The sequence below is a fragment of the Actinomadura sp. RB99 genome, from assembly GCF_014706005.1.
Taxonomy (GTDB): domain Bacteria; phylum Actinomycetota; class Actinomycetes; order Streptosporangiales; family Streptosporangiaceae; genus Spirillospora.
In genome coordinates this window covers 1-55746 of the sequence record NZ_JABMCA010000032.1, presented here as the reverse complement: position 1 = coordinate 55746, position 55746 = coordinate 1, and the positions used below count along the sequence as shown (strand labels likewise).

The following is a 55746-nucleotide window of genomic DNA, read 5'->3' as shown; positions in this document are numbered from 1 at the left end:
ACAAGGGCGACCTGACAGTGCAGGTTCCGGTCGAGAACGTCGAGGACGTGGGCGTCCGGGACGTCGTCGGCCAGGAGGGTCTGGAGAAGGTGTTCGAGGTGCTTCGCGCACCCTACACCGAGGAGCCCACCAACTGGTCGCGCCGGTACAAGGCGAATCTCGAGAAGCTCGCCTCCGGCGACGTGAACAAGGTCGCCGAGGTCGTTCGCGACCTCTGGCGGCGCGACAAGGAGCGCGGCCTGTCGGCGGGCGAGAAGCGCATGCTCGCCAAGGCGCGCCAGATCCTGGTCAGCGAGCTCGCGCTCGCCGAGAAGACCAACGAGGACAAGGCCGAGGCCCTGCTCGACGAGGTTCTGGCCAGCTGAGTTGAACGCGCGGATTCCACGGGTGGGCGTCGGTACCGACGTCCACCCGTTCTCGTCGGAGCCGCGCCCCCTCTGGGTCGCGGGGCTCGAATGGCCCGGGGAGGGCCACGGCCTGGCCGGGCACTCCGACGGCGACGTCGCCGCGCACGCCGCGTGCGACGCCCTGCTGTCGGCCTGCGGTCTCGGTGATCTCGGCGCCGTCTTCGGCACCGCCGACCCGCGCTGGGCCGGGGCGTCCGGGGCCGACCTGCTGCGCGAGGTCGCCCGCCTGGCCGCCGACGCCGGCTTCGCCATCGGGAACGTCGCCGTCCAGGTCGTCGGCAACCGGCCCAAGATCGGCAAGCGCCGCGCCGAAGCGGAGAAGGTCCTCGGCGAGGCGCTGGGCGGCGCCCCCGTGAGCGTCTCCGCCACCACCACCGACGGCCTCGGCATGACCGGCCGTGGTGAGGGGCTGGCCGCCATGGCCACCGCCCTGGTCGTTCCCACCTCCTGATCTTCCCGCCTCCCATCTTCCCGCCGCATCGCGGCCGCAAAGCGGGCTTCTCCGGGCTTAAGGCGCGCCGTCCTGGATCATCGCGGCGAAGATGCGGGTGAGCGGCGTCCGGGCTGGCTAGGGTCGCCTTGAAGGCCCACCCCGCAAGGCGTTCACCCCGGAACGAGAGTCATGCCATCTGATCCCACGCGCCCCGGCGGCCCCCGCTACAGCCCTGCCCAGCGGCGGCTGCTCACCGCGACCGCCGGCCTCGTCGTCGTCGCGCTGGCGGCCGGCGCCTACGTGCTGACCTATCCCGTCCTGCGCGAGCTCGCGCTGGCCGGACGGGCGAGCCGCCGGTGGGCGCCGGTCTATCCGGTGATGGCCGACGCGCTCACCGCCATGACGATCCTCGCGCTGGTGGTCGCGCGGAACGCCCGCTGGTGGAGCAGGCTCCTGCGCTGGGCGCTGCTGCTGCTCCTGGTGGCCGGGGCCGCCGCTGCCGCCGTCCAGCACGCCGTGTGGGGATTCGACTCGCTGCCGCGCGACTCCGTCCGCGCGGGCGTGGCCGTGGCGCCGCACGTGATGCTGGTGATCGCGGTCTGGCTGTGGCTGACGATGATCAAGCAGATCCGGGTGTCCCGCCCCGCCGCGGACGAGCCCGGGCCCGTCGAGGCGCAGCGCGGCCACGTCAAGGTGCTCCCCGCCCTGGAGCCGCCTGCCGCGCTGGAGGCGCCGGCGGCCGAGGAGGAGCACTCCTACGAGGAGGAGCGCGGGTACGAGCCGCGCCCCCGTCCGCTGGACCTGCTGCCCGTCGCCTCGTCCGAACCCGAGCACGAGTTCGACCACGCCACCGTCCACGAGTACGAGGTGGCACGCGACCACGGTTACGAGGTGCCGCACGGCCACCGGCCCGACCTCGACCACGATGACGAGCCGGTGTCCCGGCACGACGTGACCCGCGAGGACGACTCCACGGGCGCGCGCGGGCACGATGACGATGACGAGTACGCGCACGGCCGTGAGGTGACCCGCGAGGACGACTACGCGGGGGTGCGCGCCGTCGCGCGTGAAGGCTACGGCGTGGCGTCCGAGGGCTACGGCGTGGCGCGCGAGGGCTACGGCGAAGCCGACGACGAGCAGGACTACGACGTCGACTACGCGGAGGAGTACGAGCGCGAGCCGTCCCCTCCGCTCGACCCGCTGCCCGAGCCCCGGCCGGCGCCCGCGCTGCTGCCCACCGACGTCGAACTGGTCAGGGGCCGCGACGCCGATGGCCCCGAGCCCGGCGAGAAGGCGCGGACGACCCGTCCCGACATCGTCGTTCCCGGTGCGGAGGGCGCCGCCGGCGTCGACGGCGCCGACGCCGAGGCCGGCGGTGCCGAGCCCGCCACCGACGGCGCCGAGCCCGCCACTGACGGCGCCGAGCCCGCCGCCCACGACGACGGCGCGGAGGAGCAGGACGGCCCGCCCGCCGACCGGGCCGAGGACCCGGACGCGGGCGACGGCGGCGACGCCCCGCCGGTCCCGCGCGTCCCGCACCCGTCGCCCAGCCCGGAGGACGAGCGGGAGCCCGGGGAGGGCCGCATCTGGGACTGGAACCCGCCGCCGTCCGGCAACTTCCGCAGCGGTCCCACGCCTCCCGTGGAGTGAGCCGCGGCCCCGGGCGCGTCCCGTGCGGGCGGGGCCGGATGAGGGGTGCTCGGAGCCGGTCAGAACGCGGGACACCGGGGAAGATATGTCTCCATGACAACGGTTTCGTGGGTGGAGCTGGACGAGGACGACGGCTTCGGCATCGAGAACCTCCCGTACGGCGTGTTCTCGCGTCCCGGGGAGATGCCGCGCGTGGGCGTGGCGATCGGCGCGTACGTTCTCGACCTCGCGGGGCTGTCGGCCGCCGGGCTGGTGGAGGACCGGCACTACTTCGCGTCCGGTTCGCTCAACGCGTTCATGGTGGCGGGGCGCGCCGCCTGGCAGGCCAACCGCGCCCGCCTCACCGACCTGCTGACGGACGCGGCGCACCGTCCGCGGGTGGAACCGCACCTGATCCCGCTGGCGGACGTGGAGGTGCTGCGCCCGATCGAGGTCGCCGACTACGTGGACTTCTACTCGTCCGAGCACCACGCGGCCAACGTCGGGAGGATCTTCCGGCCGCAGGGCGAGCCGCTCAAGCCGAACTGGAAGCGGCTACCGGTCGGGTACCACGGCCGCGCCGGGACGGTGTACCCGTCGGGCACGCCGATCGTCCGGCCGTCCGGGCAGCGCATGACCGGGGTCAGCGAGCCGGAGCCGTCGTACGGGCCGTCGCTGCGGCTGGACTTCGAGGCGGAGGTCGGGTTCGTCGCGGGCGTCCCGTCGATGCCGGGACGGGGCGTGCCGACCGGCGCCTTCCGCGATCACGTGTTCGGGTTCCTGCTGGTCAACGACTGGAGCGCGCGCGACCTCCAGGCGTGGGAGTCGCAGCCGCTCGGGCCGTTCCTCAGCAAGTCGTTCGCGACGTCGATCTCCCCGTGGGTGGTGCCGGTGGCCGCGCTGGAGCACGCGCGGGTGGACCCGCCCGTCCAGGACCCGGAGCCGCTCGGCTACCTGCGCTGCGCCGAGCCGTGGGGGCTGGACCTGCGGCTCGAGGTCCTGATCAACGGGCAGGTCGTGTCCGAGCCGCCGTTCGCCGGGATGTACTGGACGGCGCCGCAGCAGCTCGCGCACGCCACGGTGAACGGCGCGCCGCTGCGCACGGGCGACCTGTTCGCGTCCGGGACGGTGTCGGGGCCGGAGCGCGGCCAGCGCGGCTGCCTGCTGGAGCTCGGCTGGAACGGCCGCGAGCCGGTGGACCTCGGCGACGGGACGAAGCGGACGTTCCTGGAGGACGGCGACACGGTGACGATCCGGGCGACGGCCCCGGGCGCGTCGGGGTCGGTCATCTCGCTCGGGGAGGTCGTTGGCACGGTGCATCCGGCACTGACCTGACGGCCCGGTTATCCACAGAACGACGTTCTGCTGCCGTTCGCCGCGCGCGGCCTCGAACATGGAGGCGTCGGGGTCGGAGGGTCCCGCCGCGACACGGGTGAAGACGTACCGTAAGGGGACGAAGGCGTCCCCGATGGGAGGCGGCGATGCCGTACTACAGGGCCGTGGGGGAGATCCCGCGGAAGCGTCACGTGCAGTTCCGGCGGCCGGACGGCGGCCTGTACGCCGAGGAGCTGATGGGCGAGGAGGGCTTCACGTCCGACTCCAGCCTGCTGTACCACCGGCACGCCCCGACGGCGATCACCAAGAGCGAGGGCGTGCGGGACGGGGCCGCCGACGGCGCCGGGCTCGCCCCGAACCATCCGCTGCAGCCGCGCGCCTACCGCACCCAGGACCTGCCCGAGGGCGGTGACATGGTGCTCGGCCGGCAGATCCTGTTCGGCAACGACGACGTGACGCTCTCGTTCGTCGCGGCGGACGCCACCAGCGAGCTGTACCGGAACTCGGCCGGCGCCGAGGTCGTGTACGTCCAGTCCGGGCGGGCGAGGGTCGAGACGACCTACGGGGCGCTCGACGCCGGCGAGGGCGACTACGTGGTCATCCCGACCGGGACCATCCACCGGTGGGTGCTGCCGGAACGGGGCGGCGGGGCCTCTCTCCACGCGCTCGTCATCGAGGCGAGGGGGCACATCAGGCCGCCGAAGCGGTACCTGTCGCAGTACGGGCAGTTCCTGGAGCACGCCCCCTACAGCGAGCGCGACCTGCGCGGACCGTCCGAACCCCTCCTGGTGGACGGCGGCGAGGTGCCGGTCCTCGTCCGCAACCGGAACGGGCTGTCGCGCCTGACGTACCTGCGGCACCCGTTCGACGTCGTCGGCTGGGACGGCTACCTGTACCCCTACGTCTTCAACATCAACGACTTCGAGCCCATCGTGAAGCGGACGCACGCGCCGCCGCCCGTCCACCAGACGTTCGAGGGCCCGGGGTTCGTGATCTGCTCGTTCTGCCCGCGTCCCCTCGACTTCGACGACCGGGCCGTGCCGATCCCGTACAACCACCACAACGTCGACAGCGACGAGATGATGTTCTACGTCGCCGGGGACTACTCGGCCCGCAAGGGCTCGGGGATCGGCATCGGCTCCATCTCGCTGCATCCGTCGGGGTTCACGCACGGGCCGCAGCCGGGCGCCGTCGAGGCGGTCGTGGAGGCGGTGCGGCAGGGGCACGACCGCACCACGGAGATGGCCGTCATGATCGACACGTTCCGCCCGCTGCGGCTGGGCGCCGCGGCGCGCCGCTGCGAGGACCCCGAGTACGCGTGGACGTGGGCCCGCACCTCCGGCCAGCGGGAGGGCGATGGCTGAGCCGCCCGGTCTCGGCGAGCCGGTCCGGGCCTTCGACGCACGGCCGGCCCGGCGCCGCGCGCTCACCTGGCTGGCCGCGCTCGCCGCGGCCGTGGCCGTGCTGGTCCCGCTCGCCGTCGCCGCCTTCCTGTCCGGCCGCGCCTGGCTCGGCGCGCCGCTCACCGTGATCGCCATGGGCTGCGCCGCGGCCGCCGGGTGGATCGCGGGCTGGGGCATCGTGTGGAAACGCGCCCCCGTCGTGCACCTGTACACCGGTGGTCTCCTGGTGTCCCCACCTCCCGCCGCCGGCGGCGCCACTTCGACGTCCTCCCATCGCGCGCGTGGGGACGCACGCGGGGAGGGCGACACGTGGGGAGGGCACACCCCGCAGGGGACGCTCGCGACCCGCGGACCGGGCGGCGACGCCGCTGTGTTCGTATGGGACGACCTGGTCTCGGTGACGGTCTCCGGCGTCCACCTTGGGGGCCGGGCTCCGGCATCGTCCAGCGGCTCGACCCTGGGCGCGGGCGGCTCCGGGCCGGCCGGCGGGACGCGGTGGCGCTTCACGGTCGTGAGCTCGGACGGGCGCGTCCTGCGCTTCGGCGACGAGCTCCCGGGCGTCCGGCTGCTCGGCGAGACGATCGCCGCCGAGGTGACGCGCCGCGCGGTGCCCCGGCACCTCGCGGCGGTCAAGGCGGGCGAGACCGTGCGGCTGGGGCCCTTCACCGTCGACCTGGAAGGCGTCGAGAAGGACGGGCAGCGGGTCCCATGGCAGGCGGTCCGCGAGGTCGGGATCGAGGACGGCCTGGTGAACGTGCGCTCGTACGGCGGCCGTCCCGACCTGGCCGCGGTCGCCGGCCACATGCCCGACGCCCTGCCCTTCACCCTCCTCTGCGACCAGATCAAAGAACTACTAGGCACCCACTGACGTGCGGGCGGCTCTCCACGCCCCCACGGACCCGGTGACCTGACCCACGTCCCGGCAGGTGCGAGCCCGCGCGGCCGGCACCGGGCACGGGACGCCCTCCGGAGGTTTTTCGGGGATCCGAAGATTTCTTCGGGAAGGATGTCGAGGAACCGGCCGCGGCTCCGATCAGTGGGTGACGGGCGGCCGACGAGGGCCGCCACCGGGACCGGGGCGGCCGCGAGAGGCCGCGCCACCAGAACGAGGAGACACCGTGAAGTACATGCTGCTGATCTTCAACCGGCCGGGGTTCGTCGAGGAGCTGACCGAGCAGGAGCGCCAGGAGCTGTTCGGCGAGGTCGACGAGATCATGAAGGAGATCACCGAGCGCGGCGAGCTCGTGGTGACCGAGGCGCTCGCCGACCCGTCCACCACCCGGGTCGTCCGGCAGAAGGACGGGCTGCCCGCCGTGACCGACGGCCCGTTCGTCGAGGCGAAGGAGCACCTCGCCGGCTACCTCACCGTCGACTGCGACAGCCTGGAGCGGGCCGTCGAGATCGCCTCGCGCTGGCCGGACGTCCGGTTCGGCGGGCGCATGGAGGTCCGCCCCGTGATGCACCACGCCGGAAGCGAGATGTGACCGTGCCCGTCGCGGTCGAGGACCTGCTGCGCGAGCTGGCGCCGCAGGTCCTCGGGACCCTCGTGCGGCGGCACGGCGCGTTCGACGCGTGCGAGGACGCCGTCCAGGAGGCGCTGCTCGCCGCCGCCGTCCAGTGGCCGGAGGAGGGCGTCCCGGAGAACCCGCGCGGCTGGCTGCTGACCGTCGCGACGCGCCGCCTCACCGACCAGTGGCGCAGCGAGCGCGCGCGCCGCGACCGGGAGGCCGCCGTCGCGCTGCGCGAGGTGCCCGCCGGCGAGGAGGCTCCGGGCGAGGACCGTCCCGGCGACCGCGACGACACGCTGACCCTGCTGTTCCTCTGCTGCCATCCGGCGCTGACGCCGTCCTCGCAGGTCGCGCTGACCCTCCGCGCGGTCGGCGGGCTGACGACCGCGCAGATCGCGCGGGCGTTCCTGGTGCCGGAGGCGACGATGGCGCAGCGGATCAGCCGGGCCAAGCAGCGGATCAAGGCGACCGGCGCCCGGTTCGCCCCGCCGCCCCCGGCCGAGCGCGACGAGCGGCTCCGCGCCGTCCTGCACGTCCTGTACCTGATCTTCAACGAGGGGTACACCGCGTCCAGCGGCCCGGACCTGCAGCGCGCCGACCTCACGGCGGAGGCGATCCGGCTGGCCAGGGCGGTGCACGGGCTGCTGCCCGGGGACGGGGAGGTCACCGGGCTGCTCGCCCTGATGCTGCTGACCGACGCCCGCCGGCCCGCCCGCACCGGCGCGGACGGGCTGCTCGTCCCGCTGTCCGAGCAGGACAGGACGCGCTGGGACGCCGGGGCGATCGGCGAGGGCACCCGGCTGATCACCGACGCCCTCACCTGGTCGGCGCCCGGCCCGTACCAGGTGCAGGCCGCCATCGCCGCCGTCCACGCGGAGGCCCCGCGCCCCGAGGACACCGACTGGCCGCAGATCCTCGCCCTGTACCGGCTGCTGTCGCACCTGGCGCCGAACCCGATGGTCACGCTGAACGAGGCCGTCGCGCTCGCGATGGTGCACGGCCCGCGCGCCGGCCTCGACCTGCTGGCGACCCTGGACGGCGACGAGCGCCTGTCCGAGCACCACCGGCTCGCGGCCGTCCGGGCCCACCTGCTGGAGCAGGCGGGCGACCCGGCCGCCGCCCGCCGCGCCTACCGGGAGGCCGCCCGCGGCACCACGAGCCTCCCGGAACAGCGCTACCTCGAAGCCCGCATCGCACGACTCGACGGAGAACACCACGATGGAAACGACCACGCGAACCCTTGACGTCCCCGGCGCCTCCCTGCACTACGAGGTGCGCGGGTCCGGGCCCGTCCTGCTGCTGATCTGCGGCGGTATCTACGACGCGGCGGGCTACGCCGGGCTCGCTGGGCTGCTCGCCGACCGCTACACGGTCGTGACCTACGACCGGCGCGGCAACTCCCGCAGCCCGCTCACCGGCCCGCCCGAGCGCCAGGAGATCGCCGTCCACGCCGACGACGCGTCCCGGCTGCTCGGCGCGGTGGCCGGCGGCCCCGCCTTCGTGTTCGGCAACAGCTCCGGCGCGCAGATCGCGCTCGAGCTGGCGGCGCGGCATCCCGAGCAGGTCCGCGCGGTCGTCGCGCACGAGCCGCCGCTGCTCGGGCTGCTGCCGGACGCCGACCACTGGGAGTCGGTCATCGCGGACGTCGAGCACGCCTATCGGGAAGGCGGCGTCGGCCCCGCGATGGGCGTCTTCGGCGCCGCCATGGGCATGTCCGGCGGCGACGAGCCCGGCAGCGAAGGCGAGCCCAGCAGCGAGGGTGAACCTGGGGGCGAGGGCGAACCCGACGACGCGGGGGAGCCCGGGAACGCGGGGGAGCCCGACAACGCGGGGGAGCCCGACAACGCGGGGGAGCCCGACAACGCGGGGGAGCCCGGGAACGCGGGGGAGGCGGCGAGCCTCCGGGAGGCCGCCGGGTCCTCCGAGGCCGCGGAGGCGCCGAGCCCCGAGATGCTGGAGATGTTCGCGCGCTTCGAGAAGAACACCGACTTCTTCGCCGGCTACGAGGTGCCCGGCTTCGGGCGCCACTCCCTCGACGTCGGGAGGCTGCGCGAGTCGCCCGTCCGGATCACGGTCGCCGTCGGCGCGGAGTCCGCCGGCGAGCCGCCCCACCGGGCCGGTCTCGCCCTGGCCGAGCGCCTCGGGAAGCCCGCCGAGACCTACCCGGGCGACCACGGCGGCTTCGGCGCCGAGGCCCCCGCCTTCGCCGCCCGCCTCGCCGAGACCTTCTCCTCCTGATGCGAGGCACAGCCCCCGGTCCCCTCCGGGCCCGTCCGGAGGGGGGCCGTCGGATCGGGCGCGGGTGCGCGAGAGTCCGCGCGGGCAGGGGCCTATCCAATAACCTGGGGCTGTGAGTCTGCGCCTTTACGACACCGGTACCCGTAGCGTCCGCACGTTCGAGCCCCTCGAAGAGGGCCGCGTGGGGATGTACGTGTGCGGTGCGACGCCGCAGGCCTCTCCGCACATCGGGCACCTCCGGTCCGGTGTCATCTACGACGTGCTGCTGCGGTGGCTGCGCGCGTCCGGCTACGAGGTGACGTTCGCGCGGAACGTCACCGACGTCGACGACAAGATCATCGCGGTGGCGGCGGAGCGGGGCGTGCCGTGGTTCGCGGTCGCCGAGGGCAACCAGCGGGTCTTCACGCAGGGCTACGACCTGCTCGGCTGCCTGCCGCCGACGATCGAGCCGCGCGCCACCGGGCACGTCCCGGAGATGATCGTGCTGATCCGGCGGCTGATCGAGAACGGGCACGCCTACACCGCGGCCGGCGACGTGTACTTCGACGTGAAGTCCTGGGCCGACCACTACGGCGAGCTGTCGAACCAGCGGCTGGAGAACATGCGGCCGACCGGCGACACCCCGAACGAGGACGCCAAGCGCGACCCGCGCGACTTCGCGCTGTGGAAGGGCGCCAAGCCCGGCGAGCCGTCCTGGGAGACGCCGTGGGGCGACGGGCGCCCCGGCTGGCACCTGGAGTGCTCGGCGATGGCGACCAAGTACCTCGGGCCGGTCTTCGACATCCACGGCGGCGGCGTCGACCTGATCTTCCCGCACCACGAGAACGAGATCGCCCAGTCGCGCGCGGCGGGCGACGGGTTCGCGCGGTACTGGCTGCACAACGGGCTGCTGACCGTCGACGGCGAGAAGATGAGCAAGTCCGTCGGGAACGTGGTGCTGCTGCCCGACCTGCTCGGGAAGGCCCGTCCGGCGGAGATCCGCTACTACCTGGCCTCGGCGCACTACCGGTCGCTGATGGACTACACCGACGCGGCGCTTGCCGAGGCGGTGTCGGCCTACCAGCGCATCGAGGGGTTCGTCACGCGGGCGAGCGAGGTCGTCGGCGCGGGAGAGCCGGCGGGTTCGGTGCCCGAGGCCTTCGCGGCCGCGATGAACGACGACCTGGGCGTCCCGCAGGCGCTCGCGACGCTGCACGAGACCGTCCGGGAGGGCAACAGCGCCCTGGCGGCCGGGGACGAGGACGCGGTCCGCGGGCATCTGGCGTCCGTCCGGGCGATGGCCGGGGTACTGGGCCTCGACCCGCTGTCGGAGCAGTGGAGCCAGGGCGGCGGCGACGATCTGCGTCCCGTCGTGGACGCCCTGGTCGCGGTGGCCCTGGAGCAGCGGCAGGCGGCGCGGGCCCGCAAGGACTACGCGTCCGCCGACGCCATCCGCGACGGCCTCGCCGACGCCGGGATCGTCGTCGAGGACACCCCGCACGGCGCCCGATGGGAACTGAAGCGCGACTGACCTGGCCGCCCCCTGGCCCTGATCTCGCCGCCCTTTGGCCCTGACCTGGCCGAACCCGGGGCCCTGGCCTCGCCGGGCCGGGGCCGCGGCCCGGGCCGCCCGCCCTCCCCGGCGGGCGGTTCGGTCCGGCGGGCGTCGCGCACTGGCCGCGGCGGATAAAATGGCATGTTCGCGGGCGCCCGCATGTGCGCGCCCCGGAGTTTCCAGCCGCCCGACAGCCGCGAGGGCGAGCACGCAATCGTCGCGAGGGGCGTACCGAACAATGGCCAAGCGCAAGGGCAAGGGTCCCACCCCCAAGGCCGAGGACCGGCACTGGCACGGCAAGCGCCAGAAGGCGCGCGCCGTCAAGAGCGCCAAGCGGACCGGCACCCAGACGCTGGGCCCGGGCGCGCGCGCGGCGCGGACCACCGACGGCCGCCCCACGACGGGCCGTCCCGCCGGAGCGCGCCGCGCGAACGGTGAAGTCCCCGAGCTGGTCACCGGGCGCAACCCGGTCGTGGAGGCGCTGCGCGCGGGGGTGCCCGGCAGCACCCTGTACGTGACGTCGGGCACGGACGAGCGCGTCCGCGAGTCGATCCAGATCGCCGCCGACCGCGGCATCCCGCTGCTGGAGACCGGCAAGAACGAGCTTGACCGGCTCACCGACGGTGCCGTCCACCAGGGCATCGCGCTCCAGGTCAAGCCGTACCGGTACGCGCATCCGGACGACCTGCTCACCGGGACGTCCCCGCTGATCGTCGCGGTCGACGGGATCACCGACCCGCGCAACCTCGGCGCGATCGTCCGGTCCGCGGCGGCGTTCGGCGCCACCGGCGTGGTGGTGCCGGAGCGGCGCGCCGCGGGAGTGAACGCGGGCGCCTGGAAGTCGTCCGCGGGGACGCTCGCGACGGTCCCGGTGGCGCAGGCGACGAACCTGGCGCGGCAGCTGAAGGCGTACCAGAAGGCCGGCTGCTTCGTCGCCGGCCTGGACGCGCGCGGCGGCGTGACCATCGGCGACATGGAGATCGCGACGGGCCCGTTCGTGCTGGTCGTGGGCTCGGAGGGCAAGGGCCTCGGCCGGCTCGTCGCCGACACCTGCGACATGCTCGTGACGATCCCGATGCCGGGCAAGGCGGAGTCGCTGAACGCCGGGGTGGCGGCCGGGATCGCGCTGTACGAGGTCAGCCGCCTGCGCTCCTGACGCCCCGCCGTCCCTGACGTCTCGCTGCTCGCGGACGTCTCGCCGCCCCGATCGCCTCGACGGCGGTCGGGGGCGGGGAAGCGGTCAGGAGGGGGCGGCGGTGTTCCCGAGGCGTTCCTTGAGCGTGGCGGCGAACGCGGCGCGATCGTTGCTGCGCGGGTACGGCTCGTCCGGGACGGGGACGTCGAGGAACGCGCAGAGCGGCTCCCACCCGTGGGCGGCCTCGAACTCCAGGAGCCGCCCCGCCGGGATCTCGCGGCGCACCGCCTCGTTGTGCTCGTTGAACATCCTGATCGCGTGGTCCTCGTCGATCCGGCCGCCGAGGACGCCCTCCCAGACGATGCGGCGGGCGACGTCGCGCATCGCGGCGACTTCCGGCGGCGCGCCGTCGAAGTCCGCGTTGTGCGACTGGAAGATGGTGGCGCGCGCGCTCTGGTACCAGCATTCGGGGTCGCGGACGGTGAGGATGACCTTCGCGTCGGGATAGTGGCGGGTGAGGTCCCGCCAGTACGCGGCACCAGGCCAGTCGACCGTCGCGCGGTAGCCGTCGTAGACGCGGTCCCAGTCGGGGGTTCCCGTCTCGGCGACCTCGCGCCATAGACCGATCTGTGCGGGGTCCTCGAACAGGGCCGCCATATGGTGGCACGGCCCGAATCCGAGCCGTTCCAGGGCGGTCCGCAGGGAGAGCGTGCCGGTCCGGCCGAATCCGACGCCGATGACCTGAAGCAAGGGGAGCTCCTCTCGATCGGTTGCCGAGGCCAGCGTCGGCCGGGTGCCGGGGACCCGCAAGGGATACGTTCCGTACTCGCTCGACAGCGTGTGGTCACGCGAGCGGCATGGTGGCCGGGATCACTCTCTTTCCGTAAATAATCTCAACGTTCAGAGGATTGACGGTCAGGTAAGCCTCGTGCTGTTATCTCAACGTTGAGGTAACCAATGAAGGGTGATCCAGATGACCGCCATCGCGGCACCCCGGTCCCTGCGCAACCGCTACGCCGCCGACCTCGGCCTCGCGGCGCTCGCGCCCGCGAGCTGGGGCACCACCTACGTCGTCACCACCACGCTGCTGCCCGACGGCCGCCCCCTGCTGGCCGCCACGATGCGCGCCCTGCCCGCCGGGCTGGTGCTCCTCGCCGCCAACCGCCGCCTCCCCCAGGGCTCCTGGTGGTGGAAGTCCGCCGTCCTCGGCGTCCTCAACTTCGGCGCGTTCTTCCCGCTGATCTTCTTCGCCGCGTACCGGCTGCCCGGCGGCGTCGCCGCCACCATCGGCTCCGTCCAGCCGCTGGTCGTCGCGGTGCTGTCGGTGCTCGTCCTGCACGCCCGCCCCGCCCGCGCCGTGCTGTACTCGGCGATCGCCGGCACCGGCGGCGTCGCGCTGCTGACCCTGACCGGCGACGCCCGCCTCGACCCGCTCGGCATCGGCGCCATGCTCACCGCCACCTCGCTGATGGCCGCGGCGATCGTGCTGGCCAAGAAGTGGGGACGGCCCGAGTCCCCGATCGTCATGACGGGCTGGCAGCTCACCGTCGGCGGGCTCGTCCTCGCCCCCTTCACGCTCGCGTTCGAAGGCGTCCCCACGTCGCTGACCGGCCAGAACGTCCTCGGCTTCCTCTACCTCGGCATCGTCGGGACCGCGATCGCGTACGCGCTGTGGTTCCGCGGCATCGACCGGCTGCCGCCCACCTCGGTCTCCCTGCTCGGCCTCACCAACCCGATGGTCGCGACCCTCGCCGGCCTGACGATCCTCGGCCAGACCCTCACCGGCTGGCAGGTCGTCGGGTTCACCGTCGCCCTCGGCGCCCTCGTCGCCGGACAGGCGTTCAACCGCCGATCATGACCCGTCCCGGACGCCCTGCCGCACACCGAGGCGCCGCCGCTCCAGGAACGCGATCTCGACCTCGTCCTGTGTGCGCGCGAGCGCCTCACCGTAGGCCGCAGCGGCCTCCCCGTCCCGCCCCGACCTCCGCAGCAGATCCGCGCGGATCGCATGGAACAGGTAATAGCGGCTCAGATCCAGCTCCTCGACCAGCACGAGCGCCGCGTCCACCCCCTCGACCTCCGCGACCGCGACCGCCCGGTTGAGCGCCACCACCGGGCTCGGCGCCACCGCCATCAGCTGGTCGTACAGCGCCAGCACCTGCCGCCAGTCCGTCGGCGGACGGCTGTGCACCGCGTTGATCGCCGCCTGGATCTGGTACGGCCCCGGACGGTTCCGCCGCAGGCACCACCGCACCAGCTCCCGGCCCTCCTCCGCCATCGCCCCGTCCCACGAGCCAGGATCCTGGTCGGCGAGCAGCACCAGCTCGCCGTCCCGCACCCGCGCCGCCCGCCGCGACTCCACCAGCAGCATCAACGCCAGCAGCCCCCGCACCTCCGGCTCGTCCGGCATCAGCTCCAGCAGCACCCGGCCCAGCCGGATCGCCTCCGCCGCCGTCCCCTCCCGCCGGTAGCCCTCGTTGAACACCAGGTAGACCACCGCGAGGACCCCCACCAGACGTTGCGGAAGGTCCTCCGCCGCAGGCACCCGGTACGGGATCCGCGCCTCCCGGATCCTCGCCTTGGCCCGCACCAGCCGCTGCGCCATCGTCTTCTCCGGCACCAGGAACGCCCGCGCGACCTCCGCCGTCGACAACCCGCCCACCATCCGCAACGTCAGCGCCACCCGCGCCGCCATCCCCAGCGCCGGATGGCAGCACGTGAACAGCAGCCGCAACCGGTCGTCCCCGATCGCGGGCTCCGCGCCCGCCTCCGCCTCCGCCGGACCGCTCAGCAGCGCCGCCTGCGCGTGCTTCCCCGGCCGCGCGCCCTCCCGCCGCAGCCGGTCGATCGCCCGGTTCCGCGCCGTCGTGATGATCCACCCCGCCGGGCTCGGCGGCGGACCGTCCACCGGCCAGCGCCGCACGGCCTCGGCGAACGCGTCCTGCACGGCCTCCTCCGCGACGTCCAGATCCCCGAACGCCCGGACCAGCACCGCCACCGCGCGGCCGTGCTCCTCCCGGAACGCCCGCTCGACGTCGTCAGCACTCACCCTGGAAGGGTCGCACCTCCACCGGCAGCCCCGTCACCCGCGAGTACCGCCCGGCCCACCACAGCGCCTCGTCCTGGCTCTCCATCTTGACGATGGTCAACCCGCCGATGTGCTCCTTGCTCTCGGTGTACGGCCCGTCGGTCGCGATCACGTCATCGCCCTCGACCCGCACCACCGCGCTGTCGCCGGGCTCGTGCAGCGGGCACCCGAACACCCACGCCTCCGAGAGCTCCAGCTCCCGCCGGATCTCGCCGAGCTTCGCCATCACCTTCTCCAGCTCCTCCGGCGGCGGCTTCTCGCCCACGGGCTGGATGATGTTGAACACGTACCGCTTCATGCGTCCTCCAGTTTCCGATAGGTCGCGATGACGACCCCAGTCGTCGTCGTGACGGTGCCCACCAGCCGCAGATTCTCCGAGAATCCCGCGAACAACCGCCGTCCCGTCCCCAGCACCACCGGATGGATCAGCAGCAGGAACACGTCCACGAGCCCCAGCCGCGCGAGCGACCGGACGAGCTCCCCGCTGCCGTGCACCGTGAGCCGCTCCTCCCGCTCCTTGATCCCCGCGACCGCCTCCACGTCGTCCACGAGCACCGAGTTCTCCCACGGGAGCGGCTCCCGCAACGTCCGCGACACGACGTACTTCCGCGTCCGGTTCAGGACCTCGGTGTACGGGTTGTCCTTCCGGGCGGGCCACACCGCGCGGAAGTCCTCGTACGTCCGCCGGCCGAGCAGGATCGCCCCGCCGCCGCCCATCCGCTTGCCCATCTCGGAGGCCATGACCTCGTCATTCCCGGGAATCGCCCAACCACCGTGCGGGAACCCGTCCCGTTCGTCCTCGTCCGCCCGCGCCGGCGCCTGCATCACGCCGTCGAGCGTCACGTGCTCCACCACAGTCAGGTTCCCCACGAGCCGATCTCCTCACCTACGGCCGGCCCACCGCCGACCCCTCGCCCCCAATACGAAGACGCTCTCCCCGGATCGACACCGATCCCGAGAAACTTCCGCACGCCCTTCCCCACTGGGCGCATCAGGCGCTCATGGGACTTTCATCTTCCGCCCATGGGGCTCTCAGGACGTCTCGTTTGGCTTGCCGCGTCCCCGTTTCCCCCCAACGAGGAGGCTCCCGATGGACGAGAACGAGCAAGATGGACCGGCGCCACGCACAAGGCTGAGCCGCCGCGCCGCGCTGACCGCGATGGGCGGCGTCGGCCTGACGGTCGGAGCGGTCGCCGGCGGCGTGGCGCTCTCCGGCGGCGCCGAGGGCGGGACCGCCACGCCCGTGTCCGCCACGTCCGGTGCGAAGCGGCCGTCATGCGTCCTCACGCCGGAGACGATCGAAGGCCCGTACTACCTCGACTACGAGATGGTCCGGCGCACCATCACCGAGGACCGGCCGGGCGTCCCGCTGATCCTGCGGACGACCGTCGTCGACTCCCGGACGTGCCGTCCGATCCCCAGGGCGGCCGTGGACATCTGGCACTGCGACGCGGGCGGCGTCTACTCCGGCTACGAGGGCAACACCCTGCCCGGCGGCGGGACGCCCCCCACCGGCGCCCCCACCGGCGCCCCCACCGGCGCCCCCACCGGCGCCCCCACCGGCGCCCCCACCGGCGCCCCCACCGGCGCGCCGACCGGCCCGCCTCCCGGGGGCGGCGACATGCACCAGGAGCCGGTCAACGACCTGACCTTCCTGCGCGGCGTCCAGCTCGCCGACGGCCACGGCGCCGCCGAGTTCGCGACCATCTACCCCGGCTGGTACCAGGGGCGGGCCCTGCACATCCACGTGAAGGTGCACATCGGAGGCAAGGTCGACCGGCAGAAGAAGACCTACACCGGCGGGCACGTCAGCCACACCGGCCAGCTCTTCTTCGCCGAGGACCTGGCGGAGAAGATCGCCGCGCTGTCCCCCTACAAGGACAACACCGTCGAGCGCGTGAAGCTGGACGACGACTTCATCTACCAGCAGGCCGACTCCGGCCTGCTGACGATCCGTCCGCTCCACAAGGGCCGGATCGAACGCGGCCTGCTCGCCACCATCACCCTGGGCGTAGACCCGACCGCCACCTGACCCGCACGCACGACGCCCCCTTCCCCAACCGGAAGGGGGCGTCGTGCGTGGGACTTGAACCCTCCGCCTCCTGTTCCAAAGGCGCCGGGAAACCACCGCCGCCCGCCTGGCCCGCTCGTGACACCCCTCTCACCAGCGTGAACGTCCCAGTGAAGACGGCACGTCCCAGAAACACCGCCACAGGGACGCTTCCCCGCCACAACGAGAACAGGAATCCTCTTATGCGCATGATCATCTCTGCCGGCGCGGGCGTCGCCGTCCTTGCCCTCGCCGCCTGCGAGCCGGCCGCCCCCACGGCCGCGCCCGCCAAAACCGTCACCGTCACCCCGACGCCGACGCACACCGTGACCGCGGCGCCGAAGGCCGCCGCACCGACGAAGACGCACGCCGCGAAGCCGAAGCTGATCCGCGTTCCCGACGTCGTCGGCCACAACCACCAGAAGGCGCAGGACGAGATGCAGGCCCACGGCCTGTTCATGCTCGCCGAAGAAGACGCGACCGGTCAGGGACGGATGCTGCTGTGGGACCGGAACTGGGTCGTCGTCCGGCAGAAGCCCGCACCCGGAACCGTGGTCTCACCGAATACCACGATCACCTTGTACAGCAAGAAGTACACCGACTGATCCGGCGGCTCGGCGTCCTCCCGCGGGCGTCCACTTGTGGACGCAGGACGCCGCAGGTGGAGGACTGGTTTCCGCGTCCCAGGACCATACGCTTGCGCTGATCTCGGGAGGTCGTGGATGGATCGGCTGTACGAACGTTCCAGCAGGCGGTGCGAGGCCGGGTCGCTCGATCCGGCGGTGCGGGACGCGATCGCCGCGCACGCCGAGGCGCACCAGCTCGGCGACGTGCTGGGCGCGGCGCGGTGGTGCTGCGAGACGCGCAGCGTGCGGCTCAAGCGCCCGGGCCTGCTCATGCGGCTGACGAAGTCCGGCGATCCCGACAAAGAACACACCACGGTCGCCCTGATCCTGCCCCGCTACCTGGTCGTGGCCGTGGCCGGAGAGCAGCGGGGCATCCACGTCCGGTCGATCCGCCTGGAGGAAGTGAGCGTCGGTCGCGGCCTGGCCTCCAACATCGACACCGGCGTCAGCGCTACCGGCCTCTGGTCGGGGACGACGGAACCCGCCTCCTTCTACATCGGCCTGGGCGACGACACGGACGGCAAGGCCTTCCTCGACACCCTGCGCGGCGCGATCGCCGAGGTCAAGACCGCCTGATCAGCAAGCAGCTCGGCGCCCGCGCACAGGTACCCGCGACAACCGGAGCCATGATGATCGCCAGAGTCTGGCGCGCAACCGCCACCGCCGAGGGGGCGGACGCCTACCGCGAGCACTTCACCACCTCAGTGCTGCCGACGCTCCGTCGCCTCGACGGACATCGAGGCGCGTACCTGTTCCGCCTGGACGGGGATGACCTGGTGGAGCTAGAGGTCATGACCCTGTGGGAGTCCGCCGAGGCCATACGGGCCTTTGCTGGAACCGACATGACGACGGCCGTGGTGGAGCCGGAGGCACGAGCCGTGCTCCTGACTTACGACAAGACGGTCAGCCACCGGACGGTCGTGGTCAACATCCTGAACGCCCCGGCCTAGGCACCGCTTCGATACGGGCAGCAGCGCGCCCCGGCACTGGGCCGCACTAAACTCCCGGCCGCCGAGACCGCAATGGCTCCCATAATGGTGCGAGAGGCCCCTTGCGAAGATCGCAAGGGGCCTCTGAGCTGGGAGCCGGCGAGGGGACTTGAACCCCTAACCTTCTGTTTACAAGACAGATGCTCTGCCAATTGAGCTACGCCGGCGGGCTCGTCCCGCATCGTAGTCGACCGCGCGGGGGTTCGCGCGGGGGTTTCCGGGGCGGGCGGCGGTGCGGGGGGTGGTGATTTGCGGTGGTGAGCGGGCACAAGGAGGTGCAGCACTCGGGGGAGGGGGCCCACGTGAGCATCAGCGGAATCATCTCCGCGATCATCGTCGGAGCGATCATCGGCGGGCTGGGGCGGCTGCTGCTGCCCGGGCGGCAGCCGATCGGGATCGTGCTGACCGTGCTGATCGGGATCGTCGCGGCGCTGGTCGGGACCGCGATCGCGCAGAAGACGGGCGTCGCCTCGACCAGGGGGTTCGACTGGATCGAGCTGGTCTTCCAGGTCGGGCTGGCCGTGCTCGGGGTCGCGGCCGTCGCGGCGTGGCGGCGGAACCGGGGGCATGCGAGATGAGCTAGCGGGAGCCCAGTGCCCTGGTGGTCTTGGGGGTGGGGGCGCCGCCGGGACGGCGTTCCGGGGTGGGGCTGAGGAAGCCCTTCTTGCGGGCCAGGTGGACCCAGTTCGCGGCGGCGCGCCAGGGCGCGCCGCAGGCCTCGGCGAGCATGTGGACGGGGTTGGAGTGGCCGAGGTCGACGTAGGCGGAGTAGACGGCCGCGACGAGGGCGAAGAACTCGTCCGGACGGCCCTTGCGGCCCGGACGGGGTGCCGCCTCGACCATCCGGCGGATCTCGCGGGCCTCGGCGACGGGCGGCGTCCTGGTGCTGGTGGAGTGCAGGACGTCGCTGGTCAGTTCGGGGAGGGGGACGGCCCGCAGGGTGCCGGTGGTGAGGCCGCGGGAGACGAGCCGCAGGTCCGCGTCGGGGTGCGGGCGGATCGTCATCTCGGTGGGGCCGCCGGTCGCGGGGGCCGGCCAGCGGAGGGTGACCTCCCAGGCGCCCACGCGGATGCGCCGCTCGACCGTCATACCGACATACTGTCAAACATTCGCGCAATTGCGCAATTGTTGGGGCGTGCGAGACTGGTGCGGTGCACGGGAGCGGGGGATCATGAGCGACGACCTGGCGCTGTCTCCGGCGCTGCTCCAGGAGGCGGCGGGCCGTTTCGGGATGCTGGCCGCCACGACGCGGCTGCACATCGTGTGGGTGCTGACGCACGGGGAGCGGGACGTCAGCTCGCTGGCCGACGAGGTGGACGGGACGGTCGCGGCGGTCAGCCAGCATCTGGCGAAGCTGAAGCTGGCGGGGCTGGTGCGGGCGCGCCGGGAGGGCCGGCACCAGTTCTACGTGGTCGACGATCCGCACGTGGCGGCGATCGTCCGGCAGATGGTCGCGCATCTGCGGGGTGAATCGGGGCGCGCCCGTGGTCTGGGCGCCTGACCCGCCGGTCGCGGCGCCGTCCGGGACGGGCGAGCCCGCGCGGACGGAGGGCCTGCGCGAGTGCGCGGTGCAGCCGCCGCTGGCGGTGCTGCGGCGGTGGGAGACGTCGCCGAAGGGCCTGGACGAGGCGGAGGCGCAGGAGCGGCTGCTGCGGTTCGAGGACGGGCCGCGGCGGCGCCGGGCGCGGCGGCTGGGCGGGGCGGTCGCGGCGCCGTTCGTGGTGGTGCTGGTCTTCCTCGGGGTCGTGTCGGCGCTGACGGGGGACGTGCGGGGCGCGGTGCTGATCTGCGCGCTGGCGGTGTTCAGCGGGGCGATGCGGTACCGGCAGGAGGCGCGGTCGGGGCGTGCGGCGGCGGCGCTGCGGACGATGGTGACGACGACGGCGACGGTGCTGCGGCGGGCGCGGCCGGGGGCGGAGCCCGTGGCCAGGGAGGTGCCGGTCGACCAGGTCGTGCCGGGCGACGTGGTGCTGCTGGGCCCGGGCGACGTGGTGCCGGCGGACCTGCGGCTGCTGAACTCGGTGGACCTGGAGATCAACCAGGCGATGCTGACCGGGGAGTCGCTCCCGGCGGGCAAGCACGCGGCGTGGACGGACCCGCCGGAGGGCCGTCCGGGCGACCTGTTCGACCATCCGCGGCTGTGCTTCATGGGGACGACCGTGGTGAGCGGGACCGGGACGGCGGTGGCGGTCGCGACGGGCGGCCGGACGTACTTCGGGGCGGCGGACCGGGAGCGGCCGGGGCGCCGGACGGAGACGGCGTTCGACCGGGGCGTGCGGGTGGTGTCGTGGACGCTGGTCGCGGCGATGCTGGCGGCGCTGCCCTTGGTGGTGGCGGTCGCGGGGGTGCTGCGGGACGACTGGTACCACGCGCTGCTGCTGGCGATCGCGGTGGCGGTGGCGGCGACGCCGGAGATGATGCCGCTGGTGGTGACGGCGCTGCTGGTGCGCGGCGCGAAGGGGCTGGCGGGCCGGCAGGTGATCGTCAAGCGGCTGCCGGCGGTGCACGACCTCGGCGCGATGGACACGCTGTGCGTGGACAAGACGGGCACGCTGACCGAGGAGCACGTGGCGATGGCGTGCCATCTCGATCCGCTCGGCCGCACCGATCCGGAGGTGCTGTGGTGGGCGCGGGTGAACGCGCTGTGGTCGGTGGAGCTGGCGGGACGGCTCGTCGGGGACGCGATCGACGAGGCGCTGCTGCAGGACGCGGGGAACCTGGACAGCGCGTCCGGCGTGGACGCGATCCCGTTCGACTACGCGCGGCGGCGTGCGACCGTCCTGCTGGGGGACGGGCGGCTGGTGGTGAAGGGCGCGGTCGAGGACGTCCTGAACCTGTGCACGGTCGCCGGTGACACGGTGCTGGACGCCGAAGAGCGCGCGCGCCTGCTGCGGCTGGACGACCGGTGGGCGGCGGACGGGGTGCGGCTGCTCGCGGTGGCGGTGGGGAAGCGGACGCGCGGCGGCCCGCTGACCCCGGCGGACGAGCAGGACCTGGCGCTGATCGGGTTCGTCGGGTTCCGGGACCGGCTGGATCCGGCGGCGCCGGCGGCGGTGCGGGGGCTGCGCCGGCGCGGCGTCGCGCTGGTGATGGTCACGGGCGACCATCCGCTGGTGGCGCGGCGGATCTGCCGGGACGCGGGCATCGAGGTGTCCGGGGTGGTGCTCGGCCGCGAGGTGGTCGACCTCGACGACGCGGAGCTGGCGCGGCTGGCGGGGGCGGGGACGCTGTTCGCGCGGGTGGGGCCGCCGCAGAAGGCGCGGATCGTCCGGGCGCTGCAGCAGGCGGGGCGGACGGTCGGGTATCTCGGCGACGGGGTGAACGACGCGCCGGCGCTGCGGGCGGCGGACGTCGGGATCACCGTGCGGGGCGCGGCGGACCTGGCCCGGGAGTCGGCGGACGTGGTGCTGGTCCGTCCGGACCTCGGGGCGCTGGAGCAGGCGATCGTGGCGGGCCGCCGGACGTTCGCGAACACGGTGAAGTACGTCAAGATCGCGCTGACGTCGAACGTGGGGAACGTGGTGTCGCTGCTGGCGGCGAGCGCGATGCTGCCGTTCCTGCCGATGCTGCCGCTGCAGGTGCTGGTGCAGAACGTCTGCTTCGACCTGTCGCAGCTGGCGCTGGTGCGCGACCGGGTCGACGAGGCGCAGATCAGGAGCCCGCGCACGTTCGACGTCCGGGACCTGGCGCGGTTCGTCGCGTGCCTCGGGCCGGTCGGGGCGCTGTTCGACCTGGCGGCGCTGGGGCTGTTCTGGTGGCTGCTGGACGCGCACGGCGGCGCGGCGGGGCGGGAGCTGCTCCGGTCCGGGTGGTTCGCGGAGAACCTGATCGCGCAGGGCCTGGCGATGCTGCTGCTGCGCAGGCGGGGGCGGACCGGGCCGAGGGCGGGCCGGACGATCGTCGTGACCGCCGTCGCGCTCGGGCTGGCGGGGCCGCTGCTGCCGTTCACTCCGCTCGGCGGGGTGCTGCGGCTCCAGCCGCTGCCGTTCGAGGCGGTCCCGATCCTTGCGGCCGTGATGACCGGGTACGTCCTCGCGACGATCGCCGCCCGGTACGTCTACCAGCGGGTCTTCGGCAGATGGCTGTGACGCCCCTTGCCAGGCGCCGAACGCTGCGGTGAGCTGGAACGAGGAGGCGCGGATGACGGACGCGAAGGGCAGGGTGGCGGGGCCTTCGGGCCTGGAGGCGGCGCGCTGGTGGGCGCGGATGATGCGCGATCCGATGGACGCCTACGGCGCGCTGTTCCGCCGGTACGGGGACGCGGTGCGGCTTCCGCGCGACCGGAGGCGGGCGCTGTACCTGCTGTCGCGGCCGGAGCACGCCGAGCACGTCCTCGTCGCGAAGCAGGACAACTACGTCAAGGCGTTCACGTACCGGCCGTTGCGGGTGTTCCTCGGCGACGGGCTGTTGACGAGTGAGGGCGAGACGTGGCGGCGGCACCGGAGGCTCGTGCAACCGGTCTTCGCGCAGCGGCACCTCGCCGCGTTCGCGCCCGGGATGGCCGGGGTCGCGGCGCGGTCGGTCGGGCGGTGGCCGGACGGCGTGACGCTCGACGCCGCCGCGCACATGCGCCGGGTGACGCTGGACATCGTCGGGCGGGTGCTGTTCGGCAGCGACCTCGCGGCGGAGTCCGACGCGACCGGGCGGGCGCTCGCGGATCTGCAACGCGGGGCCGTGATCGGCCTCGGCGCGACGTTCCTGGGCGACGCGGGGCTGCGGCGGGCGTTCCGGCTGGTGCCGGGCGCGCAGCGGGCGGCCGCGCAGCTCGGCGGGATGGTCGGGCGGGTGATCGACGAGCGCCGCGCGGCGGGTCCCGGGGCGGAGCCGGACCTGCTGGACCTGCTGATGCGCGACGGCGATCCGCCGCTGTCGGACGCGGAGCTGCGCGACGAGGTGCTGACGCTGCTGCTGGCCGGGCACGAGACGACCGCGGCGGCGCTGACCTGGACGCTGATCCTGCTGTCGCGGTACCCGGCGGCGCGCGACCGGCTGGAGGCGGAGGTCGACGGGGTCCTCGGCGGCCGGGATCCGGACGCCGGCGACGTCGACCGGCTGCCGTGGACGCGGGCCGTCCTGTCGGAGTCGATGCGGCTCTACCCGCCCGCCTGGACGATCGAGCGGGACGCGGTCGCCGACGACGACGTGGCGGGCGCGGCGGTGACGGCGGGCTCGACCGTGGCGATCTCCCCCTACCTTCTGCACCGCGATCCGGACCTGTGGCCGGATCCGGAGGGGTTCCGGCCCGAGCGGTTCCTCGGCGAGCAGGACCGTCCCCGCCACGCGTACCTGCCGTTCGGCGGCGGGCGGCGGATCTGCGTGGGGGCGGGCTTCGCGATGATGGAGGCGGTGCTGGTGCTCGCCCTGATCAGCCGGTCGGCGCGCCTCGACCTGGCGCCGGGCGTCGCGGTCCCGTCGCGGGCGGAGGTGACGCTGCGGCCGGCGCGTCCGGTGCCGATGCGGGTCACGCGGAGGTAGCCGCCCGGAGGGGCGTGGTCACGCGGAGGTGGCCGTCGGAGGGGCGCGGCGCACCAACTGGACCTCGAATCGAAAAGGGGTCTTGGCAAAAGGCGCGGCCACCTCTACATTCCCGGGAGCGGCGGTAAGTGATCGCTTGCCGCACCCACCCCGGGAGGCCCCCAGTGAAGAGCTCGTTCACCCGCCGTCCCGCGCGGGCGGCCCTGCGCGGCCTGGCCGCGGCGGCGCTCGCGTCCCTGCTCGGCACCGCCGCGGTGGCCGCCCCCGCACGGGCGGCGGACAAGTACCCGCCCGGCGACATCGGGACGTCCCTGGTGAACTTCTTCAACAGCCCCGGCGCGGTCGCCGGCGCGAACGACTGGAACTGCAGGCCGAGCGCCGAGCACCCGACGCCGGTCGTCCTCGTCCACGCCACGTTCGTGAACCTGGGCACCAACTGGAGCGTGCTGTCGCCGATGCTGGCGAACGAGGGCTACTGCGTCTTCGGCTTCAACTACGGCATGACGCAACTGTCGTTCGACCGGATCGGCGGGCTCGGCGACATCGCCGAATCGGCCAGGACCCTGGACGCGTTCGTCGACAAGGTGCTCGCCGCGACCGGCGCGCGGCAGGTCGACCTCGTCGGGCACTCCCAGGGCGGGATGATGCCGAACTACTACCTCAAGCGGCTCGGCGGCGCGTCCAAGGTCCGCACGTTCGTCGCGCTGGCGCCCAGCAACCACGGGACGACCATCGACGGCGTCCTCGACCTCGGCCGGACGCTCAACCTGCTCGGCTTCGCCAACCAGGCCCTCAACGACGCCGGCGCGCCCGGGCTCGTCCAGCAGGAGCAGGGCTCGGACTTCCAGAACGCGCTGTTCGGCGACGGCGACACCGTCCCGGGGCCGCGGTACGTCGTCATCGAGACCAAGAACGACATCGTCGTCACCCCGTACACGAACGCGTGGCTGAAGGGCGACGGCGTCACCAACATCCTCGTCCAGGACCAGTGCCCGGACGACACCGTCGGCCATGTCGGGATGTTCAACGACAGCCCGGTCATGCAGGACGTCCTTGACCAGCTCGGAGCGAACACCCCCGGCTTCAAACCGGCGTGCGAGGCCTACGGCCTGCCGCTGTAACCGCTCACCCCTCCGCTTGCCCGGCTTGTTCCGCCTGTTCCGCCTCCTGGGCGGCCTGGTCCGGCCTCCGGGACCTCGGCGCCGGGATGTGGAACAGGTCGGCGAGCCGGCGGACCGCCGCGGGGTCCCCGGACACCGCGGCGCTGCCGTCCTCGATCGCCGCGCCCATCGACGAGCGGCCCGACGCCATCGCGATCAGCACGTCCTCGCTCATCGCGATCGACGCGTCGGGCCGCTGCGCCGGGCCGTGCACCAGATGGACCGCCCCGTCGTCGACCTCGGCGTGGAACACCTCGTCGTCCACGCGGAACTCGTACACCAGGTGCAGCCCGGCCGACGCCTCCGGCACGAAGCACGCCTCCATGCCGAGCACCGCCCACCCCGGATGGAACGTCTCGCCTTCGCGCCGCTCGCCGAGCGCCCACCGCATGCCCCAGCGCGCCAGTGCCAGCACCGCCGGGCCCAGCTCCTCGCCCGCCTCCGTCAGCGCGTACGCGGAGGTGCGGGCGGGCGGCGGCAGCGTGACCTTCCGCGCGAGCCCCTCCCGTTCGAGGTGCTTCAGCCGCGCCGCGAGCAGCCCGGTGCCGAGGCCGCGCAGGCTCGCCTGCAGGTCGCCGAACCGTTTCGGGCCGGTCAGTAGCTCGCGGATCAGCAGCAGCGTCCAGCGCTCGCCGACGAGGTCGAGGGTCCGCGCCGTCGCGCAGTACTGGTTGTAGGTCCGCTGCTCCACCGCATCACTCTAAGCGCTCACCTCGAGGATCAGCCGGGCCAGGGCGCCGGGCCGGGTGAGCATGACGTCGTGCGGGCCGTCGATCGGGACCGTCCGGTATCCGATCGCCTTGGCGCACTGCTCGAACGGGTACACGCTCGGCCTGCACAGGATCGCGGTGCCGGGGATCCGGTCGGCGGCGCCGGTGAGGCGGGTCGGCTCCTCGAACGTGCGGGCCGGCTGCGGGCGCATCCGCTCGGCGAGCCAGGCCGCGTCGTCCGGGTCGTCGATGCCGACGGCGGCGGGCGGCGGGACGGCGATCCGCCCGCCGGACGTGCGGCCCCGCAGCGCCTGGACGAACGGGGCGGGCGCGAGGTCGTACAGGCTCGTCCCGTCGGGTCCGGCCCAGCCGTCCACCAGGACCAGGTGGCGGACGCGGTCCGGTCGCTGGTCGGCGGCCTCCCGCACGACCAGGCCCGCATAGCTGTGCCCGACCAGCACAACGCCGTCGCCGTCGATGCCGTCGATGCCGTCGAGCGCCGCGACGACGTCGTCCGCGTGGTCGTGGAGGCCGACGTCTCCCTCGCCGAGCGCGGGAGCGACGGTGCGGGCACCGGCGTCGTGCAGCAACGGGGTCACCCGGTCCCAGGCCCAGGGCCCGTGCCAGGCCCCGGCGACGAGGACGAACGTGGTCATGAGCGGACCTCCGCGGAAACGAGGGGACGAACGCGACCGGCGAACTCCTCCAGGGCGGCCTCGTGGTCGTCGGTCGCGAAACGGACCACGATGTGGCGGGCGCCCGCCTCGATGTAGCGGGTCAGCCAGGTGGCCGCGTCCTCCGGCGTGCCGGCGAACATCGCCTGGATGGAGGCGATGAACTCCAGGGACGCGTTGTAGTAGCGCTCGATGCTCGCCCGGAGCCTCTCCCGCGCGCGCTCGGGGTCGTCGTCCAGGCAGAACGTCGCGTACAGGGCCGGGGTGACCGGGCGGCGCGCCGCCTCCCGGATCGTCTCGGCCTCCTTCGCGTAGACGCCGTGCTCGGGCGGGTACGGCAGCCAGCCGTCCGCGATGCGGGCGACCCGGCGCAGCGCGGGTCCGCCGCCGGCGAGCCAGATCGGCGGGCCGCCGGGCCGGGCCGGCGGCGGCGCGACGCTCACGTCCTCGAACGCGAAGTGCTCGCCCGCGAACGAGACGGACTCGCCGGTCCAGAGCAGCCGCATCGCCTCGATCGACTCCTCCAGCCGGCGGCCCCGGGTCGCGAAGTCGACGCCGAGCGCAGTGAACTGCGCCTTGGTGGCGTCGGTCGGGAAGCCCGCGCCCATGCCCGCGATGACCCGTCCGCCGCTGAGCCGGTCGAGGGTGCCGAGCTGGTGGGCGAGCAGGATCGGGTGCCGCAGCGCGGGCAGCAGCACCGCGGTGCCGAGCGCCACCCGCTCCGTCGCCTGCGCCACGGCGGCCATGAGCAGCAGCGGGTCCGCCCGCTGCCGCGTGATGGGGCTGTCGCCGGCCCAGACCGAGTCGTAGCCGAGCGCCTCGGCCCGCGCGGCGTACCCGACGAGCCGGTGCGGCGCGTGCTCGCCCGTCACCGTCTGGTCGCGCGTCGGCAGCAGGTAGCCGAACCGTGTCTCCGGCATGGATCACCTCCGGTGGTCGATTCCGGCCCGATCCTAGACATTGACTTCCTGATTTTGAAGTCTAAAGTTCATTTTCAGGAAGTTCGATCTGGGAAGGAAGAGTGGATGACGGCACCGACCTACACGGCCGAGGCACGCGTGACCGGGGGCAGGAACGGGCGCGGGCGGACGGCCGACGGCCGCCTCGACCTGGCCCTGCGGCTGCCCAAGGAGATGGGCGGTGACGGCGAGGGCGTCAACCCCGAGCAGCTCTTCGCCATCGGGTACGCGGCCTGCTTCGGCTCGACGATGAGCGTGCTCGGGCAGCGCAAGGGACTCGCGGCGGACGACGCCGAGATCGACGCGAGGGCGATGCTCATCCCCACCGAGGGCGGACCCTTCAAGCTGGGGGTCGAGCTCGACGTGACCCTGCCGTCGCTCGCCGATGCCGAGGCGGTCGACCTGGGACGCGCCGCGCACCGGCTGTGCCCGTACTCCAGCGCGATCCGCGGCAACGTCGACGTCGCGATCGTCGTCAACGGGACGCGCTTGTAGCCGTCTGTGTCGCGGCGCCGCCAGCGGGACGCGCTTGTAGTCGTCCCTGTCGCGGCGCCGTCAACAGGACGTGCTTACGGGCGTCCCCGTCGCAGTGCCGTTCAGTCCCGCTGGTCCTCGCCCCGCACCCGGACCAGCGGGAGGAACAGCTCGTCCACGATCTCGTCCAGCACCTCGTCCGGCACCGGCCGGTCCGTGAGGAGCATCTCGTGCCGGACGAGGTCGGCCGGCATCCGCGCGATCCGCGGGCTCACCGCGCCGGGCGCGAGCTCGCCCCGGTCGGCGGCGCGGCGCAGGATGACCGACATCGCGTCCGGGATCACCTCGAACGTGCCCGGATCGAGTTCGTGCGCCTCCGCCATCAGGCCGTGGACCAGGTCGGGTCCGAACTCGCCGAACCGCCGCGCCATGTACCGCAGGACCGCCAGGACGTCGCCGCGCAGGCTCCCGGTGTCGGGCACGTCGTCCGCGATCGAGGAGTACCGGTACCGCAGCGCCGCCAGGACGAGGTCGGCCCGGCTGGGCCAGCGGCGGTAGATGACCTGCTTGCCGGTCCGCGCGCGCGCCGCGACGTTCTCGATGGTCAGGCCCGCGTAACCGGACGCGTCCAGCTCGTCCCAGGTCGCGTCCAGGATCGCCGCTTCCAGGGCGGCCCCGCGCCGCCGCGCCTTCGCCTCGCCGGTCACGCCGCCCCTCCTTTAAGAGACCTTGCGTCTCTTGTTATGGGCAGCCTACACTCCGGGCCGTTAGAGACGTGCCGTCTCTTAGGAGGCCCCCATGACCGCCGGCACCCGCACCGCGCCCGAACGGCTCGACCCCGCTCTGCTCCGCCTCGCCGGAATCCTCATCACCGGCGCCATCGCCCCGCTGCTCGACAGCACGATCGTCAACGTCGCCATCGGACGGCTCGGCCGCGACCTGCACGCGCCGGTGGCCGAGATCCAGTGGGTGGTCACCGCCTACCTGCTGGCCCTCGCCATGGCGATCCCGCTCACCGGCTGGGCCGAAGGCCGCTTCGGCGCCCGCCGCGTGTGGCTGTCCGCCCTCGGCCTGTTCCTGCTCGGCTCCGTGCTGTGCGGGCTGGCCTGGAACGTCGGCTCCCTGATCGCCTTCCGCGTCCTGCAAGGGGCGGGCGGCGGGCTGATGACGCCGGTCATGCAGACGCTGCTGATGCGCGCGGCCGGCGGCCGCCAGATCGGCCGGCTGATGGCCGCGATCAGCATGCCCGCGCTGGTCGGCCCCATCCTCGGGCCCGTCGTCGGCGGCCTCGTCGCCGGGCATGCCGGCTGGCGGTGGATCTTCTACGTCAACGTGCCGGTCTGCCTCGTCGCGTTCGTCCTCGCCTGGCGCGGCCTCCCGCGCGCCGCGCCGCGCGGCGCCGCCCGCCCCGACCTCACCGGCATCCTCCTGCTGTCCCCGGCGCTCGCCGCCCTCGTCTACGGGTTCTCGCAGGCGAACGCCGGTTTCGGTCGTCCCGGCGTGATCGCCGCCCTGGCCGCCGGCGCCGTGCTGCTCGCGGCGTTCGCCGTCCACGCGCTGCGCACGCCGTCCGAACCCGCGATCGACCTGCGGCTGTTCCGCAAGCGCACGTTCGCCGCGTCCGCGAGCCTCCTCTTCCTCTCTGGGCTCTCCCTGTTCGGCGCGATGCTGCTGCTACCGCTCTATTACCAGCAGGTCCGCGGGCACAGCGTGGTCGTCGCCGGCCTCCTGCTCGCACCGCAAGGGCTCGGCAGCCTGCTCGTCCGCACCCGCCTCGGAGCCCTCACCGACCGGCTCGGCCCGCGGCCCATCGTCCTCACCGGGCTCGTCCTGACCGTCCTCGGCACGCTCGCCTACGCCGAGGCCGGACCGCACACCAGCGAATGGCTGCTCGGCGCGTCCCTCGCCGTCCGCGGCGCGGGCCTCGGCGGCGTCACCCTCGCCGTCATGACCGCGGCCTACCAGGGCCTCGGGCAGGACGAGATCCCGCACGCCAGTAGCGCCACCCGCGTCATCGTGCAGGTCGGCGGCTCCTTCGGCGCCGCCGTCCTCGCGGTCGTGCTGGAGCACCAGACGTCCGGCGGGGCCGCGCCGTCCACCGCGTACGCGCACGCCTTCTGGTGGTCGCTCGCCTTCACCGCCCTCGCCTTCGTCCCGGCGCTCTTCCTTGGCCGAAGTGGGCCAGTACATGTTTCTGCCTAAGTGGACACCCTCGCCCGCCAATCTTTGATCTCATAGAGCAGCGATATCAGTACATAGAGTTACGGCGCGGTCTGGGGGCATTATGGTCGGGGACTCGAAAGTCTCGTGGGACGGGGCGGGAAGGCGGGCGAGAACCGTCCCTCCCGGCCGCTACGCGCCGCTCGCCCACGACCCCGGATTCCTGCTGCTCAGGAAGAGGTTCCTGGTGGCGGCCGCGAGCCTCACGGCCGCCTTCTTCGGGTGGTACGCGGTGTACGTCGCGCTGTCGGCGTTCGCGCGCGGGTTCATGGCGCGGCGGGTCGCCGGGCACGTCAACGTGGCGCTGCTGCTCGGGCTGCTGCAGTTCGCGTCGACGTTCCTGCTGGCCTGGGCCTACGTCGCCTACGCGCGGCGGCGCCTGGACCCGCTCGCCGAGGACCTGCGCTCCCGGCGCCCGTCCGCGCCCGGCGACGAGGTGACCCGCTGATGCCGGCGCTCGACGGGCGGGCGCTGACCTGCACGCTGTTCGTGGTGTTCGTGCTCATCACGCTCGGCATCACGGTGTGGGCGCGCGCCAACACCAACGGCGCCGACGACTTCTACGCCGGCGGGCGGACGTTCAACGGCGCGCAGAACGGCATCGCGCTCGCCGGCGACTACATGTCGGCGGCGTCCTTCCTCGGCATCGCCGGCCTCATCGCCCTGTCCGGATACGACGGGTTCCTGTACTCCATCGGGTTCCTGGTGGCGTGGCTGCTGACGCTGCTGCTGGTCGAGCTGATGCGCAACGCCGGGCGGTTCACCATGGCGGACGTGCTCGCGCACCGGGTGCGCCGGCAGCCGCCGGTGCGCCGCGCGGCGGTCGTGTCGACCGTGACCGTCTCGGTGTTCTACCTGCTCGCGCAGATGGTCGGCGCGGGCGCGCTGGTCTCGCTGCTGCTCGGCATCCACCGCGGCCGGGAGTTCCTCGGCATGTCCGCCGGCACCGCCCGGACCGCCACGATCGTCGTGGTCGGCGCGCTGATGATCTGCTACGTGATGTTCGGCGGGATGAAGGCCACCACCTGGGTGCAGATCATCAAGGCGGTGCTGCTGACCGCCGGGGCGCTGGTGCTGACCGGGCTGGTGCTCGCCCGGTTCGGCTTCGACCTCGGCGCGATGCTCGGGTCCGCCGCGCACGCCAGCGGGAAGGGCGAGGCGTTCCTGCGTCCCGGCCTGCGGTACGGCGAGGACGTGCCCGGCGACGCGTACCGGACGATCCTCAACAAGCTCGACTTCATCAGCCTGGCGGTCGCGCTGCTGCTCGGCACGGCGGGCCTGCCGCACATCGTCACCCGCTTCTTCACGGTCCCGGACGCGCGGGCCGCGCGCACGTCGGTGTCCTGGGCGATCGGCCTCGTCGGCCTGTTCTACCTGATGACGCTGGCACTCGGGTTCGGGGCGGCGGCGCTCGTCGGGCGGAAGGCGATCGTCGCGCAGGACCCGTCCGGCAACACCGCCGCGCCGCAGCTCGCACAGGAGCTCGGCCGGCACCTCGGCGGGCAGGTCGGCGGCGACATCCTGCTCGCGTTCATCGGCGCGGTCGCGTTCGCGACGATCCTCGCGGTGGTGGCGGGGCTGGTGCTGGCCTCGTCGACGTCGCTGGCGCACGACTACTTCGGGCAGGTGCTGATGCTCGGCCGGCCGCGCGAGTCGCAGGAGGTCGCGGTCGCGCGGTTCGCCTCGTTCCTGGTCGGCTCGCTGGCCATCGTGCTGGCCGTCGTCGCGCGGAACCTGAACGTGGCGTTCCTGGTGGCGCTGGCGTTCGCGATCGCGGCGGCGTCGAACCTCCCGGCGATCGTGCTGACGCTGTTCTGGCGGCGGTTCAACTCGGCCGGGGTGACCGCCGGCATCTACGGCGGGCTGATCAGCTCGCTGGTGCTGGTGTTCTTCTCGCCGGTCGTGTCCGGGAAGGTCGACCCGGTCACCGGCGAGAACCTGGCGCTGTTCCCCAAGAGCGTCGACTTCCACCTGTTCCCGCTGGAGAACCCCGGCATCGTCTCGATCCCGATCGGATTCCTGTGCGCGATCGCGGGGACGTTCCTCGGACGGGAGAAGGCCGACCGGGCCCTGTACGACGACATGTCGGTGCGGGCGCTGACGGGCGCCGGTTCGCACTGAGCCGGGGACCGCCGGCCCGCACTGAGCGACGGGCCGCCCGGGACCCGGCTACCATTCCGTTCCGGACCCCCGGTTACCCGCCGGTAAGGGACGGCCGGTGGCGGCTCCGGGACGCGCGGTGACGCGCCCTCCGGGACCGTCTCCGAATGTGCCGGGCGCCCGGGCGCCCGGCCCATCGCGTGGCAGAATGTCAGATCGCGCCGTGGACCACGGCGGACGGCCGAGGGGAGGTGCGGCGGCGTGTCCCATGCCGGTCGGCGCCGTGCCCCGCGCGCGCGTCCGGCGGCGCGGTTCGGCGCCCGCACCACCGCGACGCTCACCGTGCTCACCCTGGCCGCCGCGGTGGCGGTTCCCGCGGCGCTCGTCCCCGACGAGGCCGGCACCGTGCCCCGCTCCGTCCGCGGCGCGGCGGCCGGCGCGGCGATGCGGACCGCGACCGACCAGATCCGCGCCCGCGAATGGCACCTGACCGTCCTCCGCGCGCAGAAGGCCTGGCACTACTCCAAGGGCTCCGGCGTGACGGTCGCCGTCCTCGACACCGGCGTCGACAAGAACCACCCCGACCTCACCGGCCGGGTCGTCACCGGCCCCGACCTGACGAGCGGCGCGCGCCGTCCCGGCAGCCGCTACTGGGGCCTGCACGGGACGTCCATGGCCAGCATCATCGCCGGTCACGGCCACGGTCCCGGCCTCGCGCAGGGCATGCTCGGGATCGCGCCGGCGAGCAGGATCCTGTCCGTCCGGGTGACGCTGGAGAACAACGACCCGCTGCGCAAGACCGACACCTCGGCCACCACCGGCGCCCGCGACGCCGTCGCGCAGGGCATCCGGTACGCGGTCGACCACGGCGCCGGCATCATCAACATGTCCCTCGGCGGCGGCCGCCAGTCCTACAACGGCAACCCCGCCCAGGAGAGCGCGATCAAGTACGCGCTGAGCAAGGGCGTCGTGCTGATCGCGTCGGCGGGCAACGACGGCTCCGGCGCCGACCGCAAGAACTTCCCCGCCGCCTACCCCGGCGTGATCGCCGTCGGCGCGCTCGACCGCAAGCTGCACCTGTGGAAGGACAGCAACCGCAACTCGCACGCCGGCGTGTGCGCGCCCGGCGTCGACATCGTCAGCGCCGACGCCAGCAACGGCTACGTCGTCGGGACGGGCACCAGCGCCTCGTCCGCGATGGTCGCCGGGGTCGCCGCGCTGATCCGCTCCCGCTACCCCAAGCTCAGCCCCGACGAGGTCCGGCAGGCGCTGATCAAGGGCTCGCCCGCGCGCCGCGGCCACCCGACCGGCTCGGCGACCTGCGCGGGATCGGTCGACGCCGTCCGCGCCCTCGTCGCCGCGAACACGCTGAACAAGACGTCGAAGGGGCCGGTCGCGGCGGCGCCGACCCCGTCCGCCACGCCGGCGCCGACCGCCGACTCGTCGGCCGGGGACTCGGGCGTCCTGCTCCCGCTGGTGCTCGGCGGCGGCGGCGTGCTGGTGATCGTCGGGCTGGTCCTCGGCTGGCGGCAGCGTCGCCGCCCCGGCGACGAGGACGGCGCCCTGCCGATCGGCGACGAGCCGTTCGGCGACGACGGGCCGGACGACGACCCCACGCCCGGGTACCACCTGCCCGGCGCCCCGCCGGAGCCCGCCGCGATGCGGTCGCCTGGCGGAGTCCCTCCGGCGGCCTCGTCCGCGCCGCCCATCGCGCCGGTCAACACCGCGCCGTTCCAGAGCTCGCATCCCTACACCGGCCCTGGCATGCCGCCTCCGGCCGGATACCCGGACGCCCCGGCGGGGTGGCCCGACCAGGGCACGCCGCCGCTCCCGGAACCGGTCGCCGAGGCCGAAGGGTACGTCCCCGAGCACGCGCTGCCGCACGACCAGTGGGACGAGCCGTCCTGGGACGACGGCGCGCCGCCGGAGCACGGCACGCCGCCCGGCCCGCCGGGACGGCCTCCCGTCATGGCGAGCGAGCTGCGCCCGTTCGACCCGGGTGACTTCCCGGTCGGGGAGTTCCCCGTCGGCGGGATGAACGGGACGCTCCCCGGCCCGGTGGAGGGGTTCTCCCCGAACGGGCGGCACCTCCGCGACGACCGTCCCACCAACGGCCACGACCACGCCGGCGGACGCCACCTCGCCAACGGCCACAACGGGCACGACCCGCGCAACGGGCACGACTTCACGAACGGCCGGGACGCGATGAACGGCGCCGGCGGCGGTCCGGCGATGAACGGCGCGGGCGGTGCGAACGGCGCGGGTGGAGCGAACGGCGCGAGTGGAGCCGCGTCGAGCGGCGCACCCGATGACGACGCCCCCGCGCTGGACGACGAGGACTGGGAGCGGTTCAGGCGCAGCGCCCTCGGAGGGGGCGGCATGCCCGAACCCGAGTTCCCCGCCGCGCCGCAGGACCCGCCGCCCGCCCCGCCCGCCGCTCAGCCGCCCCCTGCCGCGCAGCCTCCGGTCGCGCCGCCGCCGTCCCCCACGCCGCCGTCCGGCGTACCTCCTGTGGACGACGCCGGGGGCCTCCCCGCCCCGCCACCGGTCCCGCCCACCGGCCCGGCGGACGACGACGCCCGCAACCGGCAGGCCCGCCGCCCCTACTCCTCCAACGAGGACGACGACTACCGTCCGCCCTGGTGGTGAGCACCGCCCGCATGGTTGTGGGCGCTGGAGCCGCCTCCGCCAAGGCCGTACTCCGGCGGGCGTAGCGCAGGAGCCTCCCGCCGTCCGATTCGGGCCCCCGAACCCGTCGCGCAGCATCGAACCATCCGCTCACAGGAAGGTCGATGACCATGTTGACGACACTCGCGGTGCACCCCGGCCCGTGGCACGACGGCGGGGGCGCCCCCGGCTACTGGCCCGTTTTCCCGATCATGTTCGGGCTGTTCTGGCTGGCCGTGCTCGGCACCGGCTTCTACCTGATCCGGCGCCGGATGACGGGGCCCGCCGCGGCCACCGCGGCCGCGCCCGACCCGATGGCGAAGGCGCAGGAGCTGCTCGCCGAACGGTTCGCCCGCGGCGAGATCGACGAGGACGAGTACCTGATGCGCCGGTCGGCGCTCCGCAACGGCGGCTGACCGTCAGTCCAGGCCCGCCTCTTCGAAGATCTTGTCGATGCCGTCCGGGTCCATCGGGTCCCGGGCGGCGGCGTCGGCGAACCGGGTGAGCAGCCGGGCGAACTCGGCGCGCTCGGCGTCCGTCCAGTCGTTCATCAGCCCGTCGAAGTAGGCGCGGCGGTACCGGTCGGCGACCTGCTTGACGCGGCGGCCGGCGTCGGTCAGCCCGAGGTTGGCGCGGCGCGCGTCGACGGGGGAGGGGCGCCGGGACACCAGGCCCGCGTCGATGGCGTGCCCGACCAGCCGGCTCGCGGTGGACGGGTCGATCTCCAGCCGGTCCGCGACGGCGCCGACGGTGATCTCGCAGCTCACCTCCGCCTCGCCGGTCTCGCCGGCCGCGCCGGCGGCGGCACCGGTGTCGGCGGGCGGCTCGTCGGTGAGCGCGGCGACGGCGTTCACCACCATCAGGTTGGAGATCTGCAGCGGCCGCCCGCCGGGGCCGCCGGCGGTCCGGGCGCGGATCCGCTTCATCATGTCGGGCTTGATCCAGACCCGGCGCAGGTGGAACAGCGCGGCGCCGATGGCGGCGAGGACGGGGTCGGTCCGGTCGCCCCGGTCGCCGCTCACCGGGCGCCTCGGACCGTGGTCCAGCCTGCGGTCTCGTGGCGGGGCGTGTCCGTCGCCATGCAAGGGTCTCCCGTTCAGATTCCGGCCACCGCGGGACAGCCGGCGGTGCGTCTCTAACTCTAACGGCTGTACGGTGCATATGTTCTTTATGCGTTCTTTATCCGGCTCGTTCGGGTCGATTCCGGGACTGCGGCGGCCGATGTGCCCGCCGTTGGCGATGGGACACGGGACAATGGAGAGCCGCAGGTGAACGGGGATGTGGTGCACTGAACGACCGGCCCGCGTTCCGCCGGAACCGCCGGACGATGTCGGCCCGGACGCGTAGCATGGCACCGGCCGAACCCGGACGACCCGGGATCAGTAACCACAGAGGGGACCTGATGCGAGCGGCGAACGCCCCCGGCGACGTCCCCGGCGACGTCCCTCCCCAGGACGGCGGCACGGACGACGGCTCAGCCCTGAAACGCGTGACCGACGACCCATCCACCGACCCATCCCTCCCCGGCGAGGACGGCGTCGAGGACGCCGCCGCCTTCCCGGCCGACCTCCTCTCCGAGCGCGACCGCCGGATCCTGTCCTTCGAGCGGCAGTGGTGGAAGCACGCCGGAGCCAAGGAGCAGGCCATCCGCGAGCACTTCGACATGTCGGCGACGCGGTACTACCAGCTCCTGAACATCCTCATCGACCGGCCCGAGGCGCTGGAGTGCGACCCGATGCTGGTCAAGCGGCTGCGCCGGCTGCGGTCGCAGCGGCAGCGGCAGCGCGCCGCGCGGCGGCTCGGCATCCGGCCCTGAGTCGACCACCATAGGTCGGCGTGAACTCTCCCCGCTCTGTGACGGCCGTCGGCGCCGACGGCCTGGACGCGATCCGTACCGACCCTTCCCGGGCCGTGCTCGGCTTCGACTTCGACGGTACCCTCGCGCCGATCGTGGACGACCCCGCCGCGGCCCGGGCCCACCCCGGGGCCGCGCCGGCGCTGGCCCGGCTCGCCCCGCGGGTGGGCGCCCTCGCGATCATCACCGGCAGGCCCGCGCGCGTGGCCGTGGAGTACGGCGGCTTCGAGGGCGTCGACGGCCTGGTGGTGCTCGGCCAGTACGGGCTGGAACGCTGGGAGTCCGGCGTGCTCACCGAGCCGGACCCGCCGCCCGGGATCGCCGAGGCGCGCGCGAAGCTGCCCGGCGTGCTGGAGGCGGCGGGCGCCCCGCCCGGGACGTTCGTCGAGGACAAGGCGCACGCGCTCGTCGTGCACACGCGGCGCTGCGCCGAGCCGCAGGTCGCGCTCGACCGGCTGCGCAGCATCATCGCGGCGCTCGCCGAGCGCACCGGGCTCGCCGTCGAGCCCGGCCGGTACGTGCTGGAGCTGCGTCCACCGGGTGTGGACAAGGGCCGCGCGCTGCGCTCGCTGGCCGACGCGTTCGCGGAGAAGCGGGGCGCCCCTCCGTCCGCGGTGCTGTTCGCCGGTGACGATCTCGGCGATCTGGCGGCGTTCGACGCGGTGGACGCGCTGCGCGCCGAGGGCGTGCCGGGCGTGACGGTGTGCAGCGGTTCCAACGAGGTCACCGAGCTCGCCGAGCGCGCCGACCTGGTCGTCGACGGTCCCGCGGGGATCGTCGAGCTGCTCGGGACGCTGCTCGACCGCTGATTCCACGTCGGAGTGACAAGTGCGGTAACCAGATTTGTCGCATCTCGCGTGACTCTTGTGGCACCCGTAGACCAGACGTCCAATTGCGCCAAAATATGGTGGATTGCGGTATGTGTGGTCATCGGGCGGCCACGCGAGTGACACGGGAGGTTGGGACGGTGGACACGGATCCGGGAATCCCGCGCCGTCCGGGCGACATCCGGCACACGCCCCCGCGCGGTTTCCCCTCACCGTCGGCGACCCCTGTCCAGGGCACGCCGGTCCATCCGGCGGCGGCTCCGGCCGGGGGCGGCGGCGCGCCCGTCCCGCCCGGTGCTCCGGTGCGGCCGATCGTGCACGCCCCGCCCCCCGGGCTGCCCTACGCGGGCTCCGCCCGGGCGCCGGGCGGTCACGCGTCCGCCGCCCATGCGCCGGGTGGCGGAACGCCGCCGCAAGCCGCCGTGTCCGGCGCGCAGACAGGTCCGCAGCCCATTGCGCCTCGCACGCAGACCGGACCTCAAGCCGCTGTGCCTCGTGCGCAGACGGGTCCGCAGGCCGCCGTGCCTCGTGCGCAGACCGGTCCCCAAGCCGCGGTTCCCGGCTCGCAGACGGGGCCGCAGCCCGCGGTGCCCCGCCGCCAGACCGGCCCGCAGCCCGCGGCGCCCAGCGCGCAGACCGGTCCTCAAGCGTCGGTGCCTCGCGCGCACACAGGCCCGCAAGCCGCCGTCCCTCGCTCCCAGACGGGTCCGCAGGCCGCCGTGCCTCGCGCGCAGACCGGTCCCCAGGCCGCCGTGCCCGGCTCGCAGACCGGGCCGCAGCGGCCCGTGCGGCAGCCCGTCGCGCAGGGCGACATGGCCTGGTCCGGTGTTCCGGCGGCGCAGGACGACTTCGCGGCGCGCGACGTCTCGCGGCGCGGCGAGCCGGCCGAGGACGCGTCCGGCGCCGGCCCGATGGGCACCCGGGAGACCAGCGGCGTCCAGGTGCGGCTCGGGTCGCGGGCCCTCGACCGGCAGGAGCGGAACCGCAGGCGCGGCGGACGCCGCGGCGGCCTCATCGCGGGCGGCGTGCTCGTGCTGGCGGGGCTGGTCGCGGCGGGGCTCGTGCTGATGCCGCGCTCCGGCGACGACAAGGACGGCGGCGGTGAGGGACCGGCGCCCGCCACGGCCGAGCAGCGGCCGACCGGCGGCAAGGCGCGGATGCCGCACACCGGGACGCCCATCGAGGTCGGCACGGCCGACGGGTCGAAGTACCGGCTCGCGGCGGTCGGCGGCGGTGTCAGCGACGACGGCGTGGTGACCACCTTCCAGTCGTCGCCGCCGTCCGGGACGTCGTTCGCCTACATCGAGTACGTGCTGACGAACCCGACCGGCCACAAGGTCCTGCTGGACTTCCCGGGCGACGTCTTCCTCAAGCGCGCCCTCGTCACGAAGGCGGCGCAGGGGCGGTGCATGCCGCAGGCCGGCGTCCCGGAGGACATGTGCACGCCGCCGACGCAGAGCCAGGTCGTGCGGCGGCTCGCGGGCGGCGACCTCATTCCAGGCGACGGCGGCGACAAGTACATGTCGCCGGGCGCGTCCTACCTGGTCCGCGCGATGGTGGATGTGCCGGTCGCGCGGCGGCTGACGCGGTCGGACATGGGCCTGTACGTGTGGAAGCAGCTGTACATGGCCGACCAGCTCGCCAAGCAGGTGCCGTTCCCCAGCGGCGGCAAGTAGGCGGGCGCGACGAGGGGGCCGCGAACGGCAGTGCGGGCGGACACGCGTACGCCGTGACCGTCCGGGCTATCCGGACGGCCACGGCGTCGTCGGCCGATGGCCTGCCTGGGGGCGCGCGGCCGCGGGCTGCTCAGAGCACCCTCGGGCGCGGACCCGCGCGGGTGGTTACTCGGCCTCGGGGTCATCAGCGAGGATCCCGTAGATGCGGCGGCGGGCGTCGTTGATGACGTCCAGCGCGCGCGCCTTCTGGGCATCGCTGCCGACTGCCATGACCTGTTTCATGGCGCCGAGGAGCTGGCCGAACGCCTCGCGCTCGCGCACGGCGTTCGCGCCCGCGGCCTCGGTGACCTCGTCCCACGGGGCGGTGGTCTGCGCCGCCGCCTGCTCGCGGCCGGTGTCGGTGAGGGAGAACAGCCGCTTGCCGCCCTCCTCCCGGCTGGTGACCAGGCCCTCGTCCTCCAGCATCTGCAGGGTCGGGTAGACCGAGCCGGGGCTCGGCCGCCAGACGCCGCCGGTGCGCTCGTCGAGTTCCTGGATCATCTCGTAGCCGTGCATCGCCCGCTCGTCGAGCAGGGCGAGCAGGGCGGCCCGCACGTTCCCGCGGCGGGTGCGCCGGCCGCGGCCGCGTCCGTGGTGGCCGGGGCCGAAGCCGGGTCCGCCCGGACCGAATCCCGGGCCGCCGGGACCCCACGGGCCGAACGGATCGCCGCGCCGCGCGCGCCCTTCGGGTCCGGGTCCGCCGGGGCCGCGCCTTCTCATCGTGTGTCCATGCATCGCGGTACTCCTTCGTGTCGTCCGATCACTCGGTCGTGACCGGTTGCGATGCATTAACGATATATCGGAATCGCTCGCGATGCAACACCCGACCTCGGCGGCGGCCCTCAGCGCAGGCGGGGCAGGAGGTCGGCGACCCTGTCGAGCTGCTCGTTGATCTCCTTGAGACCCGTCGTGCCGAGCCGCAGCACGAGATGCCGGGCGCCCCCCGCCGTGTACTCCGTCAGCCGCGCCACGACCTCGTCGGCGCCGCCCGCGGCCACGGCCTGGATCTTCCGGACCTCGTCCAGCGGCAGCCCGTAGTTCGAGACCGCGAACCGCTCCAGCGTCCGGCGCCTCGCGGCGGGGTCGTCCTCGATCAGGACGGACGCGAAGAGAGCCGGCGTGACGGCATCGTGCGCGCGCCCATGCGCCTCTGCGGCGCGCTGGAGGTCCGCTAGAGCCGCCTTGTAGTCGGCTGGGTCGGGCGGATAGGGGAGCCACCCGTCGTACATGCGCCCGGTACGGGACAGAGCCGTCGGCGTTATGCCGGCCAACCAGATCGGCGGACCGTCCTCGCGGAACGGCGCCGTCATGGTGGGCAGATCCTCGAAGTGGAGCAGCTCGCCGTGGAACGCCTTGTTCTCCGGCTCGTGCCATAGCTGTCGCCATAGCGCGACGGTCTCGTCCAACCGTGCGAAGCGCTTCTCCCAGGAGACCTCGGACGCGGCGTACATCGGCTTGCCGAACCGGCCCGGGAAACCGGCACCGACCGTCAGCGTAAGGCGGCCTTGTGAAAGCAGGTCGATCGACGCGAGCGTCTGGGCCGCCTGCACGGGGCGGCGGAGGACGGGCATCAGCGCCGCCGTCCCGAGCGTGACGCGCTCGGTCACGGACGCGGCGGCGGCCAGCATCGTCAGCGCCTCGATGCGCGACTCGGTGATGCCGTCGTTGACCCATAGGGAGTCGAACCCGAGGCGTTCCGCGCGCGCGGCGAAACCGATGAGGTCGCGCGGGTCCGCCCCGTCCCACTGGGCCTTGCCTATGGGGATGAGGACGCCGATACGGATGTCGTCGTTGTTCATGGGTCGCATCCTGCGAAGCCCTGCGAGCAGCGGCAATTCCCCGCAGGGAATGGCAGAGACGGCGATGCTGCGGCTACAACTGCTCCTGTGAGCTTCCCTCAGGCGCTACGCGAGCGCCGCCGCCACCGCCGTCTCAGCCAGCTCGAACTCGCCATCCGCGCCGGGACGACGCAGCGGCACGTCAGCTTTCTGGAGAGCGGCCGCTCCGAACCGGGACGGGCCATGGTCGTCCGGCTCGCGGAATCGCTCGAACTCCCGTTGCGCGAGCGCAACGACCTGCTCACGTCCGCCGGCTATGCGCCCGTCTACCCGCGGACGTCCCTCGACGACCCCGCGCTCGCCGCCGTCCGAACCGCGATCGAGCACGTCCTCGCCGCGCACATGCCGTACCCGGCGCTCGTGGTCGACCGGCACGGCGACCTGGTCACGGCGAACGACGCGTTCGGCGTCCTCACCGAGGGCATGGCGCCCGAGCTGCTCGAACCGCCGGTCAACGCATACCGGATCGCCCTGCACCCGGACGGCCTCGCCCCGCGCGTCGCCAACTTCGCGGACTGGGCGCGGCACGTCCTGGACGGCCTGCGCAACTCCCTCGACCGCGACCCCGACGAGCGCCTCGCCGCCCTCCACGCCGAACTGAGCGGCTACGTCGGCCCGCGCACCGACCCGCCCGGCGTGCTCGGCTTCGCCGTCCCGCTGCAGCTGCGGACCGCGGACGGCGAGATGCGGCTCATGACGACGATGACGACGTTCGCGACCGCCACCGACGTCACCGTCGCCGAGCTGCGGCTGGAGGCGTTCCTGCCGGTGGACGAGGCGACCGCCGCGCTCCTGGCGAAGCGCGCCGCCGCCCGTCCGCCCGTCACCGACCCGCCCGGCGCTGATGCGACCGCCGGGGTCAGGGGCCGGTGACCTTCAGGTTGTCGAGGATGTCCTTCGTCGCGTTGCGGTTGTCGGTCTCCTTGACCCGGATCCACAGCCCGAACTTGCCCGCCTTGTCCTTGAGGCCGACCTCGGTCACCGACGGCGTCCCGCTCTTGCAGGCGGTGAACCGCGTGATGGTCCCGGTCAGCGCCCCGTCCGGGCTGGTGTAGTTCTCCGGTGCGCCCTTGGTGCACTGCGGGTGCACGGACGCGGTCGGCGGCGGCAGCTGGCCCGCCCGCACGTCGGTGGTCAGGCCGATGAAGACGCCCGGCCCCGCGCCGTTCCCGAGGAACTGCTGCAGGTTCGGCGTCGCGCGCAGCACCGGGCGCGGCCCGGCGTCGGTCAGGTGCACGGTCGACGGCACCCACGTCTGCTCCTGCTGCCGCGGCCAGGTCTTCGGCACCGCCGTCTTGATCTTGCCGGACGCGTCCGCGACCGCGGCGAAGTCCTTCGGGACCTTCGGCGTCTTGTCCCCGTCCTTCTTCCCGCCGCCTCCGCCGCCGGAGAGCATGCCGAGGGTCAGCCCGACGACCAGCGCGAGCGCCAGCACCGCCGCGGTGATGATCAGCGGCGTGACGAACTTGCGGGGCGAGCCACCGCCGCCTCCGGTCCCGCCCGGGCCGCCCGGACGGCCCGCGCCACCGCCGGCGCCCTTGAGCTTGCCGAGCAGGCCGCCGGCCTTGTCCTGCTTCTGCCCCTGCCCGCCCGGGCCGGGAGGCGGCTGGAAGCCGGTGGGCGGCGGGCCGAACTGCCCGCCAGGTCCGCCTGGCCCCGGCGGCGGACCCATCGGCGCGCCCTGAGACGGTCCTTGGGGCGGTCCCTGCGGGGAGCCCTGGGGCGGTCCCTGCGTCGGGAAGACGGCCGTCTTGTCATCGCCGCCCTGCGGCCCCGCCGGACCCGGCGGCTGCGCCGACGGGTAGGGGGAGGGGGCCGGCCCGAACGACCTCGTCCGGTCGTCGTCGGGAGCGGTCACCGGCTCGGGACCGCCATGGGGGCCGCCGCGCCCGGCCGGCTCGTCCATGATCGTCTGGTCGCCGGCGCCCTGCACCGGTCCCGCGCCCGCCGGCAGGTGCATCTCCGACGTGCGGTCGTCGTCCTGCGGCTGGTCGAGCCGCGTGCGCAGCTCCTGCGGCGCGTTCTGCTGCGGCGACGGCTCCTGGCCGGCGGCCACGGTCTGGCCGGGCCCGGGCTGCTGGACCGGCTCCGGCGTGCGCGCCTGCCGCGCCCCGTCGTGGTAGAAGTCCTGGATCGTCGCGTCCGGCTCGATGCGCGGCGCGGGCGGCGCGTACGACGCCGCCGGACCGCCCGCCGGACCGCCGCCCGCGGCGGACGAACCGGGAGCGCCGGTGCTCGGCGCGGTCGTCGGCCGCAGCGTCGACAGCGCCTCGGCGAACGCCTCCGCCGTCGGCCACCGCTTCTCCCGCTCCACCTCCAGCGCCCGCAGCACGACCTGGTCGAACGCCGGCGACAGCCCCTCGCGCAGCTCGCTCGGCGGCGACTTCACCGGCGCCGGGCCCGGGGCCCGCCCGGTCAGCATGTGGTACGTCAGCGCGCCGAGCCCGTACACGTCGGCCCGCACGTCCAGGCCGCCGCCGAACCGCGCCTGCTCCGGCGACATGTACCCGGGGGTGCCGACCGGCAGCGTGAACGCGCCCGACGCGTGCGCCAGCGCCTTCGCCAGCCCGAGGTCGGCGATCAGCAGCTTCTCGCCGCCGTCCGGCGTCGACTGGAAGAGCACGTTCGACGGCTTCAGGTCGCGGTGGATCACGCCCAGCGTGTTGATCACCTCGACGCCGTAGGCGATCTCCTCGGCCATCGCGACCGCGTCGCTGACCGGAAGTGGCCGTTCGCGCATCCGGTCGGCGAGCGTTCCGCGGTCGGCGTACGACATCACGAAGTACGGCCGCCCGTCCGGCAGCTCTCCGATGTCGTGCACCCGCACGAGCCGCTCGGAGTCGGCGCGGCGCAGGATGCGCGCCTCCTCGAGGAAGCGATTGCGCACGTCGAGGTCGTCCAGGAGGCTCCCGGACAGGACTTTTATGGCGACTTGTGAAGCCAGCGCGTCGTCATGCCCCAGCCACACAGAGGCGAACGCCCCGGATCCCAGGACGCGATCGATTCGGTAACGGCCGACAGTAGGTGGGAAGGACACTCCCGTATCATGCCCAACAAACGGGGTGAGTGTGCGAACGAGCATTGAGGCACGGCATGGCATTCGATGAGCGGACCGAAGAGCTGGCAGTGAAGGCCGCCCAGGGTGACCAGGCTGCCCTCAACGAGCTGCTGCGCAAGATAGAACCGGACGTGCTGCGGCACGCCGCCCGGTTCCTGCCCTGCCGGCAGGACGCCGAGGAGGCGTGCCAGGACGCGTTGCTGCAGGTCGCGCGGAACATCCACCGGTTCGAGGGGCGGTCCAGGTTCAGCACCTGGCTGCACGTCGTGGTCGCGAACTCGGCCCGCTCCACCTACCGCTCGCTGAAGCGCCGGTCGGTCGAGCAGGCCGGCGAGCTGCCGCAGCAGCGCCCCGACCCGCGCCGCACCAGCGTCATCGCCGGCTCCCGCGTCGACATCCTCGACGCCATGGAGGACCTGGAGGCCCGCAAGCCGGACCTCATCCAGGCGCTCGTGCTCCGCGACGTGTCGCAGCTGGAGTACGCGGAGATCGCCGAGCAGCTGAAGCTGCCGCTCGGCACGGTGAAGTCGCGCATCCACGAGGCCCGCAAGCAGGTCCGGCAGACGCTCGGCGAGTCCTACACCTGACCGCCCGGTCGCTTCCGCTTCCGCAGGTCGGGGCCGTCAAGCATCGGTAATCGGGCGGCAACCGTGCGTTCAGTCGCCGGGTCCCGCGGGCCGTGCTCCGCCACCATGCGGTGCATGTCATCCGGCCTCGCGACCCCGTCCGAACGCCCGATCTTCGTGATCGGCTGCCCGCGTTCCGGGACGACGCTGCTGCGGCTCATGCTGCACTCGCATCCCCGCATCGCGCTCCCGATCGAGACGCGGTTCGTGCTCCCCGCCTATGCGGCGCGGGCACAGTTCGGTGACCTCGCGGACAGCAGGAACAGGCGCGCGCTCGCCGACTGGCTGACCACCCGGCCGGCCACCCGGTTCCGCGATCTCGGCCTGGACCCCCGCGCGATCACCGAGGAGATCGTCGCGGCGCCGCCGACCCTCGGGTCCGCCCTCGCCGTCGTCTTCCGCGCCTACGCGCGGCTGCACGGCAAGGTCCGCTGGGGCGACAAGCGCCCGAGCTACATCCGGCACGCCGGCGCGCTGCTGCGGATGTTCCCGGACGCCCAGTTCGTCCACCTGGTCCGCGACGGCCGGGACTGCGTCGCGTCCCTCAAGGAGATGCCCTGGTACGACCAGGACCTCAACCACGCCGTCTCCGTCTGGCGGGAGGCGATCGACACCGGCCGGCGGCTCGCCGCACGCCTCGGCCCGGACGCCTTCTACGAGCTGCAGTACGAGCGGCTCGTCGCCGACCCCGCCGACGAACTGCCCCGGCTGTGCGAGTTCCTCGGCGAGGACTACCACCCGGCGATGACGGCCCCGCAGTCCCTCGCGCAGCGCATCGTCCCGCCACAGAAGACGTGGCACGACCTCACCCGCGACGCGGTCACCTGCACCCGGGTCGGATCGTGGGCGCAGCGGCTGGACGCCTGGGAGATCAGCCTCGCCGAGGCCGCGTTCGGCGAGCGGCTCGCCGAGTACGGCTACGAGCCCAGCGGCCTGCCCAAGCCGCCCGCCGCCCGGCTCGCCCGCTTCGCGCGCACGGCGGCCCACCGCCGCATGGCGCACAGCAAGGCCGAACTCCGCGAACGCTGGCAGCGCCGCCACGAACCGAGCCCCGTCGACTGCCGCCTGGCCCCCGTCGAGCTCCCGGTGGAGGCACCGCAGGAGAAGCTCCCGAACTAGCGTCCTCGAAGGGCGTCCCTCAAGTTCTCCGCCGGGCGCGGACGCGCGTTCCGCCGCGGACGCCGTTCAGCCCAAGGCCACGAACGGTCAGCCGAAGGCCGCGACGGTCGTTCGAGGGCCGCGAACGGGTCAGTCGAGGGCCGCGAGCTGGTCGGCGAACCAGCGCTGGGGCGGGAGCGCGGTCGCCGCGGACACGAGCCGGGCGCAGCGCTCGGCCCGCTGGTCGCGGGGCATCAGCAAGCCCTGGTGCAGCGCCTCCGCGGTCTGGGACACGTCGAACGGGTTCACCACGAGCGCGTCCTCCGACAGCTCCGCCGCGGCGCCCGCCTCGCGCGACAGCACCAGCGCGCAGCCCCGCTCGGACAGGATGGGCCCCTCCTTCGCGACGAGGTTCATCCCGTCCCGGATCGGGTTCACCAGCAGCACGTCCGCGAGCCCGTACGCGGCGAGCGACCTCGGGTAGTCGTCGTTGACCTGAAGGATCAGCGGCTCCCACGTCGCGGTGCCGAACTCCTCGGTGATCTGCTTCGCCATCCGCTGCACGGCCGCCGTGTACTCCCGGTACTCGGGCAGGTCGTAACGCGACGGGTAGGCGAACGCGAGGTGCACCACGCGCCCGCGCCACTCCGGATGGTTGGTGAGCATCTCCCGGTACGCGGCCAGCCCCCGCACGATGTTCTTCGACAGCTCGGTCCGGTCGACCCGGACGATGAGCTGCCGGTCGCCCACCTGCTCGCGCAGCGCGCGCGCCCGCTCCGCCACGTCCTGCTGGGCCGCCCGCTCCCGCAGCGCCGCTCCGTCCACGCCGAGACCGTGGACGCCCACGCGCGTCGTGTGCCCCGCGCAGGTGACGGTGCGGGCGGCGCGGTCGACGCGCGCGCCGAGCACCACCTCGCAGCAGTCGAGGAACGCCGAGGCCCAGCGCTCGGTGAGGAACCCGGCGTGGTCCGCGCCGAGGATGCCCTGGAGGACCTGCGCGCCGATGTCGTCCGGCAGCAGCCGGAAGTACTCCGGCGGAGCCCACGGCGTGTGCGAGAAATGCACGATCCTCAGGTCGGGACGCCGGTCCCGCAGCATCCGCGGCGCCAGCGACAGGTGGTAGTCCTGGATCGCCGCCTTCGCGCCCGGCGCCGCGTCCCGCGCCAGCGCGTCGGCGAACGCCGCGTTGTACGCCTCGTAGGACTGCCAGTCGCGCCGCGCGCGCGCATCGAAGTGCGGGCTGCGCGGGGTGTCGTACAGCAGGTGGTGGACGAACCACAGCGTCGAGTTCGCGACCGCGTTGTACGCCCGGTGGAACGTCGCCGCCGGGATGTCGAGCATCCGGACGGCCGCGCCGCCCGTGTCGTGCCCCGCGAGGTCGATCCGCCCGTCCGGAGCGCGCCGCGCCGCCGTCCGGTCCGCCTCACCGAGGCTCGCGCACACCCACAGCACGTCCTGCCCGGACGCGACGCCGGCGAGGCCGGACACGAGCCCGCCGCCTCCCCGCCGCATCTCCAGCGCGCCGTCGTCGGACAGCGAGAACGACACGGGCCCGCGGTTCGACGCCACCACCACTTGGCTCATACGGGAAGGGTCTCAGTTGTGACGGGGGTGCTTCAAAGTGGCCCGGGGGGAACACTTCGGGGCCGTTCGACAGGCAGGCATCTGTACCGAAAGCACTGCGGTTAGGGGGATTTGCCCCGGGTACCCGGACGGAATGAGTCGGGCCGAGACGACCAAGACCGTCCTCGTCGCAGGGGCGGCGAACCTCATCCTCGCCATCGCCAAGCTGATCGCCGGGATGCTCGCCGGATCGAGCGCGATGCTCGCCGAAGGCGCGCACTCCGTAGCCGACACCCTCAACCAGGGGTTCCTGTTCACCTCGCTGCGGCGCAGCGCCCGCCCACCCGACCGCCGCCACCCGTTCGGCTACGGCAACGAGCGCTACTTCTGGTCGCTGCTCGCCGCGTTCGGCATCTTCGTCGCCGGCGGCGGCTTCTCCATCTTCGAGGGCGTCCTCACGATGAGCGGCCACGGCGGCTCCGAAGGCGACGTGTGGCTCGCCTACGGCGTCCTCGCCCTCGGCGCGGTGCTGGAGGGGACGTCCTGGGTCCGCGCGTTCACGCAGGCGCGCCGCGAGACCCGCGAGAACGGCCGCGACATCGTCGACCACGTCCGCCGGTCGCCCGACGTCACCTTCAAGGCCGCGCTGTTCGAGGACACCGCCGCCATGATCGGCCTCGCGTTCGCCGCCGCCGGGCTCGTCCTGCGGCAGCTCACCGGCTCGGAGTTCTGGGACGGCCTCGCGTCCGTCCTGATCGGCCTGCTGCTCGTCGCCGTCGCGTTCGTGCTCGGCCGCGACAGCATGGGCCTGATCATCGGCCAGGCCGCCGACCCCGCCGCGCAGCGCGAGATCCGCGCCGAGATCGCCGCGGCGCCCGGCGTCACCGGCGTCGACGAGCTGCTCACCATGCACTTCGGCCCGGACGAGCTGCTCGTCGCCGCCCGGGTCAACTTCTCCGACGCCATCAGCGCCGACCAGGCCGAGGACGTCGCCGGCGAGATCGACCGCCGGCTGAAGGAGCGCGTCCCGATCGTCCGGCACGTCTTCCTCGACCCCACCCAGCGCGCGCCCGCCCGGCCCGTCGCCGACGAGCCCGCGTGATCAAGACCACCCCCGGGGTAACGTCTCACTGGGCGGACCCACCTGTCCGCCCTCCGGTCACGTCATGTAAAGTTCGCATACGAGCTCAAAGCGCTCGATAACTGAATACCGCTCATCCAGAGGGGTGGAGGGACCGGCCCTGTGAAGCCCCGGCAACCACCCGGCTGAGGCGCACTCGCGATCCTGCGAGGCCGGCCGGGAGATGGTGCCAACTCCGGCCTGCGACCAAGGTGGCGCAGGGAAGATGGGGAGAAAGGCCTCGCCCTCATGGCACTCACGCCTGCCACTGACCTCGGACCCGCTACCGCCCTCGTCTGCCGCGAATGCGGCTCGAAGCGCGATCTCGGCCCCTTCTACGCGTGCGAGGAGTGTTTCGGCCCGCTGGAGATCGCCTACGACTTCGGCGGGATCACCCGGGCCGACATCGAGTCCGGCCCGCGCAACATCTGGCGCTACCGCGGGCTGCTGCCCGTCCCGTCGACCGTCGCCGACACCCCGAACACCGAGCCCGGCCTGACCCGGCTCGTCCGCGCCGACAACCTCGCCGAGAGCATCGGCCTGCAGCGCCTGTGGGTGAAGGACGACAGCGGCAACCCGACCCACTCCTTCAAGGACCGCGTCGTCGCGGTGGCGCTCGCCGCCGCCCGCGAGCTCGGCTTCAAGGTGCTGGCGTGCCCGTCCACCGGCAACCTCGCCAACGCGGTCGCCGCCGCCGCGGCCCGCGCCGGGATCCGCAGCGCCGTGTTCGTCCCGTCGAACCTCGAGTCCCAGAAGATCATTACGACGGCCGTGTACGGCGGGACGTTCGTCACCGTCGACGGCAACTACGACGACGTGAACCGGCTCGCGTCCGAGATCGCCGGGGAGCAGGACGACTGGGCGTTCGTCAACGTCAACGTCCGCCCGTACTACGCCGAGGGCTCCAAGACGCTCGGCTACGAGATCGCCGAGCAGCTCGGCTGGCGGCTGCCCGACCAGATCGTGGTGCCGGTCGCGTCCGGCTCCCAGCTCACCAAGATCGACAAGGCGTTCCAGGAGCTGATCAAGCTGGGCCTGGTCGAGGACAAGCCGTACCGCGTGTTCGGCGCCCAGGCCGCCGGCTGCGACCCGGTGTCCGCCGCGTTCAAGGCGGGCCACGACGTCGTCCGCCCGGTCAAGCCCGACACCATCGCCAAGTCGCTGGCCATCGGCAACCCCGCCGACGGCCCCTACGTGCTGGACGTGGCGCGCCGCACCGGCGGCGCCGTCGAGGACGTCACCGACGAGCAGGTCGTCGAGGGCATCCGGCTGCTCGCCCGCACCGAGGGCATCTTCGGCGAGACCGCCGGCGGCGTCACCGTCGGCTGCCTGCGCAAGCTCGTCGACGCCGGCACCCTCGACCCGGCCGCCGAGACCGTGATCATCAACTCCGGGGACGGGCTCAAGACGTTGGACGCCGTCGCGCCCGTCGCCAAGCCCAGCGCCAACATCGCCCCGACGCTGGAGGCGTTCCGCGCCGCCGGCCTCGCCTGAGAACGAGAAGGAGCCAGCACATGAGCAGCGTGTCCGTCCGCATCCCGACGATCCTGCGGACCTACACCGGCGGCGAGGCGGAAGTGAAGGCGGAGGGCGCGACCCTGCGCGCCGTGGTCGCCGACCTGGAGGCCAGCTACACCGGCATCGCGGCCCGCATCCTGGACGACGCCGGCAAGATCCGCCGGTTCGTCAACGTCTACGTCGGCGACGAGGACGTCCGGTTCGCCGACGGCCTCGACACCGCGACCCCCGCGGGCAGCCAGATCTCGATCATCCCCGCGGTCGCGGGCGGCTGACCGCCACCGGCCATCCGGCCGCCGTCCCCGAGCGCCGTCGCGGCCGCCGGGCGGGGTCGACTCCGATCATGCCGGGTCGACCCCGCCCGCGGCGCGGCGCCGCGGAGGCCGCGACGTCTTCGTCCACCATTCGGCGATCCGGATGGACGGCTACCGCACCCTCGAACAGGGCCGGCGCGTCGAGTTCGAGATCACCCACAGCGACCGCGGCCCCCAGACCGACGCCGTCCGCCCCCTCTGACCCGCGTGATCCGGGACTGTCCGCGCCCGGCGCCGAGAGATACGATCAAGGTCCGGTTCTCGGTACCCCGGACCACTGCCCGGCTCCAGTGATCCATGACGCAGGTGAGGTTTCATGGAGCAGTCGATGACGTGGCGGAGCGGGCCAGACGTTCCGTCCATGACCTGGCGCGGCGGGGCCGACGTCCCGTCCATGACGCTCGGGCGGATGAACGCCACTTCGCCATTTGCCTCGCTGAGGCTGAGCCATTCCGGGCTCGTCCTGACCGTCGTCCGCAAACGGTTCTTCCTGACCCCGGCCGATGTCGCCGCGGTCTATCCCTGCGTGAGATCTCCGCTCGCAAAAGGGATCGGCATCGAAGCCCGCGACGGCCAGGTACTGATCTTCTGGACCGCCGAAGGCCACGCTGTTCTCTCCGCGCTGCAAGTCGCGGGCTTCCCGATCTCATTCCAGCCGCGAAAGGCTGCCGAGGAGATTCGCGCCGCCCGCCGGCGCGTGGGCCCGATCGGATCCGCGAGACGCCGCTTCGCCCTGCGCGGCGTCTTCTTCCTGGCAGGACTCCTGTACTGCGTACTCATGAAACCTGTGCTCGCGCCGGACACCTCCTGGGCCACGGTCCTCCTCCTTCCGCTGGCGGGCATCGCCTTCTACGCCTTGCTCTCTCTCCGGCCAAAATGAGCCCGCCCTCCGCACAAGGGCATTCGTAGGACCTTAAGCCTTCCGCCGTAGCCGCTGTTCTTTCCTCACCCATTCGCTACCCTCCACAGACGGGAAGGGGAGTCTCGCGACGGCCGCTGTTGCGGCTGATAACGCCGGTTCGGTCCGCGTGCTGGAGAAGTGCGGCTCAGTCATGACAGGGCGCCGTCGTTCCTTCGCGCGGGCTCGGGAGCGAGAGATCGATGTCGTGCACGTGACACTGAGCCCAGCGCGAGGGCCCCGACCAAAGTCGCTCACGGCCTGCGGCGGCGGCGCGCCCCCGTGACCACCGGTCGCCGATTCGGAGCCCAGGCGCGCGGGGATCGACCGGCGTCTGTCAGTTGCGAGACGGTGTGGCCGCGGGCTCGTGAACACGTCCTTGCGCCTGCCCAGCTCGCTGCGCCGCTGGCGGAAGGGCCGTCCGACCCGCGGCGTGCGCGCCTGGCGCTGTAGCCGACCGGCGGCGGACGTGGTTGCTCGTGGTGGGCCCTCCATCGCCATGCTGCGGAGCACATATGCTCACTGCATCGACGGCGATGAGGACACCATGAACCGGCGCATCGACGCAGCGCCGGTGGCTCCTCCTACTCCGGTCGCGGAACGCGCGGAACGGATCGCCACCCTTGCCTCCCGCCCTCGGGCACGTGTTCCGCGGCTGTTCCGCGAATACCGGCGCACGACCGCATGCACCGGGGCACGTCGGCACATGTCCGGCGGTGAGTCGCGACCCTCCGATGCAGGTCAGGGCGAGTTCGGCGAGGTCGGCGAAGACGAGTGCGGCGAGGCTGTGCGGCGCTTGCACTCGGCAGGGTAGAGTGCTAAAAAACGGTTGGCACTCTACTGTGGAGAGTGACAGCTTCACAGTCTGGGTCGGGGCGACGAGGCCCCAGTCCGGTGGCGGAATGGCAGCCGCCGGGCACGGGGCCGTCCGTCGCGGGCGTCGGCTCGATCCTTTAAGCCACCTTGTTCCGGGAGGACTAGGAGCCTATGGCTGCAAAGATGATCGCGTTCGACGAGGAGGCCCGGCGCGGCCTCGAGCGCGGCATGAACCAGCTCGCCGACGCCGTGAAGGTGACCCTCGGTCCCAAGGGCCGCAACGTCGTGCTGGAGAAGAAGTGGGGCGCCCCCACGATCACCAACGACGGTGTGTCGATCGCCAAGGAGATCGAGCTCGAGGACGCCTGGGAGAAGATCGGCGCCGAGCTCGTCAAGGAAGTGGCGAAGAAGACCGACGACGTAGCCGGTGACGGCACGACGACGGCGACCGTGCTGGCCCAGGCGCTGGTCCGCGAGGGCCTGCGCAACGTGGCCGCCGGCGCCAACCCGATGTCGCTGAAGCGCGGCATCGAGGCCGCGGTCGAGCGGGTCAGCGAGGAGCTGTCCAAGCTGGCCAAGGACGTGGAGACCAAGGAGCAGATCGCCTCCACGGCGTCCATCTCCGCGGGCGACCCGCAGATCGGCGAGATGATCGCCGAGGCGATGGACAAGGTCGGCAAGGAAGGCGTCATCACGGTCGAGGAGAGCCAGACCTTCGGTCTGGAGCTCGAGCTGACCGAGGGCATGCGCTTCGACAAGGGCTACATCTCGCACTACTTCGTGACCGACCCCGAGCGGATGGAGGCGGTCCTCGAGGACCCGTACATCCTGATCGTTCAGGGCAAGGCGTCGGCCAACAAGGACCTGCTGCCCGTCCTCGAGGGCGTCATGCAGTCCGGCAAGCCGCTGCTGATCATCGCGGAGGACGTCGAGGGCGAGGCCCTGGCGACCCTGGTCGTCAACAAGATCCGCGGCATCTTCAAGTCCGTGGCCGTGAAGGCCCCGGGCTTCGGCGACCGCCGCAAGGCCATGCTCGGCGACATCGCCACGCTGACCGGCGGCCAGGTCATCAGCGAGGACGTGGGTCTCAAGCTGGAGAACACCACGACCGACATGCTGGGCCGCGCCCGCAAGGTCGTCATCACCAAGGACGAGACCACCATCGTGGACGGCGCCGGTGACGCCAACGAGATCGCGGGCCGGGTCAACCAGATCCGCACCGAGATCGACAACACCGACTCCGACTACGACCGCGAGAAGCTCCAGGAGCGCCTGGCCAAGCTCGCGGGCGGTGTCGCGGTCATCAAGGCCGGCGCCGCGACGGAGGTCGAGCTCAAGGAGCGCAAGCACCGCATCGAGGACGCCGTCCGCAACGCGAAGGCCGCGGTCGAGGAGGGCATCGTCCCCGGCGGTGGCGTCGCGCTGCTGCAGGCCGGCACCAAGGCGTTCGACAAGCTGGAGCTCGCGGGCGACGAGGCCACCGGTGCCAACATCGTCAAGCGCGCTCTGGAGGAGCCGCTGAAGCAGATCGCCGTGAACGCCGGCCTCGAGGGCGGCGTCGTGGTGGAGAAGGTCCGCAACCTGACCCCGGGTGAGGGCCTGAACGCCGCGTCCGGCGAGTACGTCAACATGTTCGACTCCGGGATCCTCGACCCGGCCAAGGTGACCCGGTCCGCGCTGCAGAACGCCTCGTCGATCGCCGCGCTGTTCCTGACCACCGAGGCCGTCATCGCCGAGAAGCCCGAGAAGAACCCGGCCCCGGCGGGCGGCATGCCCGACGCCGGCGGCATGGACTTCTGATCGAGCCCATGACCCGGACGATCGGGACCGGCTGACCGTACCGGCGGCCTCACGATCGTGTGGTGACCCAAGGGGCGGTTCCTTCGGGAACCGCCCCTTTCGGCGTCTTCGAAGGCGGTCTCAAGGACGCGGCCGGTTCGGGAACGTCGGGAACGCGGGGGCCGCCGCCGGCCGTTCCAACAGCGGGCGCGGTCTCCCGGCCGACAGGAGATGCTTTCCGCGCGGAACCGAACGGAGGACGGGTGTGCAGGTGAGCGGCCTCGTCCCGGCACCCGCCCGTGCGGACCGTCCCGGACGGCTTCCCCTGAGGGGCCGGTGTTGGCAGTATCGCCGCTTGGACGGCGCGTCCCGCACGCGCCACCCGACGGACTCGGCGGACGGCCCGCGCGAGCGGCCGATGAGGCAGGAGAACGCGTGAGCGAAGTGTTCAGCTCCCCGGTGCTCAAGGTGGAACAGCCGCGCAGGGGCCCGTTCGCCAAATCGCGATACCGGGTCCTCGACGGCGACGGCACGGTCCTGGCCGTCGCCGGCGAGACGGGCGAGAAGGGGCGCGCGGAGACGCTGCGGACGCTCTTCCCCGGCAAGTCCGACCTCGACGCCCACGTGGTGCTGCTGACCACCCCGAGCGGCGAGCCGCTCTTCGTGGTGGACAAGCGGCGGGGGCGCGAGCTGACGGAGGTCCACGGCTCCGAGGGCGAACTCGTCGGCTCGTTCATCACCGAGCGCGTCGGCCGCCGGTACGTCCTGCGGGACGCGGAGGGCGGCAGGCTCGGCACGATCTCGGTGGACCTGCCGCGCAACAACTTCGAGGTGATGGACACCGACGGCGGGAAGGTGGCGCACGTCCGCAAGAAGTGGGCGGGCCTCGCCACGCACCTGCTGACCACGGCGGACAAGTACGACGTCGAGATCTTCGACCCGGTCCGGGAGCCGCTGCGCACGATGGCGGTGATGACGGCGATCGTCATGGACCTGAACCTGCACGAGTCGAAGGACATCACCTGACCTGACCGGCGTCCGCACGCAGCTCCCGCTCGTACGGATGTGCGCGCGGACGTGCACGCGGACGTGTCGCGGCCTGCTCAGGTGACCGTCGCCAGCGGACGGAGCCGGCCGGGCCGACAGCACACCGTGGCCCGGCCGGGCCTTCTCGCGGGGCGTCGGCAAAGAATTTTTCTGCCGGACGGAACGACTGGAATGCCCCTTTCGGCGTGGGCGTTCCATGACAAACCTCAAGGTCAGAGGGGTGGGGTCGGGGGCGCCCGCGCCTGAGACGTCCGAACCGTCCCCGCCGGTTGCCGCGAGCCGGTTTGACGTCGACGGTCGGTGGGCATACTGTTCACTTCGCCCCACAGGGGAGCGGGACGCCGGAAGGCGGCCGGCCCGATGGGGAAACCACCACTCAGCAGCCGACGCGGCTTCGCCGTGTCAGCCGTGCGGTGATGGCATCGGTAAGGGCCGATTTTGCAAATCGCGCCGGATCTGATGAAATGGCAACACCGCCCGGAAGGGACGCGCAAGCGGACTGGAAAGGCAATCGGAAAAGCCCGGAAATTGACACTCCGAGCGGATCTGATAAAGTAAGAGCAGTCGCCCCGGGGCGGGAAACGCGAAAGCGGATCTCACACGGTGGGTGTCCGTTTCTTGAGAACTCAACAGCGTGTTAAAAGCCAGTGCCTTTATCGATCTGGCCGGTTCGGCCGGGTCGCCCCGTGCCATCTCTTCGGGGGTGGTGGGGATTTCTTTGAGGCAATACGATCCTTTCGGGGATTGTTTGCTGGGATTTTCTTCTGAGGTTTGGCTGCTTCGGGGTTCGCCCCCTGAGGTGGTCGTTGGACCTTGATGGAGAGTTTGATCCTGGCTCAGGACGAACGCTGGCGGCGTGC

54 protein-coding genes, 1 tRNA gene, 1 pseudogene and 1 riboswitch (1 of these 57 only partly in view) are annotated in these 55746 nt (G+C 73.0%); of the genes and pseudogenes, 40 read left to right on the top strand and 16 right to left on the bottom strand.

Translation table 11 applies throughout. The features are described 5' to 3' along the window. The 11 genes from amrb99_RS26355 to rlmB all read left to right on the top strand — a co-directional run. Positions 1-365, top strand: the 3' portion of a protein-coding gene (locus amrb99_RS26355) for a CarD family transcriptional regulator (RefSeq protein ID WP_067459337.1). It extends 118 nt beyond the left edge of the window; only the last 365 of its 483 coding nucleotides appear in the window; its start codon lies beyond the left edge, outside the window; its stop codon occupies positions 363-365. 22 nt (positions 366-387) lie between these two features. After that, on the top strand, positions 388-858 hold the full coding sequence (ispF, locus tag amrb99_RS26350) for a 2-C-methyl-D-erythritol 2,4-cyclodiphosphate synthase (RefSeq protein WP_347256869.1): 471 nt from the start codon (positions 388-390) through the stop codon (positions 856-858). A 171-nt stretch (positions 859-1029) separates the two neighbouring features. Further along, on the top strand, positions 1030-2490 hold the full coding sequence (locus tag amrb99_RS26345) for a hypothetical protein (RefSeq protein WP_190860799.1): 1461 nt from the start codon (positions 1030-1032) through the stop codon (positions 2488-2490). Positions 2491-2583: 93 nt separating this feature from the next. Continuing rightward, a complete protein-coding gene (gene fahA, locus amrb99_RS26340; RefSeq protein WP_190860797.1) occupies positions 2584-3804 on the top strand; it encodes a fumarylacetoacetase in 1221 nt (406 codons plus the stop codon). Between the two features lie 146 nt (positions 3805-3950). After that, positions 3951-5168 (top strand): homogentisate 1,2-dioxygenase domain-containing protein, encoded by a 1218-nt coding sequence (locus amrb99_RS26335; RefSeq protein ID WP_190860795.1) that lies wholly within the window; start codon positions 3951-3953, stop codon positions 5166-5168. Then, complete coding sequence (locus tag amrb99_RS26330) at positions 5161-6075, top strand: DUF6585 family protein (RefSeq protein WP_190860787.1); 915 nt, start codon at positions 5161-5163, stop codon at positions 6073-6075. The genes amrb99_RS26335 and amrb99_RS26330 overlap by 8 nt, the downstream gene beginning before the upstream one ends. Positions 6076-6334: 259 nt before the next feature. Continuing rightward, the gene (locus amrb99_RS26325) at positions 6335-6691 is read left to right on the top strand and encodes a YciI family protein (RefSeq protein WP_194737203.1); all 357 of its coding nucleotides are present in this window, start codon (positions 6335-6337) and stop codon (positions 6689-6691) included. A gap of 2 nt (positions 6692-6693) precedes the next feature. Then, positions 6694-7959 carry a DUF6596 domain-containing protein gene (locus amrb99_RS26320; RefSeq protein WP_190860933.1) on the top strand — a complete coding sequence of 422 codons (1266 nt, stop codon included), beginning with the start codon at positions 6694-6696 and terminating at the stop codon, positions 7957-7959. Next, positions 7934-8953 (top strand): alpha/beta fold hydrolase, encoded by a 1020-nt coding sequence (locus amrb99_RS26315; RefSeq protein WP_190860781.1) that lies wholly within the window; start codon positions 7934-7936, stop codon positions 8951-8953. The genes amrb99_RS26320 and amrb99_RS26315 overlap by 26 nt, the downstream gene beginning before the upstream one ends. A 112-nt stretch (positions 8954-9065) precedes the next feature. Further along, positions 9066-10463 carry a cysteine--tRNA ligase gene (gene cysS / locus amrb99_RS26310; protein ID WP_190860777.1) on the top strand — a complete coding sequence of 466 codons (1398 nt, stop codon included), beginning with the start codon at positions 9066-9068 and terminating at the stop codon, positions 10461-10463. 262 nt (positions 10464-10725) lie between these two features. Continuing rightward, complete coding sequence (gene rlmB / locus amrb99_RS26305; protein WP_190860773.1) at positions 10726-11643, top strand: 23S rRNA (guanosine(2251)-2'-O)-methyltransferase RlmB; 918 nt, start codon at positions 10726-10728, stop codon at positions 11641-11643. 84 nt (positions 11644-11727) lie between these two features. Here the strand turns inward: rlmB and amrb99_RS26300 are convergent, their stop codons facing one another. Next, positions 11728-12372, bottom strand: coding sequence for a sulfotransferase family protein (locus tag amrb99_RS26300; protein ID WP_190860771.1), 645 nt, complete (start codon positions 12370-12372; stop codon positions 11728-11730). A 223-nt stretch (positions 12373-12595) separates the two neighbouring features. Between amrb99_RS26300 and amrb99_RS26295 the strand changes: the two genes are divergently transcribed. Continuing rightward, positions 12596-13480 (top strand): EamA family transporter, encoded by an 885-nt coding sequence (locus tag amrb99_RS26295; RefSeq protein WP_190860767.1) that lies wholly within the window; start codon positions 12596-12598, stop codon positions 13478-13480. On the opposite strand, the gene amrb99_RS26290 is transcribed toward amrb99_RS26295, so the two are convergent. From amrb99_RS26290 to amrb99_RS26280, 3 genes are read right to left on the bottom strand one after another with little or no spacing between them, the layout of a single operon-like run. Then, positions 13475-14671 carry a sigma-70 family RNA polymerase sigma factor gene (locus tag amrb99_RS26290; RefSeq protein ID WP_190860764.1) on the bottom strand — a complete coding sequence of 399 codons (1197 nt, stop codon included), beginning with the start codon at positions 14669-14671 and terminating at the stop codon, positions 13475-13477. The two genes, amrb99_RS26295 and amrb99_RS26290, sit on opposite strands and share 6 nt — an antisense overlap. Continuing rightward, positions 14661-15008, bottom strand: coding sequence for a YciI family protein (locus tag amrb99_RS26285; RefSeq protein ID WP_190860761.1), 348 nt, complete (start codon positions 15006-15008; stop codon positions 14661-14663). Before amrb99_RS26285 ends, amrb99_RS26290 begins: the two co-directional genes overlap by 11 nt. Beyond that, a complete protein-coding gene (locus amrb99_RS26280; protein ID WP_190860757.1) occupies positions 15005-15580 on the bottom strand; it encodes a dihydrofolate reductase family protein in 576 nt (191 codons plus the stop codon). The genes amrb99_RS26285 and amrb99_RS26280 overlap by 4 nt, the downstream gene beginning before the upstream one ends. Positions 15581-15800: 220 nt before the next feature. On the opposite strand from amrb99_RS26280, the gene amrb99_RS26275 reads away from it, so the two are divergent. The 4 genes from amrb99_RS26275 (at position 15801) to amrb99_RS26260 (ending at position 18336) form a co-directional block, all read left to right on the top strand. Further along, entirely contained in the window at positions 15801-16742 is a 942-nt protein-coding gene (locus amrb99_RS26275) for an intradiol ring-cleavage dioxygenase (protein WP_190860755.1), read from the top strand. Positions 16743-16969: 227 nt separating this feature from the next. Then, the gene (locus tag amrb99_RS26270) at positions 16970-17365 is read left to right on the top strand and encodes a PASTA domain-containing protein (RefSeq protein WP_190860753.1); all 396 of its coding nucleotides are present in this window, start codon (positions 16970-16972) and stop codon (positions 17363-17365) included. Positions 17366-17482: 117 nt separating this feature from the next. Next, positions 17483-17962, top strand: a complete 480-nt coding sequence (locus amrb99_RS26265) for a hypothetical protein (protein ID WP_190860751.1) — start codon at positions 17483-17485, stop codon at positions 17960-17962. Between the two features lie 50 nt (positions 17963-18012). Next, entirely contained in the window at positions 18013-18336 is a 324-nt protein-coding gene (locus amrb99_RS26260) for an antibiotic biosynthesis monooxygenase (protein WP_206700108.1), read from the top strand. Between the two features lie 133 nt (positions 18337-18469). Here amrb99_RS26260 and amrb99_RS26255 read toward each other — a convergent pair. Beyond that, positions 18470-18542 (bottom strand) — tRNA-Thr (locus tag amrb99_RS26255). A gap of 135 nt (positions 18543-18677) precedes the next feature. Between amrb99_RS26255 and amrb99_RS26250 the strand changes: the two genes are divergently transcribed. Next, entirely contained in the window at positions 18678-18953 is a 276-nt protein-coding gene (locus tag amrb99_RS26250; protein WP_190860749.1) for a GlsB/YeaQ/YmgE family stress response membrane protein, read from the top strand. Between the two features lies 1 nt (position 18954). On the opposite strand, the gene amrb99_RS26245 is transcribed toward amrb99_RS26250, so the two are convergent. After that, complete coding sequence (locus amrb99_RS26245; protein WP_190860747.1) at positions 18955-19464, bottom strand: hypothetical protein; 510 nt, start codon at positions 19462-19464, stop codon at positions 18955-18957. Positions 19465-19546: 82 nt separating this feature from the next. Between amrb99_RS26245 and amrb99_RS26240 the strand changes: the two genes are divergently transcribed. From amrb99_RS26240 to amrb99_RS26225, 4 genes are all read left to right on the top strand, one after another. Next, on the top strand, positions 19547-19876 hold the full coding sequence (locus amrb99_RS26240) for a metalloregulator ArsR/SmtB family transcription factor (RefSeq protein WP_190860744.1): 330 nt from the start codon (positions 19547-19549) through the stop codon (positions 19874-19876). Next, on the top strand, positions 19860-22463 hold the full coding sequence (gene mgtA, locus amrb99_RS26235; protein WP_190860742.1) for a magnesium-translocating P-type ATPase: 2604 nt from the start codon (positions 19860-19862) through the stop codon (positions 22461-22463). The genes amrb99_RS26240 and mgtA overlap by 17 nt, the downstream gene beginning before the upstream one ends. Before the next feature lie 52 nt (positions 22464-22515). Next, positions 22516-23850 carry a cytochrome P450 gene (locus tag amrb99_RS26230; protein ID WP_190860740.1) on the top strand — a complete coding sequence of 445 codons (1335 nt, stop codon included), beginning with the start codon at positions 22516-22518 and terminating at the stop codon, positions 23848-23850. Positions 23851-24014: 164 nt separating this feature from the next. Next, entirely contained in the window at positions 24015-24971 is a 957-nt protein-coding gene (locus amrb99_RS26225; RefSeq protein ID WP_347256868.1) for an alpha/beta fold hydrolase, read from the top strand. Positions 24972-24975: 4 nt separating this feature from the next. Here the strand turns inward: amrb99_RS26225 and amrb99_RS53300 are convergent, their stop codons facing one another. Genes amrb99_RS53300 through amrb99_RS26210 form a run of 3 tightly spaced genes read right to left on the bottom strand, consistent with a single transcriptional unit; the run spans position 24976 to position 27314 of the window. After that, positions 24976-25701 carry a winged helix-turn-helix transcriptional regulator gene (locus tag amrb99_RS53300; RefSeq protein WP_190860738.1) on the bottom strand — a complete coding sequence of 242 codons (726 nt, stop codon included), beginning with the start codon at positions 25699-25701 and terminating at the stop codon, positions 24976-24978. Between the two features lie 9 nt (positions 25702-25710). Next, positions 25711-26376, bottom strand: coding sequence for an alpha/beta fold hydrolase (locus tag amrb99_RS26215; RefSeq protein WP_190860736.1), 666 nt, complete (start codon positions 26374-26376; stop codon positions 25711-25713). Further along, positions 26373-27314: an LLM class flavin-dependent oxidoreductase gene (locus tag amrb99_RS26210; RefSeq protein WP_190860734.1), complete on the bottom strand. Its 942-nt coding sequence runs from the start codon at positions 27312-27314 to the stop codon at positions 26373-26375. The genes amrb99_RS26215 and amrb99_RS26210 overlap by 4 nt, the downstream gene beginning before the upstream one ends. A 105-nt stretch (positions 27315-27419) precedes the next feature. Here amrb99_RS26210 and amrb99_RS26205 point away from each other — a divergent pair, with 105 nt between their 5' ends. Further along, positions 27420-27848: an organic hydroperoxide resistance protein gene (locus amrb99_RS26205; RefSeq protein WP_190860731.1), complete on the top strand. Its 429-nt coding sequence runs from the start codon at positions 27420-27422 to the stop codon at positions 27846-27848. 101 nt (positions 27849-27949) lie between these two features. Here amrb99_RS26205 and amrb99_RS26200 read toward each other — a convergent pair whose 3' ends face one another. Next, positions 27950-28534, bottom strand: a complete 585-nt coding sequence (locus amrb99_RS26200; RefSeq protein ID WP_190860729.1) for a TetR/AcrR family transcriptional regulator — start codon at positions 28532-28534, stop codon at positions 27950-27952. 91 nt (positions 28535-28625) lie between these two features. Between amrb99_RS26200 and amrb99_RS26195 the strand changes: the two genes are divergently transcribed. The 5 genes from amrb99_RS26195 (at position 28626) to amrb99_RS26175 (ending at position 35230) form a co-directional block, all read left to right on the top strand. Continuing rightward, positions 28626-30029 (top strand): MDR family MFS transporter, encoded by a 1404-nt coding sequence (locus amrb99_RS26195; RefSeq protein WP_190860727.1) that lies wholly within the window; start codon positions 28626-28628, stop codon positions 30027-30029. Positions 30030-30111: 82 nt separating this feature from the next. Continuing rightward, on the top strand, positions 30112-30495 hold the full coding sequence (locus tag amrb99_RS26190) for a DUF485 domain-containing protein (RefSeq protein ID WP_190860725.1): 384 nt from the start codon (positions 30112-30114) through the stop codon (positions 30493-30495). Continuing rightward, a complete protein-coding gene (locus amrb99_RS26185) occupies positions 30495-32168 on the top strand; it encodes a cation acetate symporter (protein WP_190860723.1) in 1674 nt (557 codons plus the stop codon). The genes amrb99_RS26190 and amrb99_RS26185 overlap by 1 nt, the downstream gene beginning before the upstream one ends. Before the next feature lie 240 nt (positions 32169-32408). Beyond that, a complete protein-coding gene (locus amrb99_RS26180; RefSeq protein WP_190860721.1) occupies positions 32409-34796 on the top strand; it encodes a S8 family serine peptidase in 2388 nt (795 codons plus the stop codon). Between the two features lie 149 nt (positions 34797-34945). Next, on the top strand, positions 34946-35230 hold the full coding sequence (locus amrb99_RS26175) for an SHOCT domain-containing protein (protein ID WP_206700107.1): 285 nt from the start codon (positions 34946-34948) through the stop codon (positions 35228-35230). A 3-nt stretch (positions 35231-35233) separates the two neighbouring features. On the opposite strand, the gene amrb99_RS26170 is transcribed toward amrb99_RS26175, so the two are convergent. Next, the gene (locus amrb99_RS26170) at positions 35234-35836 is read right to left on the bottom strand and encodes a MarR family transcriptional regulator (RefSeq protein ID WP_347256867.1); all 603 of its coding nucleotides are present in this window, start codon (positions 35834-35836) and stop codon (positions 35234-35236) included. A gap of 467 nt (positions 35837-36303) precedes the next feature. Between amrb99_RS26170 and amrb99_RS26165 the strand changes: the two genes are divergently transcribed. From amrb99_RS26165 to amrb99_RS26155, 3 genes are all read left to right on the top strand, one after another. Then, complete coding sequence (locus amrb99_RS26165; protein ID WP_347256872.1) at positions 36304-36630, top strand: DUF3263 domain-containing protein; 327 nt, start codon at positions 36304-36306, stop codon at positions 36628-36630. Positions 36631-36650: 20 nt separating this feature from the next. Continuing rightward, a complete protein-coding gene (otsB, locus tag amrb99_RS26160; RefSeq protein ID WP_347256866.1) occupies positions 36651-37478 on the top strand; it encodes a trehalose-phosphatase in 828 nt (275 codons plus the stop codon). A 737-nt stretch (positions 37479-38215) separates the two neighbouring features. Continuing rightward, positions 38216-39172, top strand: a complete 957-nt coding sequence (locus amrb99_RS26155; protein ID WP_190860717.1) for a hypothetical protein — start codon at positions 38216-38218, stop codon at positions 39170-39172. A 165-nt stretch (positions 39173-39337) separates the two neighbouring features. Here amrb99_RS26155 and amrb99_RS26150 read toward each other — a convergent pair whose 3' ends face one another. Further along, a complete protein-coding gene (locus tag amrb99_RS26150; protein ID WP_190860715.1) occupies positions 39338-39946 on the bottom strand; it encodes a PadR family transcriptional regulator in 609 nt (202 codons plus the stop codon). 107 nt (positions 39947-40053) lie between these two features. Continuing rightward, the gene (locus tag amrb99_RS26145) at positions 40054-41010 is read right to left on the bottom strand and encodes an LLM class flavin-dependent oxidoreductase (RefSeq protein ID WP_194737191.1); all 957 of its coding nucleotides are present in this window, start codon (positions 41008-41010) and stop codon (positions 40054-40056) included. A gap of 87 nt (positions 41011-41097) precedes the next feature. Between amrb99_RS26145 and amrb99_RS26140 the strand changes: the two genes are divergently transcribed. Next, positions 41098-41922 carry a helix-turn-helix domain-containing protein gene (locus amrb99_RS26140; protein WP_190860712.1) on the top strand — a complete coding sequence of 275 codons (825 nt, stop codon included), beginning with the start codon at positions 41098-41100 and terminating at the stop codon, positions 41920-41922. On the opposite strand, the gene amrb99_RS26135 is transcribed toward amrb99_RS26140, so the two are convergent. Continuing rightward, positions 41909-44131 (bottom strand): serine/threonine-protein kinase, encoded by a 2223-nt coding sequence (locus amrb99_RS26135; RefSeq protein ID WP_194737190.1) that lies wholly within the window; start codon positions 44129-44131, stop codon positions 41909-41911. The two genes, amrb99_RS26140 and amrb99_RS26135, sit on opposite strands and share 14 nt — an antisense overlap. Before the next feature lie 11 nt (positions 44132-44142). Here amrb99_RS26135 and amrb99_RS26130 point away from each other — a divergent pair, with 11 nt between their 5' ends. Further along, a complete protein-coding gene (locus amrb99_RS26130) occupies positions 44143-44694 on the top strand; it encodes an RNA polymerase sigma factor (protein WP_151545333.1) in 552 nt (183 codons plus the stop codon). Between the two features lie 114 nt (positions 44695-44808). Continuing rightward, positions 44809-45852, top strand: a complete 1044-nt coding sequence (locus tag amrb99_RS26125; RefSeq protein WP_190860708.1) for a sulfotransferase — start codon at positions 44809-44811, stop codon at positions 45850-45852. A gap of 129 nt (positions 45853-45981) precedes the next feature. Here amrb99_RS26125 and amrb99_RS26120 read toward each other — a convergent pair whose 3' ends face one another. Then, positions 45982-47415: a trehalose-6-phosphate synthase gene (locus tag amrb99_RS26120; RefSeq protein ID WP_190860706.1), complete on the bottom strand. Its 1434-nt coding sequence runs from the start codon at positions 47413-47415 to the stop codon at positions 45982-45984. A 133-nt stretch (positions 47416-47548) separates the two neighbouring features. Between amrb99_RS26120 and amrb99_RS26115 the strand changes: the two genes are divergently transcribed. The 7 genes and pseudogenes from amrb99_RS26115 (at position 47549) to amrb99_RS26085 (ending at position 54865) form a co-directional block, all read left to right on the top strand. After that, positions 47549-48496, top strand: coding sequence for a cation diffusion facilitator family transporter (locus tag amrb99_RS26115; protein WP_190860704.1), 948 nt, complete (start codon positions 47549-47551; stop codon positions 48494-48496). A gap of 109 nt (positions 48497-48605) precedes the next feature. Next, positions 48606-48747: riboswitch (SAM riboswitch) on the top strand. A 16-nt stretch (positions 48748-48763) separates the two neighbouring features. Then, a complete protein-coding gene (gene thrC / locus amrb99_RS26110; protein ID WP_190860702.1) occupies positions 48764-50008 on the top strand; it encodes a threonine synthase in 1245 nt (414 codons plus the stop codon). Between the two features lie 20 nt (positions 50009-50028). Then, positions 50029-50307 carry a MoaD/ThiS family protein gene (locus tag amrb99_RS26105; RefSeq protein WP_190860700.1) on the top strand — a complete coding sequence of 93 codons (279 nt, stop codon included), beginning with the start codon at positions 50029-50031 and terminating at the stop codon, positions 50305-50307. 103 nt (positions 50308-50410) lie between these two features. After that, positions 50411-50548 (top strand): annotated as a pseudogene (locus amrb99_RS26100) (cold shock domain-containing protein); the annotation flags it as partial. A gap of 114 nt (positions 50549-50662) precedes the next feature. Further along, on the top strand, positions 50663-51226 hold the full coding sequence (locus amrb99_RS26095) for a hypothetical protein (RefSeq protein WP_190860698.1): 564 nt from the start codon (positions 50663-50665) through the stop codon (positions 51224-51226). Between the two features lie 1005 nt (positions 51227-52231). Beyond that, entirely contained in the window at positions 52232-53860 is a 1629-nt protein-coding gene (gene groL / locus amrb99_RS26090; RefSeq protein WP_190860696.1) for a chaperonin GroEL, read from the top strand. A gap of 414 nt (positions 53861-54274) precedes the next feature. Then, positions 54275-54865, top strand: a complete 591-nt coding sequence (locus amrb99_RS26085; RefSeq protein WP_190860694.1) for a phospholipid scramblase-related protein — start codon at positions 54275-54277, stop codon at positions 54863-54865. 423 nt (positions 54866-55288) lie between these two features. Here the strand turns inward: amrb99_RS26085 and amrb99_RS50190 are convergent. Continuing rightward, the coding region (locus amrb99_RS50190) for a hypothetical protein (RefSeq protein WP_206700106.1) at positions 55289-55746 on the bottom strand (458 nt) is incomplete at its 5' end.

Coding starts and splice junctions, on each gene's coding strand:
- amrb99_RS26345 (WP_190860799.1), top strand. CDS start 1,030: ATGCCATCTGATCCCACGCGCCCCGGCGGCCCCCGCTACAGCCCTGCC.
- fahA (WP_190860797.1), top strand. CDS start 2,584: ATGACAACGGTTTCGTGGGTGGAGCTGGACGAGGACGACGGCTTCGGC.
- amrb99_RS26335 (WP_190860795.1), top strand. CDS start 3,951: ATGCCGTACTACAGGGCCGTGGGGGAGATCCCGCGGAAGCGTCACGTG.
- amrb99_RS26330 (WP_190860787.1), top strand. CDS start 5,161: ATGGCTGAGCCGCCCGGTCTCGGCGAGCCGGTCCGGGCCTTCGACGCA.
- amrb99_RS26325 (WP_194737203.1), top strand. CDS start 6,335: ATGCTGCTGATCTTCAACCGGCCGGGGTTCGTCGAGGAGCTGACCGAG.
- amrb99_RS26315 (WP_190860781.1), top strand. CDS start 7,934: ATGGAAACGACCACGCGAACCCTTGACGTCCCCGGCGCCTCCCTGCAC.
- rlmB (WP_190860773.1), top strand. CDS start 10,726: ATGGCCAAGCGCAAGGGCAAGGGTCCCACCCCCAAGGCCGAGGACCGG.
- amrb99_RS26295 (WP_190860767.1), top strand. CDS start 12,596: ATGACCGCCATCGCGGCACCCCGGTCCCTGCGCAACCGCTACGCCGCC.
- amrb99_RS26285 (WP_190860761.1), bottom strand. CDS start 15,008: ATGAAGCGGTACGTGTTCAACATCATCCAGCCCGTGGGCGAGAAGCCG.
- amrb99_RS26275 (WP_190860755.1), top strand. CDS start 15,801: ATGGACGAGAACGAGCAAGATGGACCGGCGCCACGCACAAGGCTGAGC.
- amrb99_RS26270 (WP_190860753.1), top strand. CDS start 16,970: ATGATCATCTCTGCCGGCGCGGGCGTCGCCGTCCTTGCCCTCGCCGCC.
- amrb99_RS26265 (WP_190860751.1), top strand. CDS start 17,483: ATGGATCGGCTGTACGAACGTTCCAGCAGGCGGTGCGAGGCCGGGTCG.
- amrb99_RS26260 (WP_206700108.1), top strand. CDS start 18,013: ATGATGATCGCCAGAGTCTGGCGCGCAACCGCCACCGCCGAGGGGGCG.
- amrb99_RS26245 (WP_190860747.1), bottom strand. CDS start 19,464: ATGACGGTCGAGCGGCGCATCCGCGTGGGCGCCTGGGAGGTCACCCTC.
- amrb99_RS26240 (WP_190860744.1), top strand. CDS start 19,547: ATGAGCGACGACCTGGCGCTGTCTCCGGCGCTGCTCCAGGAGGCGGCG.
- amrb99_RS26230 (WP_190860740.1), top strand. CDS start 22,516: ATGACGGACGCGAAGGGCAGGGTGGCGGGGCCTTCGGGCCTGGAGGCG.
- amrb99_RS26215 (WP_190860736.1), bottom strand. CDS start 26,376: ATGACCACGTTCGTCCTCGTCGCCGGGGCCTGGCACGGGCCCTGGGCC.
- amrb99_RS26210 (WP_190860734.1), bottom strand. CDS start 27,314: ATGCCGGAGACACGGTTCGGCTACCTGCTGCCGACGCGCGACCAGACG.
- amrb99_RS26205 (WP_190860731.1), top strand. CDS start 27,420: ATGACGGCACCGACCTACACGGCCGAGGCACGCGTGACCGGGGGCAGG.
- amrb99_RS26195 (WP_190860727.1), top strand. CDS start 28,626: ATGACCGCCGGCACCCGCACCGCGCCCGAACGGCTCGACCCCGCTCTG.
- amrb99_RS26190 (WP_190860725.1), top strand. CDS start 30,112: ATGGTCGGGGACTCGAAAGTCTCGTGGGACGGGGCGGGAAGGCGGGCG.
- amrb99_RS26185 (WP_190860723.1), top strand. CDS start 30,495: ATGCCGGCGCTCGACGGGCGGGCGCTGACCTGCACGCTGTTCGTGGTG.
- amrb99_RS26175 (WP_206700107.1), top strand. CDS start 34,946: ATGTTGACGACACTCGCGGTGCACCCCGGCCCGTGGCACGACGGCGGG.
- amrb99_RS26150 (WP_190860715.1), bottom strand. CDS start 39,946: ATGCATGGACACACGATGAGAAGGCGCGGCCCCGGCGGACCCGGACCC.
- amrb99_RS26145 (WP_194737191.1), bottom strand. CDS start 41,010: ATGAACAACGACGACATCCGTATCGGCGTCCTCATCCCCATAGGCAAG.
- amrb99_RS26135 (WP_194737190.1), bottom strand. CDS start 44,131: ATGCTCGTTCGCACACTCACCCCGTTTGTTGGGCATGATACGGGAGTG.
- amrb99_RS26130 (WP_151545333.1), top strand. CDS start 44,143: ATGGCATTCGATGAGCGGACCGAAGAGCTGGCAGTGAAGGCCGCCCAG.
- amrb99_RS26125 (WP_190860708.1), top strand. CDS start 44,809: ATGTCATCCGGCCTCGCGACCCCGTCCGAACGCCCGATCTTCGTGATC.
- amrb99_RS26120 (WP_190860706.1), bottom strand. CDS start 47,415: ATGAGCCAAGTGGTGGTGGCGTCGAACCGCGGGCCCGTGTCGTTCTCG.
- amrb99_RS26115 (WP_190860704.1), top strand. CDS start 47,549: ATGAGTCGGGCCGAGACGACCAAGACCGTCCTCGTCGCAGGGGCGGCG.
- thrC (WP_190860702.1), top strand. CDS start 48,764: ATGGCACTCACGCCTGCCACTGACCTCGGACCCGCTACCGCCCTCGTC.
- amrb99_RS26105 (WP_190860700.1), top strand. CDS start 50,029: ATGAGCAGCGTGTCCGTCCGCATCCCGACGATCCTGCGGACCTACACC.
- amrb99_RS26095 (WP_190860698.1), top strand. CDS start 50,663: ATGGAGCAGTCGATGACGTGGCGGAGCGGGCCAGACGTTCCGTCCATG.
- groL (WP_190860696.1), top strand. CDS start 52,232: ATGGCTGCAAAGATGATCGCGTTCGACGAGGAGGCCCGGCGCGGCCTC.